This window comes from Allobosea sp. Leaf344, from assembly GCF_001426225.1.
Taxonomy (GTDB): domain Bacteria; phylum Pseudomonadota; class Alphaproteobacteria; order Rhizobiales; family Beijerinckiaceae; genus Allobosea.
Genome location: NZ_LMRT01000013.1, coordinates 92923 through 145778, shown reverse-complemented (window position 1 = coordinate 145778; position 52856 = coordinate 92923). Strand labels below are relative to the sequence as shown.

Below are 52856 nucleotides of genomic sequence, written 5' to 3'. Positions count from 1 at the left end.
CCTGCCCGTGGTCTATTACGAGGCGGCTTTCGCCGGCGATGGCGAGGATCTCGCGGGGGAGATGGAGGCGCGCTTCGCGGAGAATGGCTGGCCGCCGCAATGGCGAAACGGCATCTATGATTACGATCATTATCACAGCCAGGCGCATGAGGTGCTCGGCATCGCGGCCGGCAGCGCCGATCTGGTGCTGGGCGGTGCGGATGGCCGGCGCCTGCAGGTGAAGGCGGGCGACGTCCTGCTGCTGCCGGCCGGGACCGGGCATCGCTGCGTCGCGCATTCCGAGGATCTGCTGGTGGTCGGCGCCTACCCGCCGGGCCAGACCCTGGATATCATGCGCAAGGAAGCGACGCCCGCGATGCTGAACCAGATCGCGATCCTCAATTTCCCGCCGACCGATCCCGTCGCGGGGGCGGACGGGCCGATGCTGACCCATTGGGCCGACCAGGTCCTGCGCAGCCGCTGAGTCCCGGGGGCTCAGCGCGCCCGCAGCGTCAGTGCGGCAGTCTGAGGCGGCGGCCGGGCTCGTCCGGCAGCGGCAGGATGGTCGGACCGGCGGGTGCCCGCACCAGCCCGTCGAGGCCGACGGTCTTCGAGGCCGTGTCGGGGCGATGCGGGGAATGGGCGCCGGCCAGCGCGCTGGCGCAGGTCAGCGGCGCCAGATCCCGCGACGGAATGCGCATCGGCGCGCAGGGCGGCGCCAGGCTGATGCCGATCTCCAGCCCCGTCGCGATCTGGGCCGCCGCACAGACCGTGTCGAGATCGCCCGTGGTACAGAGCCGCGGCCAGTCATGCGGCGGGTTCGGCCTGGCGAGCTGCGCCATCACCACCTCGGGCGTCGCGTCGGAGGGGTCGTTGCGGCGGGCGGCGACGCGGCGCATCAGCAGCCCCGCCGGTGCCTCCAGCCAGAGCGGCCGGAACGCCACGCCGCGCCGCCGGGCCAGCGCCTCCACCGCGGCGCGCGCCGCGGCGCGGTCGAACACCGCCTCGCACAGGACGGAGTGCCCGGCCCCGAGCACCACATCGGCGCAGGCGAGCGCGGTGTCGTAGACCGTCTTCGACACGGCCGGCGCATAAGCGTCTCCGGCCAGCCGCGTATCCGCCTGCACACCGAAGAGATGCTTGCGGATCCGGTCGCTGGCGAGGATCCGCGCGCCCGGCGCCGGCCCGATCGCCGGCGCGATCCGCGTCGCGACGGTGGATTTGCCCGAACCGGAATAGCCGCCGATGGCGACGAGGCTGGCGACCTTCGGCGCGAGCAGGTCGCGCGCCAGCTCGAGATAGCCGCGCGCCTCGGCCCGGATCCAGGCGCAGGAGAGTTCCGAGGTGCCGATCTGGGCCGCGGTGACATGGGCGCGGACCATGGCCCGGACCGCCATGAAGAACGGCAGCAGGGCCGCCCCCGCCTCGTCTCCCGTCTCGTCGACATAGCGGTTGAACAGCGTATTGGCGTGGACCGGCAGCTTGCGCCGCCAGAGATCCATCAGCACGAAGGCGAGATCGTAGAGCACATCCGTCGTCGCGAGATCGTCGCTAAATTCCAGGCAGTCGAACAGGGTCGGCACGCCATCGACCTTGCAGATGTTGCGCAGGTGCAGATCGCCATGGCAGCGCCGGACGAAGCCGCCGCGCGCCCGCAGGTCGAGACGCCCGCGGACGGTCTCGAAGGCCTGCCGGCAGGCCTGGATCACCGGCCCGATCTCGGCTTGGGTGAAGACGGAGGCCTGCTGCAAGGCGCTTTCATTGATCGCCAGCACCCGCGCCATGCGCCGCGCGCCCTCGCTCCGCACCGGCTCGGCCTCGCCATGCAGCCGCGCGATCGCCCGCGCCAGCAACTCGACATCGCCGAGCGTCAGCTCACCCTCGCGCGCCAGCCGGTCGAACAGGGTCCGCTCGTCGAAGCGGACCATCTCGACCACCGCATCGACCAGCGGCCCGCCGCCATTCAGCGCCAGCCGGCCATTCTCCTCCCGCGTGATCCGGTGCACCGCCCGGTAGAGCGACGGCGCCGTGCGCCGGTTCAGGCGCAGCTCGTCGAGGCAGGCCTGCAGCCGCTGCTCGGGCGTGGTGAAATCGAGATAGGGCAGGCGCAGCCGATGTTTCAGCTTGATCGCGCGGGCGCCGATCAGCAGCACGGTGGAGATATGCGTGACCGCGGTCTCGATGGCGACGCCGCCGCCGCCGAAGCCGTCCGAGGATCCGAGAAAGGCGAGTAGCTCTGCACGCTCGTCCATCACGCACGACCTCACCCACGCGACACCCGGGCAGACGGTGTCATGCCCGCCTTTGTCCCGGCGCTCCCCGCTGGGCGAGGATGCCGGATCTGCGACGCCTCGAAGGGTCAGACTAGGTGGTGCAAGCCGCCGCGCATTGATCGGCGTCAGCATTCGCGCGTGAAAAACGACCCCTCGCGTGTCCGTGAGCGCCGCTAGGCCGCCGGCAGGCTGCCGGCCCCGCTCCGAAAATCCGCCTGCCCGGCGGAGACCCGGTGCAGGCCCAGTCTCTCGCACAGGCCCTCGCCATCGCGGGGCAGTGCCTCGAGCTCCAGCTCCCGCGCCAGCGGCCCGGCGAACAGGCGCCAGCTCTCGATATTGCGCCAGGGCACGGCGATGAGCAAAGGCAGGCCCGCCTCCAGCGCCTCGCCGATCAGCGGGCGGAAGCCTGCGCCCTCCGCTTCGGTCTTGCCGAATTTGTTGAGGATGACGAGGTCGGGCCGCTGCCCGAGGCCGGCGCGCACGATCTGCATCGCCTGCAGCAGCTGCCCCACATCGAGCGCGCAGCCCCGCGCCAGCGGGCCGCGATCCTGCGAGATGCCGAGCCGGGCGCCGCTCGACAGCTCCTCCAGCATCATGTCGCAGCGAGACCGGCCCGGGCGGGGCGTGTTGTGCTGCACCAGCCCGGCGAGCCGGCAGCCGCGCTCCAGCAATGTCAGGGCGACGGCCCGCAACGCCTGATCGGCGGCCTCGCTGTCGGTATAGACGAGGGCTGTGATGGGGATATCGTCTCGCATCGTCAGGGCTCCAATGCCGGAACAGCCACGGCGCCGGGGCGGCAGCACGTATTGCCGTGCAGCTCGCCGGCCGGCAGGGTCGCGAAGGCGTCGAGCGCCTGGCGCCGCAAAGCGCTCATCGCCTCCACGGGATGGACGACGCGGTGATCGATCGAGGGCAGCGCGTCCCGTTCCGCGACGGAGGACAGATGCGGGCCGAGATCGCGCAGCAGCCCGTCCTCGATCGCATAGATCCAGCCATGCAGATGCAGCGCCTGGCCGCGGGCCCAGGCATTCTCGACGATCGGCGTCTGGGCGATGCGGCGGACCTGCATCTCGACATTGATCTCGCACATCCGGTCGAGGCGGCGCGCCTCGTCCGGGAGGGCGGCGAAAATCTGGCGGTGCTTGCGGTGCAGCATCGAGATCGGCTGGAGCCAATGGTCCAGCAGCGCACCGCGTTCGGTCACCAGCGCCCGCTGCACACCGCCGCAGCCATAGTGTCCGCAGATGATGACGTGTTCGACCTCGAGGTAGTCGATCGCATATTCGATCACCGAGAGGATGTTCATGTCGCTGGTATGGACGACATTGGCGATATTGCGATGGACGAAGACCTCGCCAGGGTCGAGGCCGAGCACGTCATTGGCGGTGACGCGGCTGTCCGCGCAGCCGATCCAGAGATAGCGCGGGCTCTGCTGCTCGGCCATCCGCCTGAAGAAATGCGGGTCGCTCCGGGTTTTCGACTGCGCCCAGGCGACGTTGCGGTCGAAGAGATGGTCGAGGGTGCGCGCCATCAGCCGGCCCCTCCGCAGCCGTTCGGCCGGGGCTCAGCGATGGTCATCGCAGCCCCCCGGCCCGCAGCCGCAGGATCCGGCGACCGGCACCGGGGCCGCGTCCTGCGCCAGCGCCCAGCGCAGCATCCGGCCGAGCACGACCCTGGCCGGGTCGTCCGCCCGCTCGATCGCGGTCATCAGCGCCAGCCAGTCCTCGTCATCGGCGCGCGCGGCGAAGCGGCGCGAGGCATTGGCGACATATTCGCCGGGCGTCTCCTCATGCCGCTCGCCCATCGCCTGGATCTCGGCCAGCAGGATGACGTCGCCGAGCGCCTCCAGCGCCGCGGCGGCGTCGCCCTCATCCGACAGCTGGTTCAGCAGGGCACCGAGCTGCATGGAAACCTCCTATTGAACGAGCGGAGAGGCGCTGGCGGCGATGGCGACGCCGATGATCTCGGCCCGGCCGGCCAGGATCGCGATATATTGCTGGATCGCCATGCGGCGGACCCTCTCGTCGAGCCAGGCGGCGATGCGGGCCCGCACCGCCTCGAAAGGCAGAGGCTGCCCGGCGATGCGGCGCTCGATCCAGACGATGTGGAAGCCGTAGCGGGTCTCGACCGGCTCCTCGCCGACGCGGCCCAGCGGCAGGCGCTCCAGCGCCGCCTCGAATTCCGGCACGGTCTGGCCGGGTCCGATCTGGCCGAGATGCCCGCCGGTCCGGCCCGAGGGGCAGGAGGAGGCGGCGGCCGCGAGCTCCGCGAAACGATGCGGCTCCTCCCGGATCTGCAGGATCAGCAGAGCGGCGCGAGCGGCGGCCTCGCGCCGTGCCGAGGCGTCTCCCGGAGCGGCGGCGAGCAGGATGTGCCGCGCCTCGATGATCCCCGGGGATTGGAAGCGCGTCCGGTTGGCATCGAAATAGCGCCGGCAGCTGGCCTCGTCGGCGCTGGGCGTGCGCACCTCCTGCGCCACCAGCTGGCGGATCAGGGCCTCCTCCTCCGTTTCGCGGCGGCCCTCGTCATCCGTGGCCGGTTCGGGAACGAGCGCCAGGCGCCGCGCTTCCTGCAGCAGCAGCTCGCGGATCGCGAGCGCCCTCGCCGCGGCCTGCCAGGCCTCGATGGGTTTGGAAGCGGGATGGTGCTGGGTTTCCCGCGCGATCGCCGCGCGGGGGATGACGACGCCGCCGACGCTGACGGTCTTGGGCCTGGCGGTGACGGCGGGTTTGACCGCGCAGGCGGAGGGGGCCGGGCTGCTCATGCGCCTACTCCGCCGGCTGCTGCGAACGGGCGGCGGGCGCCGCCGTCAGCGTGCGCCGGGTGCGCACCACCTGATAGCCCCGGCGGCCGAGATACCAGACCGGCGCCGACCAGATATGGACCAGCCGCGAGAACGGGAAGATCAGGAAGATCGTCATCCCCAGCACGAGATGGATCAGATAGGGCCAGTCCAGCCCCTGCAGCGTCTTGGCGTCGACCGGCTGCAGCGTCAGGATGCCTTGCGCCCAATGCGAGAGCACCAGCATCGCGGCGCCGTCCGAATGGCCGAAGGAATAGGGCAGCGTGATCAGCCCGATGCTCAGCTGAACCCACAGGATCGAGAGCACGGCCAGATCCATCACGGTCGAGGTTTGGCGGATGCGGGCGTCGAACAGGCGCCGGTGCAGCAGCAGGCTGAGCCCGACGAAGCAGACGAGGCCGGCGATGCCGCCGGCGACGATCGCGACCATCTGCTTCTGCGGCACGGTGAGCAGCAGCGTATAGACCGAGCTCGGCGTCAGCAGGCCGACGCCGTGCCCGACCAGCAGGAACAGGATGCCGAGATGGAAGAGGTTGGAGCCCCAGAACAGCTGGCGCTTGCGCAGCATCTGGCTGGAGCCGGCTTTCCAGCTGTATTGCTCGCGATCATAACGGATCAGGCTGCCCAGCAAGAAGGCCGTGAGGCAGACATAGGGGTACCAGACGAAGAGGATGTGGAAGATCGTGTCGCGCATGGTCTTCAGGCTCCCGTGCGGGTCGAAAGGCCGGAATGGGTGATGGTCATCCGGGGCGCCGCGCCCGGCACGGGTTCCAGGCCCGGCGCCGGCCGCCGCGCCTGGCGGAGCCTGGCGGCGAGCGTGTCTTTCCCGCAGTCCTCGGCGGCCGCGCCGGGGCCGAACAGCACCTCCTCCTCGGCCCAGGCGGCGTCCAGCGCCTCGAGATCGTCCGGCTCCGGATCGGGCTCCGCCAGCAGGCGGTCGATCATCGCCATGTCGGGCGTCGCCTTGCCGAGGGTGAGCAGGGCGCCGAACACCGCCTCATAGGGCGAGCTGCGCTTGCGCAGCCGCTCGCGCAGCGCCGCGAAGACATGGGCCGGCTGGCCGAGGAGCTCGATCGCATCGGCGGGACCGCGCGTGCCGGCATATTCCAGGAATAGCGGCAGGAAATCCGGCAGCTCCGTCACCGTCGGGCTGTAGCCGCCATCCTCATAGAGCTTGATCAGGTCGACCATCGCCTGGCCGCGATCGCGGCTCTCGCCATGGACGTGCTCGAACAGATGCAGGGACAAGGCCCGCGTCCGGTCGAACAGCAGGATGTAGCGCTCCTGCAGCTCCATGAGGTCGCCCGCGGCGAGCTCGGCGATCAGCTGCGACAGCGCCCTCAGCTCGGCGGCGGGCAGCACCGCCTCGCGCGCCAGCACCGCGCGCATCGCCTCGCCGGCGGCCACGAGCTCCTCCGTCGGATAGGACAGCAGCGCGGACAGAACCTTCAGCGTCTTCATCTCAGAGCGCTCCCATCTTCGGCTTGTCGTTCTTCAGCTTGATGCCGCCGAAGAGATTGACCTTGTCGTCGCTCGGCAGGCAGCCATCGCCGAAGGAGAAGCCGCATTGGCCACGCAGCTCATAGGCGTCCTGCGTCACCTCGCGATGGCTGGTCGGGATCACGAAGCGGTCCTCGTAATTGGCGATCGCCATGACGTGGTACATCTGCTCGATCTGCACCCCGGTCAGGCCGACGCGCCGCGCGACGGCCTCGTCCAGCACGCCGTCCACGGTCTTGGCGCGCATATAGGCGCGCATCGCCAGCATCCGCTCGAGGCCGGCCGCGACCGGCGCCTCATCCCCGGCCGTCAACAGATTGGCGAGGTATTTCAGCGGGATGCGCAGCGACTTCACATCCGGCATGCCGCCGTCGGTGCTCATCTTGCCGGCCTCGGCCGCGGCCGTGATCGGCGAGAGCGGCGGCACGTACCAGACCATCGGCAGGGTGCGGTATTCCGGGTGGAGCGGGAAGGCGACCTTCCACTCCATGGCCATCTTCCAGATCGGCGACTGGCGTGCCGCCTCGAGCCAGGATTCCGAGATGCCGTCGGCCCGCGCCTGGGCGATCACGGCCGGGTCGTTGGGATCGAGGAAGACCTTGAGCTGCGCCTCGTAGAGGTCCTGCTCCGAGGCTGTCGAGGCCGCCTCCTCGATGCGGTCGGCGTCATAGAGCATCACGCCGAGATAGCGGATGCGGCCGACGCAGGTTTCCGAGCAGACGGTCGGCTGGCCGGCCTCGATGCGCGGATAGCAGAAGATGCATTTCTCGGATTTGCCCGAGGACCAGTTGAAGTAGATCTTCTTGTAGGGGCAGCCGGAGACGCACATCCGCCAGCCGCGACATTTGTCCTGGTCGATCAGGACGATGCCGTCCTCCTCGCGCTTGTAGATCGCGCCCGAGGGGCAGGCGGCGGCGCAGGTCGGGTTCAGGCAATGCTCGCACAGCCGCGGCAGATACATCATGAAGGTGTTTTCGAACTGGCCGTACATCTCCTTCTGGACGCCCTCGAAATTGACGTCCTTGGAGCGCTTGGCGAATTCCCCGCCGAGGATCTCCTCCCAGTTCGGCCCCCATTCGATCTTTTCCATCCGCTCGCCGGTGATCAGCGAGCGCGGGCGCGCGGTCGGGAAGGCCTCCAGCTCGGGCGCCTTCTGGAGATGCTCGTAATCGAAGGTGAAGGGCTCGTAATAGTCGTCGATCTCCGGAAGGTCGGGATTGGCGAAGATATTCGCCAGGATCCGCCATTTCCCGCCGATCTTCGGCTCGATCTTGCCGTTTTTCTTGCGGCGCCAGCCGCCTTTCCACTTGTCCTGGTTTTCCCAATCCTTGGGATAGCCGATGCCGGGCTTCGTCTCGACATTGTTGAACCAGGCGTATTCCATGCCTTCGCGGTTGGTCCACACGTTCTTGCAGGTCACCGAGCAGGTGTGGCAGCCGATGCATTTGTCGAGATTCAGCACCATGCCGATCTGAGCGCGGATTTTCATCGAGGGGATCCTTTTCACTCTGCGGCTTGGGCGGGGACGATGGCGGGCGCAGCGTCGGCATGGGGGCGTTCGAGCCAATCCACGGTCTTCAGCTTGCGGATGACCACGAACTCGTCGCGGTTGGTGCCGATCGTGCCGTAATAGTTGAAGTCATAGGCGAGCTGCGCGTAGCCGCCGATCATGTGGGTCGGGTTGATGACGATGCGGGTCACCGAATTATGGATCCCGCCGCGCTGGCCGGTCATCTCCGAGCCCGGCATGTTCACGATCTTCTCCTGCGCGTGGTACATGAAGAGCGTGCCGTCCTTCATGCGCTGCGAGACCACGGCGCGGGCGACCAGAGCGCCATTGCTGTTGAAAGCCTCGACCCAATCATTGTCGACGATGCCGGCCCGCCTGGCGTCGGTCTCGCTCAGCCAGACGATCGGCCCGCCGCGTGACAGCGTCAGCATCATCAAATTGTCGGTATAGGTGGAGTGGATGCCCCATTTCTGGTGCGGAGTGATGAAGTTGAGGACGATCTGCGTCTCGCCGTTCGGCTTCAGGTCGATCACCGGCGCGATGGTGCGCAGATCGAGCGGCGGCCGGTAGACGCACAGCCCCGCGCCGAAGGCCCGCATCCAGAGATGGTCCTGGTAGAGCTGCTGGCGCCCGGTCAGCGTCCGCCACGGGATCAGCTCGTGGACGTTGGTGTAGCCGGCGTTGTAGCAGACCTTCTCGCTCTCCAGCCCCGACCAGGTCGGCGCCGAGATGATTTTGCGCGGCTGCGCCACGACATCGCGGAAGCGGATCTTCTCGTCCTCCTTGGGCAGCGCCAGATGGGTGTGCTCGCGCCCTGTCGCCTTGCCCAGCGCAGCCCAGGCCTTGACCGCGACCTCGCCATTGGTTTCCGGTGCCAGCATCAGGATCATCTCGGCGGCGTCGATGTCGGTGACGATCCTGGCGAGGCCCTTATTGGCCCCCTCCAGATGCACGCCGTTCAGCGCCTTGAGATGCTCGACCTCGTGCCCGGTCTTCCAGGCCATGCCCTTGATGCCGTTGCCGATCGTGTCCATCAGCGGGCCGAGCGCGGTGAAGCGGGCGTAGAGATTGGGGTAGTCGCGCTCGACCACGGCGACCACCGGCATGGTCTTGCCCGGGATCGGCTCGCATTCGCCCGTCTTCCAATCCTTCGGCTCGAAGGGCTGGGCGATCTCGTTGGCGCTGTCGTGCTTGATCGGGTTGAGCACGACGTCGTGCTCGACGCCGAGCACCTCGGGCGCGACCTTCGAGAAGGCCTTGGCCAGCCCCTTGTAGATCTCCCAGTCCGAACGCGCCTCCCAGGCGGGATCCACCGCGCCGGTCAGCGGATGGATGAAGGGGTGCATGTCGGAGGTGTTGAGGTCGTTCTTCTCGTACCAGGTGGCCGTCGGCAACACGATGTCGGAATAGACGCAGGTGGTCGACATCCGGAAATCCAGCGTCACCAGCAGGTCGAGTTTCCCCTCCGGCGCTGTCTCGTGCCAGACGGCCTCCGTCGCGCGGGCCCGGCCCTCCGGGCCGAGATCCTTGCCCAGCACGCCATGGCTGGTGCCGAGCAGATGCTTGAGGAAGTATTCATGGCCCTTGCCGGAGGAGCCCAACAGGTTCGAGCGCCAGACGAACAGGTTGCGCGGCCAATTCGCGGGGTTGTCTGGATCCTCGCAGGAGAGCTTCAGCGAGCCCTCCTTCAGCGCCTTGGCGACATAGTCCTTGGCCTCCATCCCGGCGGCGGCGGCGTCCTTCGCGACCTGCAGCGGATTGGTCTGGAGCTGCGGCGCCGAGGGCAGCCAGCCCATGCGCTCGGCCCTGATGTTGTAGTCGATCAGCGCCCCGTCCCACGGACCGGCGGGAGCGGTCGGCGAGACCAGATCGGCGACGCGCACCGTCTCGTAGCGCCACTGGTCGGTATGGGCGTAGAAGGCCGAGGTCGAATTCTGCTGGCGGGGCGGCCGGCCCCAGTCGAGCGCGAAGGCGAGCGGCGCCCAGCCGGCCTGCGGCCTGAGCTTTTCCTGCCCGACATAATGCGCCCAGCCACCGCCCGACTGGCCGACGCAACCGCACATCACCAGCATGTTGATGACGCCGCGATAGTTCATGTCGGCGTGGTACCAATGGTTCATCGCCGCGCCGATGATGATCATCGACCGGCCCCGGGTCTTCTCGGCATTGGTCGCGAATTCCCGCGCCACCTGGATGATCTTGTCGCGCGAGACGCCGGTGATCGCCTCGGCCCAGGCCGGGGTGTAGGGCGTATCGTCGTCCAGCGAGCCGGCGACGTTCTCGCCGCCATGGCCGCAATCGACGCCGTAATTGGCGAGCAGCAGATCATGCACCGTGGCGACCAGCGTCTCGCCCGCCGGCAGCGCGAGCCGCTTCACCGGCAGGCGGCGCTTGAGGACGCTGCCATGGCCCGTCGAGGCGAAATGCTCATGGGCGATATTGCCGAAATAGGGGAAGGCGACCTCCGCCCGCTCCTCGGCGATCTCGGTCAGCGACAGCCTCAGCCTCGTCGGCGCGCCCGAGGCATCCTTTTCCTCGAGGTTCCATTTGCCGCTCTCGCCCCAGCGGAAGCCGATCGTCCCGCCCGGCGCGACGATCGCGCCCGATGCCTCGTCATAGGCGACGGTCTTCCACTCCGGATTATTGGTCTCGCCCAGCGAGGCGTCGAAATCCGAGGCGCGCAGGAAGCGCTCGGGCACCAGCGTGTCGCCCTGCGCGACGAGCCGGACCAGCATCGGCATGTCGCTGTACTGGCGGATATAGTCGCGGAAATACGGCACCTGCCGGTCGACATGGTATTCTTTCAGGATGACGTGGCCCATCGCCATCGCCAGCGCGGAATCCGTGCCCTGCTTCACGCTCAGCCAGATGTCGCCGAATTTCGAGGCTTCCGAATAATCCGGGCAGATCACCGCGCTCTTCATGCCCTTGTAGCGGGCCTCGGTGTAGAAATGCGCGTCGGGCGTCCGGGTCTGGGGCACGTTCGAGCCCCACAGGATGATGAAGCCGGCATTGTACCAATCGGCCGATTCCGGCACGTCCGTCTGCTCGCCCCAGGTCTGCGGCGAGGCTGGCGGCAGGTCGCAATACCAGTCGTAGAACGACATGCAGACGCCGCCCATCAGCGAGAGATAGCGCGAGCCCGCGGCATAGGAGACCATCGACATCGCCGGGATCGGCGAGAAACCGAAGACGCGGTCGGGGCCATAGGTCTTCGCGGTATAGGCGTTGGCGGTGGCGATGATCTCGCTGACCTCGTCCCAGCCCGCCCGCACGAAGCCGCCATGCCCGCGCTTCCTGGTGTAGCTCGCGCGCTTGGCCGGATCCTCCACGATGCTGGCCCAGGCCGCGACCGGCGACATCGTCCTGCGTGCCTCGCGCCACAGCCTGAGCAGCCTCGCCCGGATCAGCGGGTATTTTACGCGGTTGCCGGAATAGAGGTACCAGCTGTAGGAGGCGCCGCGCGAACAGCCGCGCGGCTCGTGGTTCGGCAGATCCGGCCGGGTGCGGGGATAGTCCGTCTGCTGGGTTTCCCAGGTGACGATGCCGCCCTTGACGTAGATCTTCCACGAGCAGGAGCCGGTGCAATTGGCGCCATGGGTCGAGCGGACGATCTTGTCGTGCTGCCAGCGCTTGCGGTAGCCGTCCTCCCAGCGCCTGTCCTCGCTGGTCATGACGCCATGACCGTTGGAGAAGGGCTCGGAGACCTTGTTGAAGAAGGTCAGACGGTCGAGAAAATGGCTCATTGCGGTCCCCTCGAGGGAAGTCGGAAGCGGAGGGTGGAGATCATTCGGCCGGAGCGGGCAGCGGCCTGGCCTGCGCCGCCGCGAGGCCGTGCTCGGTGTCGTGCAGCAGGCCGCCGCGGCGGGTGTAGACCCACCAGGTCAGGGCGATGCAGCTGAGGTAGAAGCCCAGGAAGCCGTAGAGCGCGGCGGAGGCGCCGCCCGTCAGGGCGATCGAGGTGCCGAAGCTCTTGGGGATGAAGAAGGCGCCATAGGCCGCGATGGCGGAGGTGAAGCCGATGATCGCGGCCGCCTCCTTGTCCGACTGCTTGACCCGCTCGGCCGGGCTCAGCCCGGGCTCCAGCCGGACGAGTTCCAGCCGCATGATCGCGGGGATCATCTGGAAGGTGGAGGCGTTGCCGATGCCGGTCGCGGCGAAGAGGAACAGGAAGCTGGCGAAAAACACCGGGAAGGCGCTGGGATCGCCCTTCATGCCGATGGCATAGAGCACGCCGGTGACGCCGAGGCTCATCGCGATGAACACCCAGAAGGTGATGCGCCCGCCGCCGATCCGGTCGCAGGCCTTGCCCGCCGCGGCGCGCGACAGCGCCCCGACCAGCGGCCCGAGAAAGGCGTATTGCAGCACGTTCACCTCGGGAAAGAGCACCTTGGCGAGCAGCGGAAAGGCGGCGGAGAAGCCGATGAAGGAGCCGAAGGTGCCGGTGTAGAGCCAGCACATGATCCAGTTGTGCGTCCGCCGGAAGATCACCGCCTGATCGGCGAAGGAGGCCTTCATCGTGGCGATGTCGTTCATCCCGAACCAGGCGGCGAAGGCCGAGACGACGATGAAGGGCACGAAGACGAAGCCGGCATTCTGCAGCCACAGCGTCGCGGTGACGCCGGCGACCGTCGCGCTCTGCGGTGCCCCGCCCAGCCCGCCGAAGATCCCGGCCGTGATCGCGAGCGGCACCACGAACTGCACGACGCTGACCCCAAGATTGCCGAGCCCGGCATTGATCGCCAGCGCGTTGCCCTTTTCCGCCTTGGGGAAGAAGAACGAGATATTGGCCATGGAGGAGGCGAAATTGCCGCCGCCGAAGCCGCAGAGCAGCGCCAGCCCCAGGAAGATCCAGTAGGGCGTCTCCGGGTTCTGCACGGCGAAGCCCATGCCGAGCGCCGGGATCAGCAGCGACCAGGTCGCCAGCGTGGTCCACAGCCGCCCGCCGAAGATCGCCGGCATGAAGCTGTAGAAGATCCGCAGCGTCGCGCCCGACAGGCCGGGTAGAGCCGCCAGCCAGAACAGCTGCTCCGTGGTGAAGGCGAAGCCGACGCTCGGCAGCTTGGCCACCACGACCGACCACACCATCCACACCGCGAAGGAGAGGAGCAGGCAGGGCACGGAGATCCAGAGATTGCGCCGTGCGATCGCCCGCCCCCGCTCCTCCCAGAAGCGCCGGTCCTCCGGCCGCCAATCGGCGATCGCGCCCTTGGCCGCCAGCGCGCCCGCCTGAGCTTCGCCATGGACCGGCTGCATCTCGGGCAGTTCCGGCAGCGCCTTGACCGGCACGCCGGCCTCCGACGCCTCGCGCTCCATCTGCCGGACGGCGACATGCATCCAGAGCAGCGAGACCGAGGCGATGAGGAAGAGCAGCCAGAAGCAGCTCTGCCAGACCCCCGTCAGATCGTTCAGCGCGCCGAAGGCGATCGGCAGCACGAAGCCGCCGAGCCCGCCCACCAGCCCGACGACGCCGCCGACGGCGCCGACGCGGCCGGGATAATAGACCGGAATGTGCTTGTAGACCGCGGCCTTGCCGAGGCTCATGAAGAAGCCGAGCACGAAGGCCACCGCGATGAAGCCCGGCAGGCTCATGCGGGTGGAGAAGGCGATGGGGCCTCCGATCCCTTCGACGACGTATTGCGTCGGCGGGTAAGCGAGCAGGAAGGTGCAGCCGACCGCGACCAGGAAGGTCCAGTACATCACCCGGCGCGCGCCGTATTTGTCGGAGAGATGGCCGCCATAGGCCCGGAAGATCGAGGCCGGGATCGAATACATCGCGCCGACCATGCCGGCCGTGGCGATGTCGAGGCCGTAGACGCCGATGAGGTAGCGCGGCAGCCACAGCGCCAGCGCGACGAAGCCGCCGAAGACGAAGAAGTAATAGAGCGAGAAGCGCCAGACCTGGATGTTCTTCAGCGGCTCCAGCATGGCGGAGAGCGGCTCGGGCCTGGTGCCCGCGGCGCGCCTTGCCGCGAGATCGGGATCGTCCTTGGTGAAGAGGAAGAAGACGATGGCGGTGACGGCGAGCGCGATGGCCCAGATCAGCGCGACGCTCTTCCAGCCATAGGCGACCATGATCACGGGCGCGGCGAATTTGGTCACGGCGGCGCCGACATTGCCCGCGCCGAAGATGCCGAGCGCCGTGCCCTGCCGCTCCTTCGGATACCATTTCGCGACATAGGCGACGCCGACCGAAAAGGAGCCGCCGGCGATGCCGACGCCGAGCGCCGCGATCAGGAAGGTCGTATAGTCATAGGCGAAGGTCAGCAGCCCGGTCATCGCCGCCGCCGACAGCATGGTCAGCGTATAGACCACCCGGCCGCCATATTGATCGGCCCAGATCCCCAGCAACAGGCGGATCAGCGACCCCGTCAGGATCGGCGTTCCGACCAGCAGGCCGAACTGCGTGTCGGAGAGGCCGAGGTCCTTCTTGATCTGGATCCCGATGATCGCGAAAATCGTCCAGACCGCAAAGCAGACCGTGAAGGCGAACGTCGACAGCCAGAGCGCCTGGCGTTGTTCCGCAGGTGAGACCGCTGCGCCGTCCATGACCGATTCCCCCGTACCCAAATCGCGAAGACAGGGGAGGCTTTGGCCGCGGGAGGCTGTTTATCTTTGATACAAATCAACGGCTTCCGGGCGCCCGAAGCTTTCAAGGCGGCGCTCCGGATCGGTCAATCCGCCGGCCTCCGATCGGCAAGAGGTTGCAAGCTTCGTGGCAATCCCGTGCTTGATGCATATCAAGTCGCGGCTTGCATCGATCCCCTAGCCTGAACGGGAAGGGGACGGGATCATGCGCAAGGAAGACATCGCCGAGATGCGGGGCCTGCCGCTGTTCTCAGGGGTGGACCCCGCCCATGTCGAGGCGATGCTGCGCGCCTCCTTCCTGCAGCGCTTCCCCGCCCATGTGGAGCTGGCGCGCGAAGGCGATCCCGCGGATTTCCTGCATGTCATCGTCGATGGGCAGATCGAGATGTATTCCGCCTATCGCGATCGCGAGACGACGATCTCGGTGATCGGACCGGGACACAGTTTCATCGTCGCGGCCGTGATCCTGGACAGGATCTACCTGAAATCGGCGCGGGCGCTGCTGCCCTCCCGCGTGCTGCTGATCCCGGCCGAGGCGGTCCGCCGCTGTTTCGCGGAGGACGCCGCCTTCGCGCGCGCGCTGGCGCTGGAGCTGGCCGGTGCCTATCGCGGGGTGGTGCGGGAGCTGAAGAACCAGAAGCTGCGCTCCAGCCTGGAGCGGCTGGCCAACTGGCTGCTGGCGCATGACAACGAGACCGGCGCGACGGGCCGTTTCGCGCTGCCCTTCGACAAGAAGATCCTGGCCTCGCGCCTCGGCATGGCGCCGGAGGTGCTGTCGCGCTCCATCGCGGCGCTGATCCCCTATGGCGTCACTGTGGCGGGGCCGGCGGTGACGATCAGCGACCGCGCCGCCCTGAGCCGCCTCGCCTGCCCCTCCCCCACCATCGACGACACGGTCCCCGTCTGAGCCGGCGGCCCCCTTCGGCAACGAAATCGCGCGCCCGGCGTTGACGCTCCCGAACGCCCCGCTCGGCGGGCCGAGGGAGACAGATGACGGCACGCGCGACATCCCGGCTGGTGCTGCTGACGGCGCTGGCCTTGCTGCTGCTGCTGGCTCCGGAGGCCGTGCTGATCGTCTTCGCGGGCATTCTCCTGGCGGTCTTCCTGCGAAGCGGCGGGCATTGGATCGGCAAGCGGCTGAGCCTCTCGGACGGGGCCGGCGTCGGGCTCTTCCTGCTCTGCATCCTGATAGGCTTCGTCGCCTTCGGCATCGCCATCGCCCCGGCCATCGGCGAACAGGTCGACGAACTCGGCCGCCGGCTGCCCGAGGCCTTCCGCAAATTCCGCGAGGAGGTGGGGGAATCCTATTGGGGCGCGCAGATGCTGCACCGTCTATCCCCGGAGCAGCTCGCCAGCAGCGGCGGCGGCGCGGCCGCGATGACCGCGGTCTCCTCGACCTTCGGCGCGCTGGGCAATGTCGTCGTCATCCTGTTCATCGGGCTCTATGGCGCGCTGGATCCGGCGGTCTACCGGCGCGGGGTGATCCGCCTGCTCGCACCGCCTCTGCGGGCGCAGGCCGACCAGGCGTTGCGGGAGGCCGGCGGCGCGCTCGGCAATTGGCTGTCTGCGCAGCTGATCTCGATGTCGGTGGTCGGCGTCCTGACCGCGCTCGCCCTCTGGTTCGCCGGCGTGCCGCTCGCCTTCGCGCTGGGCCTGCTGGCCGGGCTGCTCGCCTTCATCCCCAATATCGGCCCCGTCCTGGCGCTGCTGCCCGCGCTCCTGCTGGCCCTGCCGGACGGCACCGACACCCTGCTCGTCGTGCTGGCGATCTATCTGGGCGTGCAGGCGCTGGAGAGCTATCTGGTCACGCCGATCATCCAGCAGGAGAAAGTGGCGCTGCCGCCGGCGCTGGTGATCGCGGTGCAGCTGCTCTTCGGCGCACTGTTCGGCCTGCTCGGGCTCGCTCTGGCGACGCCGATCACGGCGGCGGCCATGACGCTGCTCGAGCACAGCTATCTCAGGCATTATCTGGAGCGCGACGAGCGCCCCGCCTGAGCGCGCCCGCCGCGCATCCGCCGCTCAGTGCCGCAGCCGCTCCACCGGCGCGCGCAGCGTCAGCTGCAGGCCTCCGCTGCGCCAGTCATGGGTCATCGCGCCGCCGAGCTGGCCCGCCATGCTGCGCGCGGCCAGAACCGTGCCGAAACCCTGCCGGCTCGGCGCCCCGGCCACCGGCGGCCCGTCCCGCTCCCGCCAGACCAGGACCAGCCAATCCCCGTCGATCCGCGTCGCCAGTTCCAGCCGCCCGCCTTCGATGGAGAGCGCCCCGTATTTCACCGCATTGGTGGCCTGCTCGTGCAGGACGAGCGCCAGGGCCGTCGCGCTGCCGCTGCCGATCTCGACATCCTCGCCGCTCAGCGCCAGGCGTTCGCCGGAATCGCTGGCATAGGGGGTCAGCAGCAGGCGGATGAGCCCGTGCAGCGTCTGCTGCTGCCGCGCCCCCTGCATCTGCGGGCGGACATAATCATTCGCGCGCGCCAGCGTCTCCAGGCGCAGCTTCAGATCCGTGGCGAAATCGGCGGCTTCCGGCCGGGCCCGCGCCGAGAGCGAGATCAGCCCGTTGACCAGCGAGAACAGGTTCTGGATGCGGTGCGACAATTCCCGGCTGATCAGCTCGCGCGCTTCCTCGACGCGCTTGAGATCGGTGATGTCGACCGAGGCGCCGGGAAAGCGCGAGGGGCGGCCCTGCGCATCGAGCTCGCAGCGGCCGCGGCTGACGATCCAGCGCACCTCGCCCTGCCCTGTCATCACCCGGTGCTCGACCTCGTGCTCCCCGCCATGGGCCGCCGCCTGCGTCATCATCGCCTTCAGCTTGGGCCGGTCCTCCGGATGCACCGCGGGCAGCAACAGGCCGAAAGGCGCGCCGTTGCCGGCGATCTCGGCATCGATCCCATACATCGCCGCCGTCTGCTCGTCGGCATGGGCGATGCCTTCGCGCAGCAGCCAGACCCAGGTGCCGACCTTGCCGGCCTCGAGCGCCAGGCGCAGGCGCTCCTCGTTGCTGTTGAGCCGCTTCTCCGCCAGCTTCAGCTCATGCACGTCGGTGCAGGTGCCGAACCAGCGTTCGACCTTGCCATCGGCGTCTCGCAGCGCCACGGCGCGGCCGATGAACCAGCGATAGGCGCCGTCGCGGCTGCGGAACCGGTATTCGACCTCATAGGGGTCGCCGGTCGCCAGCGCCTTCGACCAGGCGTCCCAGGCCTTCTGCCGATCCTCCGGATGCAGCACCGGGTTCCAGCCCGCGCCCTCGCTCTGCTCGCTGGTGCGGCCGGTGAACTCGAACCAGCGCCGGTTGAAATAATCGTGATGCCCGTCCGGCCGCGTCGTCCAGACGATCTGCGGCATCGTGTCGAGCACGGCCCGGAGGCGACGCTCGGATTCATGGACCGCCTCTTCGGCCCGCTTGCGCTCGGTGATGTCCTGATGCGCCGCGACCAGCCTGATCGGAACGCCCTGCCCGTCATGCTCGATCTCGGCGCGGGCGCTGATCCAGCGGATCTGGCCGTCGCTCGGCCGGATGATCCGGTATTCCGCGAGATAGGAGCGCGCGCCGGATCTCACCGCATCCCGGAACAGGGTCTCGACGCGCTCGCGATCCTCGGGATGCAGCCGCGCCACCCAATCCTCATGCGTCTCCCGGCGGGCGCTGGGCGGCAGGCCGTGGATCTTCAGATATTGCGGCGACCGGTCATTGGTGAAGCCGGTGCGCAGATCCACCTCGGTTCCGCCGATGCCGGCGATCTCCTGCAGCCGGGCCAGCTCCTCTTCGCGACGGCGCAGGCTCGCCGCGATCTTGCGCGATTCCAGCTTCGCCATCACCGCCCGCGCCAGGCCGAGCAGGGTCAGCGCCTGCTCGCGGCTCAGCCCGTCCGGCCGGGGCTGGTAGTCGAGGACGCAGACCGTGCCGATCGGCAGCCCCTCCGGGGTCTCGAGCAGCGCCCCGGCATAGAAGCGCAGACGGGGCTCGCCGGTGACCAGCGGGTTGGAGGCGAAGCGCGGATCCAGCGTCGTGTCCGGGACGACGAAGAGCTCGCGCTGCAGGATCGCATGGGCGCAGATCGAGACGTCGACCGGGGTCTCGCGCACGCCCAGGCCGATCTCGGCCTTGAAGAACTGCCGCGTATCCTCGATCAGGTTGACCACCGCGATCGGCGCCTTGCAGATCAGCGCCGCGATCTCGGTCAGCTCGTCGAAGAACCCCTCCCGCTCGGTGTCGAGAATGTCGTAGCTGCGCAAGGCCGCCAGCCGCTCGGCCTCGGACCAGGGCGGCGACGGGAGCGCGGGCGGAGCGGTCACTCCCGGCTGCCCATTCGCCAGGGCGGCGGCGACGAAGTCGACCAGCTGCTGAACCTGCACCGGCTTGCGCAGGAACGGCACCTCGCGCAGATCGGCGGGGATGTCGGCGATGTAGGCCGCGGAGACGAAGACGAAGGGGATGCCGAGGCGGCGCAGCTCATAGGCCAGCGGAAAGGACTTCCCGTCCATCACGTCGACATCGAGGATCGCGACGTCGACCCCCTGCGCCAAAGCCTGCCGCGCCTGCGCCACCGAGGCGGCGAGCACCGGCTGGGCGCCGGCGATATGGTCTTCCATCAGGTATTCGAGATCGAGGGCAACGAGCAATTCGTCTTCCAGGATTAGGATGCGATTGCCCACGCGAACCTCATGCGATGCCGGGCTAATCAACGCCGACCCCCTGGCAGGGTTCCACATAGGTCAGGAATTATTTTTTGCCTGTCGCCGATCGGGCCGGTCATGTCCCGTCGCGCGGCTGCGGCCAGGTGGCCAGCGCGGCGTGGCCGAGCTCGGTCAGGGCGTAGATTCCGCGCTCGGCCCGCGTGAACCAGCCATAGACGTTGCGCTGCAGGATCGCCGGCGCATCCGTGCAGAACGGCGTGAGATCGCGCGGACGCCGGGGCCCGGCCGCCAGCGCCGCGGCGCAGGCCAGCGCCCGCTGTCGATAGGCGGTCATGATCGGCCGGCGGCTGCCACCGCCCGCTGCGGGGTCGCCCTGCCGGCGCTTGTGTTCCAGCACCAGCCGGGAACGGCGGCGCGGATCCTTGCGCGGCTGCGGCGCCGTCGGCGAGACCAGCACGTCGACATGGCCGGTGCTCGACACCCCGAGCAGCCCGAGCCCGAGCCGCCGGCACAGGTTGCGATAGCGCGCATCGCTCTCGCGCCCCTTGCCCTTCGCCGAGAGCTGCGCCGCCAGCCAGACCTCGTCGGCCATGGCCATCCGGTCGACGCCCTGCAGCAGGAGCTCGAGATTGAACGCCAGCTTCAGCTCGCCGACGACGACGAATTCCGGCTCGCCATCCCGCAGCGCCACCAGGTCGCAATGGCCGACCTCGCCCTTCACGACATAGCCCAGCCCCTCGAGGAAGCGTTTCACGGGCAGATAGAGCGAGGTTTCCAAGCAGGGCTCCGAATCGACCGGCACAGTCTAGGCCAGCCGGGGCCGGCTGACGAAGCCTTCGGCCGGAACGGCCCGGCCGGCAGGGCGTTGTCGCTGCCATGGAGAGCGATGGCTCAGACGAAGACCGGGACAATTGTCGCGCCGCGCCGCGGAGGGCGGGGCGCCGATGAGCCGGGCCGGGAGTGCGCCGCTGCGGCTGGCGACTTTCAACATCAACAATGTCAACAAGCGGCTGGCCAATCTTCTGGCCTGGCTGGACGCGACCCGCCCGGACATCGTCTGCCTGCAGGAGCTGAAGGCGACGCAGGCGGATTTTCCCCGGCAGGCGCTGGAACAGGCGGGCTATGGCGCGGTCTGGGTCGGCCAGAAGAGCTGGAACGGCGTCGCCATCCTGGCCCGCGGCGCCGAGCCCGTGCTGACCCGGACGCGCCTGCCCGGGGACGCCAAGGACGACCAGGCCCGCTATGTCGAGGCGGCGGTCTCGGGCATCCTGGTCGGCTCGATCTACGCGCCGAACGGCAACCCGCAGCCCGGCCCGAAATTCACCTATAAGCTCGCCTGGCTGAAGCGGCTGGCGCGCCATGCGGCGGGGCTGATCGCGGCCGAGGTGCCCTGCGTCCTCGCCGGCGACTATAATGTCGTGCCGACCCCATTCGACATCTACCCGACGCGCTCCTGGGACAGGGATGCGCTGGTCCAGCCGCAGGCGCGTGCCGCCTTCGCAAGGCTTCTGGACCAGGGCTGGCTCGATGCGCTGCGCCATCTCCACCCGGACACGCCGCATTTCACCTTCTGGCATTACATGCGCCAGCGCTGGGAACGCGATGCCGGCCTGCGGCTCGATCACCTGCTGCTGAGCCCCTCGCTGGCCGAGCGTCTCCTGGCCGCCGGGGTCGACCGGGAGGTGCGCGGCGAGCCCGGCGCCAGCGACCACGCCCCCGCCTGGATCGAGATCGCGCGCTGAAGGCTCCGGCCGCGACTGCCGCTGCGACATGCGCAATACCCCTTAGGGGCATCTCGGAATGTCGGCCGATCGGCGGCTCGGCTATCCCCTGCGTCGCATCACCCCCGTATCGCGACTTCAGAGACAGACGCCATGACGATCCAGGACTGCCCCACACCCCGCAACACCGTGCCGCGCATCGCCGCGGCGATGGCCGGCCTCGCCGGCTGCCTCGCCAGCCTGCCGGCGCAGGCGCATGTCAAATGGTTCGCGCCCTATATCGTCGGCGCCGCGCCGCAGCCGGTCGCAGCGACCCTCGGCAACGCCTGGTTCTGGACCGGGATCGCGCTGGTCACTGTCTTCTTCCTGGCGACCATCGCGGTCGAACGCGGCGCGCTCGGCAAGGCGGCGCTGGCCGGGCTCGACCGTGTCTCCCGGCCGCTCTGGCTGCGCAACGACGATTTCATGCGCGCCGCCACCGCCGCCTTCTTCGTCGCCATCTTCGCCGTCGGCGGCGTCTATCTCACGCCGGATCTGAAGACCGATTCCGAGCTGATCTCCTGGGCCCAGCTCCTGATCGCCGCCTGCATCTTCTCGCGCCGCACCATGCCCTTCGCCGCGGCCGGGATCATCGGCCTGTGGGTGATCGCGCTGCGCGACTACGACATCTTCCACCTGCTGGACTATCTCGCGCTCGGTCTCGGCGTCGCGGGCTATCTCGTTCTCGCTTCGGTCGAGACTCCGGAGTGGCGCGCCCGCCGCTTCCAGATCCTGCGCATCGGGGTGGCGGTCGCGCTGATGTGGTCGAGCCTCGAGAAATTCGCCTATCCCGACTGGTTCTACCCGCTGGTCGAAGAGAGGCCGTTCCTGACCTTCGGCATGCCGCGCGACGTCTTCATCCCCATGGCGGGTGTCGCCGAATTCACGCTCGGCTTCGGCCTGCTCTGGTCGCCGCTGGTGCGCCGCCTGTCGGCCATCGCGCTGCTCGTGATCTTCTTCACGGCCGTCTATCCCTTCGGCCGCATCGACCTCGTCGGCCACGCCCTGATCATGGCGGCGCTGTTCCTGGTCGCCGCGGATCCCTGCAAGGGTTTCGTCACCCGCAGCGCGGAGCGCGCACCGAACCGTCTTCCCGGGATCGCCCGCTTCGCCGGCATGCCTCCCGCTCTGGCGGCGGCGCTCTTCCTCTTCGCAGCAGGGTATTGGGGCCTGCACATCTCGCTCTACGGCATCGAGGGCGAACCGGCCGGGATCAGCGACACCTCGACCCATAGCCACGACCCGCAGAGGCCGCACGGCTTGAACAGAGGCCATTGACCCCCGCGTCGCGCGCCCGCTGTCAGGCGGCGCGCGGCAGCGGCTCCCGCCTGGTCCGCCTCGCTTCGCTGCGCCTTTCCGGCCGTTCCGCCGGTCGGGCAAAGTCGATCATCCGCCAATGCGCGATCAGCGCGGCGATATGCGCGTCCCCGACGCCCGCTTCGCGATAGCGCCAGGCCAGCCAATCGGCATCCACCGTGATCTGCTCGGTCAATGTCGCGGACATCTCTGGTCTTCCTCCGATCGCCTGTCGGGATTGACGCGGCAGTCCCGCATTCGTTCCACGGAACTGCAGGGAAGCCGGGCCGTTCAACCGAGGCGGCGGAGCACGCCGCCGAACATCCGGAGCGACCATGGCCGAACCCAGGGATGCGGGGAAACCCGGCGCCTTCCAGCGCGCGAGCGACGAGATCGAAGGCCGCAAGCCGCAGCCTCCAGCCCCCGTGCCTGAGGGCGATACGCCTCCCGCCGGGCCGCATGCGGCGCCGGAGCTCACCAATGATGCGGCGACGCCCGGCTCGGGAGCCATGCCGGCCTCCGACGACGCCGCCGATGTCGAGCCCGGCACCGGCTGAGCCCGCCGCTCAGCCCTCCCCTTGCAGGCACGCATCCAGCGCGGCCCGCAGCCTGCGCTCGCGCCTGTCGTCGAAGGGCAGCAGCCCGACGCGGTTGGGGACATAGGCATAGGCGATGCCGCTCGCCTTGTCGCAGAAGCCGAAGGAGCCGCCGAGGCCCGGCATGCCGAAGGCCGAGAGCGACGGCCTGAAGGCGAAATCCTCGCTCGGCCTGATGAAGCCGAGATGCCAAAGATTATCGACATTCACCACCTGGTCGCGAATGCCGTCCCGCGGCGGCTGCGGCGGGGCCGACAGCGCGCAGACCACGTCCGGACGTAAGGACAACGCCCCACCGCCCTGTAGCAGGCAATCATAGAGCCTGGCCACCGAGCGCGCCGTGCCGAGCGCGTTCCCCGACGGCATGTCATGGGCGAGCCAGGCCCGCTCGTCCAGCGGCAGCCGGATCTCGCGAAAAGCCCGGCGCAGCGACGACAGCGGATTGAGCACCTGCCACTGGAAGCCGAAGGGCGCATGCGTCAGCGCATCGGCCAGTTGCAGCGCTCCCGGCCAGGACAGCCGCGCGAGCTCCGGCCGCCTGCGGAAACTTAGCCCGAACTGCAGGTCGAGACCGAGCGGGCGGGCGATCTCCTCGTCGAAGAAATCAGCGAAATGGCGCCGCCGAGGATCGGTGCGGGTGATGATCTGCGACAGGAGCGGGCCGAAGGTCGCGAGGTGATAGCCCCAGGCCGTCCCCGGCTCCCAGGCCGGGACCATCGCCTCGATCACCTCGCTCATGCGCTCGGCATCGTCGAGCGTCTCAGGCCCGACCGCCCGGCCGAACCGCGGCAGCCCGGCGCTGTGATCGAGGATCTGCCGGATGGTGATGTCGCCCTTGCCATGGGCGGCGAATCCCGGCCAGTGCTGCGCCACCCGATCGTCATAGGCGAAATGCCCGCGCGAGACCGCCACGGCGCAGGCGATGGCGATGGCGCCCTTCCCGGTCGAGAACAGCGGCGCCGGCGTGTCCCGGTCCCAGGCGCGACCTGCGGCCTGGTCGGCCACGCCGCCCCAGAGATCGACCACGGGCTGGCCGCGCAGCACGACGCACAGCGCCGCCCCCACTTCGCCCAGCCTCAGAAAATTCTCGCGGAACGCCTCCGCCACCCGCTCGAAACCGGGCGCGACCTGGCCCCGGATCGCACCTCCGGGAATGCGCAGATCGATCGGCCGGGCGTTCACGGCGTGGTCCGGCGTCGTCGCGCTGGAGCCGGCGGCACGGGCCGCGCCGCGCCGCCGCTCGGATCTGGCCGGCGCGTCCTCAGTCCTCGCCACGGGGCGAGCGCTGGTTGGACTGGCTGTCGAATTGCTGCTCGACCTGATTCCATTTCGTGTCCTGCCCGCGCTCGCCATTGTGCTGGGCCTTGTCGCGGTTGGACAGCACCATGTTGGCGGGCATGTCGTCGGGGCGGGTGCTCATCGCCCCCGAGCCGTCGCCCTTGCCCTGCCCGCCGACACCCATATGCTTCCTGCTGGCATTCGCCATCATCGGTCTCCCTTGCTGTTGAAACGGTTCGCCGATCAGCCTCGCGTGCCGCCGATTTTGGCCACCTGCCGGGCGAGAGCGGCGATGATGACGAGAGGTCGGCTCATGATGGGACCCGCGATTGGATTTGCCCCCTTGGAGTGAAACCGAGCCCTCTCCGGCCTGTTCCGCGACCGGTCGCGAGGCCGGGCGGGCCGGCGCCCTCTTTGGCCGATCGGCGGGTCAAAGGTTTGATCGGCCCTATGGCGGCGTTAGCGCGGCTTGCGTTGTGTCAATGCCCGCGCCGGCGATCCTGAGAAGCTCCGGGGATCCGGGTGCAGGTCGGCTCGACCGGCTGCGCCGCCACAATCGAGGGCGAAACACCATGTCGACCAGCCAAAGAGCGACATTGCCCCATCTCAGCCTGCTGATCGTCTGCGATGGCGGCAAGGCGCTGATCATGCGCAATGCCGGTACGATGGAGCGACCCAAGCTGCAGATGGTGGAGACCTTGCAGCACCAGGTCCCGCCGACCCGCGAGCTCGGCAGCGAGCGCCCGGGACGCGTCTTCGCGTCGACCGGCGCCGCGAGGAGCGCGGTCGAGGCGAGCGATTACCATGAAGCCGCCGAGACGGCGTTCCTGGGCGAGGTCTGCCGCAGGGTGGAGCATGCGGTGTCCGGCCAGACGCGCGGCGCCCGCCTCGTCCTCGCCGCGCCGCCCCGGGTGATCGGCGCGCTGCGCAGCCTCCTGCCGGCCCCGCTGCGCGACACGGTCGCGGTCGAGGTCGGCAAGGATCTGACGAAACTCTCGATCGACGATATCGAGCGCTATTTCACGGACTGAGCCCGGGCGCCCCGGCCGGCGGCGCCTCGCCGAGCGCCGCATGCGACGGGAACACCCCCGCCGCCACCGGATCATGCCCGAGCCGCCGGCAGATCGCCACCAGCGCGGCCTGCTCCTCGACGCCGTAATGGCCGTCCGCCTCGGCGATCGCGCGGCACAGCCTGAGCAGCGCGCGCGACGATTTTTCGTTGCCGCGCAGGCGCATCACCGTCTCCAGCGCCGCGCGCTCGCCGGATGCGTGGTCGATCTCGAACCGCGCCATGGCGCGGGCGAATTCGGCCTGAAGGGCGTGGCGCCAGGGGCCGCGCAGCTCCTCGAAATGGGCGACCGCGCCGGCCATGCTGTCATGCTCCGCCTGGCGCACCACCCCATCGGCATGAGCCATCAGCGAGCAGGCGGCGGCCACGGTCTCGACCAGCTGCTCGGCCTCTTCCTGCAGCCATTGATCGAGGTCCATCTGAAGGTCGTCTCTCATCTGCGGACGCGAGAACGGCATCTCAGTTCACTCCCGATCTCGAGGGGACGGGTGGAGCGGCGCGCCGGACCAGCAGGCGCTTCGCGACGGCGGCGACCGCGAGGATCAGCGCGGCGCCGAGCGCCCAGACGATGATCACCACGACTTCGCTGACATTGCCGAGGAGGAGCGCCGACCAGCTCAGCCAATCCGCCGCCTCCCCGGTGACGGGGAGCGCGATCGCGCCGCTCGCGGCCAGGCCGCTCCCCCATTCGATCACGGCATGGCCGAGCCATGCCAGCAGGGTCCAGGCCAGGAGGCCGAGCCCGGCGATACCCCAGACGAGCCTGCCCATGGCTCAGCCCCGGTAGCGCGGCGGGACCACCTCTCCGGCGGGGCCGGAGAGGTGGCGGCGCAGCTCCGCCATGTTGCGCGTGTTCGACTTGTAGAAGACGTCGCCGAACCAGCCCACCACCGGGATGACGCTGAGCACGAAATCGAGACCGACCCGCCCGATCATCCGGGCGATCGTCGCCGGCGGCAGCCCGTGGCGGCGCGCCTCCATGATGAGATAGGCCGAAAGGCCTTTGGCGACGAGCGTGCCGACGCCGGGCACCAGGTTCATCAGCGGGTCGAGACCGACGCGGATGCTGGTCCCCGGAACGCGCACGGCGCTGTCGAGAAGACGCGCCAGCCCATCCAGCCGACGCAGGGCGTCGGCACGGGACTCGATGGTGGGATGAGTGGCATAAATCATGGACATCGACACTCCCATGGTCAAAGCGCATGGCGCTCGCAGTGGAAGAGTCCGACATCATAGTCTCGTCAGAGACTATCAGAGGGGCCCGGACCCGGTTACACCACGAGAGATCGTGGGCCCTGCGCCAGAGTTCAAGAGTCGCGCCGAACTAATTTCACGAGTCCCCGCTCTGTAGTTGTTCCATTCAGTACAAAAAATTTCTGACGGGCTGCGACACCACCGCAGATCCCGTAGCGGCAGCGCTTGGACAGAAGAGCCGGATGACGCCGCTGAGATTGAGCGCGGGGCCGCATGTCGATTCCGGTCGCGCCTCCGCATTCGGGGCGGCCGCACCGCGACGGGGACGCGATGTCGCACGAAATCGCGGCGTCGCGCTCAGATGTGACAGGGTCCCACCCCGCGTGATTCGTCCGAATCGGACAAACTCAACTGCGAGCGATAGTCACAAATATTTGTTGCCAATACAGCAAATAGACTTGCGAGACGCAGGCAACGGGGGTTAAGCATGATCCCGTATCGCCGGATCATGATTTTTCTGCAAGCATCCATATAAGCTACTCTGGAAAGCCAAAATGTCTGACAACAAAGAAGAGCTTCTCGGCCTGTCTGCCATGATCGTGGCTGCCTATGTTTCCCATAACAACGTGACGCGCAGCGATCTGGTCGAACTGATCCAGAGCACCCATGCCGCTCTCGGCAAGCTGGGTGGCGAACCGGAGGAGCCGCCTGCCGCGGCGCCCGTTCCCGCGGTTCCGCTGAAGAAGTCGATCACGCCGGAATATTTGATCTGTCTCGAGGATGGCTTGAAGTTCAAGTCGCTGAAGCGGCACCTGAACACAAAATACGATCTCAGCCCCGAGCAATACCGCGCCAAGTGGAACCTGCCCTCCGACTATCCCATGGTCGCGCCCGCCTATGCGGAACGCCGTTCGGCCCTGGCCAAGTCGATGGGCCTCGGCCGCAAGGCCGGCGAGACCGTCAAGGCCAGCCGCCGCGCCAAGGCCAAGGCCTGAGCGAAGCCTGACCCTGGCTGATACTGACGGGCGCCGGCGCGGTCGCGCCGGCCTGTCCGGCCCCATGCCGTGCGCTCGAAATCGCCCCGGCCCGCAAACGCCTTGCCTGGCGTCTCGGCTCGATATATTCGGATAAGACAATATCTGGAGTATCGCCATGCTGAGCCGTCGGTCGATCCTGCTCGCGAGCGCAGCCGCCGCCCTGTCGGGCTCTCTGCGGCCGGCCGCCTCGCAGATCGTCGCCGAGGCCAGCCTCGCCGGCCGCTCGGTCGCGGTGCTCAGCGACGGCGCTTTCGAGATGCCGCTGTCGATGGCCGCCCGCGACGCCAGCCTCGCCGATATCCAGGGCGCCACGGGCTCCGGCGCGCCTATCCAATCCGTGCTCAACGTCACCTGCATCCGGCAGGGCGATGCGACGGTGATGATCGATTGCGGCTCCGGCGCCAATTTCCTGCCGGGCACCGGCAAGCTCGCCGCCAGCCTCGACCAGGCCGGCATCAAGCCGGAGAGCGTGACGCATGTGCTGTTCACCCATCTCCACCCCGACCATCTCTGGGGTGCGCTCGATGATTTCGATACGCCGCTCTTTCCGAACGCGAAATGGATCGCGGATCGGCGCGAGGTCGCCTTCTGGACCGATCCCGGCGTCTATCAGCGCCTGCCCGAGGACCGGCACGCCTTCGCCGCCGGCGCACAGCGCATCCTCAAAGAGCTCGGCGACAGGCTGGAAACCGCCGGCGCCGGTACGGAATGGGCGCCGGGAATCGCGGCCTTCGACAGCGCCGGCCATACGCCGGGCCATGTCTCCTTCGAGATGAAGGGTGGCGATGGCCCGCTCTTCGTGCTGGGCGATGCCCTGACCCACCCGGTGATTTCCTTCGCCAAGCCGCAATGGCGCCCGGCTTCCGATCACGACGCCGATCTGGCGGTGGCGGCGCGCCAGCGTGTCCTGGCGCGCGCGGCGGCGGAGAAGGCTGCGATCATCGGCTATCACCTGCCCGGCGCGCTGGGCCGGGTCGAGCGCGACGGCACCGCCTATCGCTTCGTCGCCGCCGGCTGAGCGCGGCTCAGCCCCACAGGCTCCACGCGCCGCGGGCCACGACATAGGCGCCGACCAGCGCGACGATCCCCGCGAAGACCTGCGTCAGCAGCGCTTTCCGGGCGGCCAGCCTTTTTGCCAGGACCGTCCCGGCCACGCCTCCGGCCAGACCGCCGCCGACGAACAGCGCCGCGATCCGCCAATCCACCAGCCCCGACAGGGCATAGGAGGCAGCGGTGGTCGCTCCGAAGGCGGTGACGGCGACGAGGGACGAGCCGACGGCCATGATCATCGGCAGGCGCGCCGCGCCCATCAGCCCGGGTACGATCAGGAAGCCGCCGCCGATCCCGAAAAACCCCGAAAGCGCGCCCACCGCACCGCCCATCGCGATCAGTCGCGGCAGCAGGCGGCCGGCCGTGGCGCGGCTCAGCGGCTGGAAGCTTTCGGGGCCCCCAGCTTTGCGCAGCAGCATCGCCAGCGCGATCGCCAGCATCAGCACCCCGAACAGGAGCAGCAGCATCTGCCCGTCGAAACGCTTGCCGAGAGCCGAGCCGAGGGCGGCGCCGGCCATCCCCGCGGCGGAGAAGACCAGCGCGCAGGGCCAGCGCACATGGCCGGCCCGCGCATGGCCGATCAGATTGGCGAAGGCGCTGAGCGAGACGGCGACGGCACTGGTGCCGATCGCGATATGCGGCTGGGCGACGCCGACGACATAGACCAGCAGCGGCACCGCCAGGATGGAACCGCCGCCGCCGATCAGCCCGAGCACGAAACCGACGAGCGAGCCGGAGCCGAGCGATGCGAGATCCGTCGCGTTCATGCCGTCCCCACCCCTGCCGCCGTGAAGTACCGAGCCCGATCCATCCCGATGGTTCAGCTTCGCGCCGGAGCTCGGAGGGCCGTCAGAGCGTGTCCAGCGGCACCTTGAGGAACCGCTTGCCGCTCTCGTCCGGCTCCGGCAACGCGCCCGCCTTCATGTTCACCTGAAGCGAGGGAATGATCAGCTTCGGCATGTCGAGCGTCGCGTCGCGGGCTTCGCGCATCGTCACGAAATCATCTTCGCCGATGCCGTCCCGGACATGGATATTATGAGCGCGCTGCTCGGCGACCGTCGTCTCCCATTTGATGTCGCGCCCGTTCGGCCCGTAATCATGGCACATGAACAGGCGGGTTTCCGGCGGCAGAGCGAGAACGCGCTTGATCGAGCGGTAGAGCGTGCGCGCGTCCCCGCCCGGGAAATCGGCGCGGGCCGAGCCGCCATCGGGCATGAACAGCGTGTCGCCGACGAAGGCGGCGTCGCCGATGACATGCGTCATGCAGGCCGGTGTATGCCCGGGCGTATGCATGGCGAAGGCCGTCATCCCGCCGATGCTGTAGCTGTCGCCATCCTTGAACAGCCGGTCGAACTGGCTGCCGTCCCGCTGGAATTCCGTGCCCTCGTTGAAGACCTTGCCGAAGGTCTCCTGCACGATGGTGATGTTCTCGCCGATGCCGATCCGGCCGCCGAGCTTGCTCTGGATATAGGGCGCGGCCGAGAGGTGGTCGGCATGGACATGCGTCTCGATCAGCCATTCCAGCGCGAGATCATGCGACTGGATATAGGCGATGATCGCGTCGGCCGATGCATGGGACAGGCGGCCGGCCGCATAATCGATGTCCAGGACGCAATCGACGACCGCGCAGGCCTTCGAGCCGGGATCGCGAACGACATAGCTGACCGTATTGGTCTGCTTCTCGAAGAACGCCTCGACCTCCGGCTTGACCGACAGATCGACCGCGTGCGGGATCATGCTCATCGGGATCTCCTTTTCAGAGCGCTTCGGGCGCTGCGACGCGGCGCGTCGGCTCACCCAGAATTTTCGCGGCGAACATTCCGGCCAGCATCGCCGCGGTGAAGATCAGGGAAGCCAGGCTGCCGAAGCCCAGCGCCGTCAGCGCCGGGCCGGGGCACAGGCCGGCCAGGCCCCAGCCGATGCCGAAGATCGCCGGTCCGACCAGGATCCGCCGGTCGATCGCCGTCGCCGTCGGCAGGTCGAAGCGGCGGCCGAAGACCGGCCGGGCCCGCTTCAGCACGATCCCATAGCCGAGCCAGGTCACGGCGATGCCGCCGATCATGACGAACGCCAGGCTCGGATCCCAGGTTCCGGCCGGGATCGCGCCCAGATCCAGGAAGTTCAGCACCTTGGCGGGGTCGGCCATGCCGGCGACGAGCAGTCCGGTGCCGAACACCAGGCCGGTCAGGAATTGCAGGAGGATCGACATGGCGGCCTCACCAGAGATGGCGCGTCACGAAGACCGTGACGATCGCGGTGGCCATGAAGACGAGCGTCGCCACCAGGGAGCGCGGCGACAGGCGCGACAGGCCGCAAATGCCGTGGCCGGAGGTGCAGCCATTGCCCCAGACCGAGCCGAAGCCGACGAGCAGCCCCGCCGCGACGAGCACGATGCCGCTGGCCTCGATGCGCTGCGCCGGCAGCCCGCCGGCCACCGCCGCATAGAGCAGCGGCGCCATCACCAGGCCGGCGACCAAGGCGAGCCGCCCCGCGAAGGCCCCGTCGCGATGCGGCGGCAGCAGGCGCGACAGGATCCCCGCTATGCCGGCGATCCGCCCCTCCAGCGCCATCAGCATCACCGCCGACAGCCCGATCAGGCCGCCGCCGATCAGCGAGGCGATGGGGGTGAATTCGGTCGCCATGGCTCAGCGCCCGATCTCGCAGGTGCGGATGCCGAACAGCGCATAGGCCGGGCAGAAGCGGAAGATGGCGGTGGCGATCAGCACCAGCCCGACGACCGGCAGGGCGTAGACGAAGGCTCCAAAATTGGTGAAGAGCCCCGCCGTCCAGGGCAGGAACGGCGCCACGAACAGCAGAAGCCCGGCGACGAAGCGGATGGTGCGATCGACGGAACCGAGATTGGCCATGGGATTTCCCTCCGGCTGGAATTGATGTAGTTTATTACATTCGGAAATAACGATATGTCAAGCCCAATGAGCACGCTCAGTGAAATGAACGAGAACATTCGCGAAGCTTCGGCTTTGCTGGCGGAAATGGCGAATCCCAGGCGCCTGTCGGTGCTGTGCAGCCTGGTCGAGGGGGAGCGAAGCGCGGGCGAGCTCGCCGGGCTGGTGGCGCTCAGTCCCAGCGCCCTGTCGCAGCATCTCCAGCGCCTGCGCGCGCTCGACCTTGTCGCGACACGGCGCGACGGCCAGACGATCCATTATCGCCTGGCCAGCGGCGCGGTGCGCGAAATCCTGGAGACGCTGCACCGGCTCTATTGCGGCCCGCAGAGCGGCGGGCGGGAATAAGGCTCAGCGCCAGCTCGGACGCCAGGCCTGAAACGCCGCCTTTGTCTCGGCATTGGCGGGGTAGAGGCCGAAAATCCCCTGCCCGGCCCTGACGCGCTCGGCCACGAAATCCTCATAGGCCGTCTGCTCATAGGCCTCCTCGGCCACCTCATTGGCCAGATGAGCCGGCACCACGCAGACACCCTCGCTGTCGCCGACCATGATGTCGCCGGGATAGACGGCGACGTCGCCGCAGGCGATCGGCGCATTGATGTCGAGAGCATGGTGCCGGATCAGATTGGTCGGCGCGCTCGGGCGGTTGTGGAAGGCCGGGAATTCCATGGCAGCGATCTCGGGGCTGTCGCGGAAGCCGCCATCGCTGACGATCCCCGCCACCCCGCGCTGCTTCAGCCGCGACACCAGAATCCCGCCCGCCGATGCGGCGCGCGCATCCTTGCGGCTGTCGATGACCATGACATGGCCGGGCGGACAATCCTCGATCGCGCGGCGCTGCGGATGGCCCGTCCCCTCGAAGGCGCCGAGATGGTCGAGATCCTCGCGGGCCGGGATGTAGCGCAGGGTGAAGGCCTCGCCGACCATCGATTCGGCGAGCGGGCTCAGCGGCCGCACATCCTGGATGAAGACATTGCGGAAGCCGCGCTTGAACAGCGCGGTGGTCAGCGTCGCGGTCGAGACGCGCCGGAGCTTGCGGCGATTGTCGTCGGTCAAGGTATGGGTCATCGCAGTCTCGGTCCTTCGGGCAGCTTGCGGCAGGGGTGGTTCGGCGCGGCGCGACGAAGCCGGTCGCAGGGGCCGGCCGCGTCGGTCTCGCCTCTCGCGATGGCGGCTCCGCTCACTCGATCTTCACATTCGCCTTCTGCGCGACATCGGCCCAGCGCTTGGTCTCGGCGGCGATATGCGCGGCGAAGGCCTCCTGCGACGAGCCGACCGGATCGACGCCGAGCTTCTTCAGCTGCTCGATCACCGCCGGCTCCTGCATGATCGCCTGCACCTCGCTGGAGAGCCTGGCGACGATCTCCTTCGGCGTCGCCGCCGGCGCGAAGAATCCGTGCCAGGAGGTCGCGGCATAGCCGGGGATGAACTCCGCCAGGGCCGGCAGGTCTTTGGCGATGCTCAGCCGTTCCGGCGTCGCGGTGGCGAGCGCGCGCAGCTTGCCGGCTTCGACATGCGGCCAGGCGATGGTGATGTTGTCGAAGGAGACCTGGATCTGGCCGGTCAGCAGATCCTGCGTGACCTGCCCGCTGGAGCGATAGGGGACATGGACCATGTCGGTGCCGGTCGAGACCTTGAACAATTCGGCCGCCATATGGGTCGAGGTGCCGGCGCCCGACGAGCCGAAGGAGTATTTGCCCGGGTTCGCCTTCAGCAGCGCGATCAGCTCCGGCACCGTCTTGGCCGGCAGGTCGTTGTTGACCATCAGGATGTTCGGCACGCTCGCCACCTGCGAGATCGGCGCGAAATCCTTGATGTGGTCGAAGGGCATCTTCGCGTAGACGCCGGGGTTGATCGCATGGGTGGAGACCGTGCCCATGGCGAGCGTCGTGCCGTCGGGGGTGGAGCGCGCCACCGCGGCGACACCGGTATTGCCGCCCGCGCCGGGCCGGTTCTCGACGATGAAGCGCCCCTTCAGCCGGGCGCCGAGCCGCTCCGCCAGGATGCGCCCCAAGAGATCGGTGGTCCCGCCCGCGGCGAAGGGCACGACGATGGTGACGACCTTGCTGCCGGGATAATCCGCCTGGGCCAGAGCGGGAGCGGCCATCAGGCAGGCGGCGCTGGCGAGCAGGGCCCGCCTGTTGAGCGTGATCATGATCTGGTCCTCTGCGTTTCCCCGGCCGTCCGGCCGCACCACGGCCCTTGAACCGAGCCTTGGCGGCAGACATAGCATGCTCCTCGCGATTTGGTATCTGAAATTTCAGTCTTGATGTCGAAGCGAGGGTGTGGTCTCTGGGGACCGGGCGGGGCAGATTGCGCAAAACGTCGCCAAGCCTCGCTGACCGGACCCGTGATGGACCATATCGAACCAGTTTCGCCGCATCTGCTGCGCTCGCTCCGCGAGCATGTGCATGAGCGCCTGCGCCGCGCGATCGTCGCCGGGCGGTTCCGCCATGGCGAGCGGCTGAACGAGCGCGCCCTGGCCGAGATGCTCGGCGTCAGCACGACCCCGGTCAAGGACGCGATCCGCAAGCTGGAGAGCGAGGGTCTGGTGCGCACCGAGGCGCGGCGCGGCGTCTTCGTAGAGTTCTCGCCGGGCCAGGCTTTGGAGATGGCGCTGGGCCGCGCCGCGCTGGAAAGCGTGATGGCGCATATCGCCGCCAATCGCATCGCCCCGGCCGACATCGCCGAGCTGGACGGGCTGATCGCCGATATGGACCACGCCACGCGCCACAGCGCGCTCGAGGATCTGGTGACGCTGAACGAGGCCTATCACGGCGCGATCCACCGGATTTCGGGCTGCGCCTATCTCGAGCGGCGGCTCGACGGCCAGCGCATGTACGACCACGCCCAGCGCATCGCCCTGCTCAGCGAGCCGGCGGAACGCGATCAGGGATTCGAGGAGCACCGCTCGATCTTCCAGGCCCTCGCCGCGCGCGACCCGGCCCTGGCCGAGCAGAGAATGCGCCGTCACATCGTTCGCTCGGCCAAGAGCCATGTGAAGCAGGTGTTCGGCGCCGACGCAGAAGGATTGGCCTATGACCTCTGAGACCGTACGCGCCGCCTTGCGCGGCATTTCCGGCGTCCATGTCACCGCCTGGAAGGCGGATGGCGAGGCCGATTGGGCGCTGACCGGGCGCATCGTCAGGGCGATTGCCGAGGCCGGCATCCACAACATCGTCTCGGCCGGCAATACCGGGGAATTCTACCCGATGACGACGGAAGAGGTGGTGCGCAGCCATGCCTGCGCCGCCGAGGCCGCGGCCGGCAAGGCGCTGGTCACCGCCGGCATCGGCCGCTCGCTGCGCGAGGCGGTGTCCACCGGCCGGCTCGCGGCGAGTGTGGGCTGCGACGCGGTGATGGTCCACCACCCGCTCGATCCCTTCGCGGCGCCGCAATCCCAGGCCGACTACATCATCGCCATCGCCGAGGCGCTGACCCTGCCGGTGGTCGCCTATATCCGCTCCGACGCCATCGGCGTGACGGATCTCGTCCGCGTCGCCACCCATGCCAATGTCGCCGGCGTCAAATTCGCCTCCGCCAACATGATGCTGCTGTCGGAATGCGTCCGCGCCACGCAGGGCACGCAGGCAAACTGGATCTGCGGCCTGGCGGAAGGCTGGGCGGCGCCGTTCTACGCGCTGGGCGCGCGCGGCTTCACCTCCGGGCTGATCAATGTCGCGCCGGCGCGCTCGCTCGCCGTCTGGCGGGCGCTGGAGGCAGGGGATTTCGCCGGTGCCCGCCGCGAGGTCGATGCGATCGCCGGCTTCGAGACCCTGCGCACCAAATACGGCAACGGCGCCAATGTCACCGTGGTGAAGGAGGCGCTGGGGCTGCTCGGCACCGAGGTCGGCCCCGTGCGCCTGCCCGGCCTGCCCGAGCTCAACGAGGCCGAGCGCGCCGAATTGCGCCGCATCGTCGCGGGCTGGAGCCCGGTGCGGATGGCGGCGGAATAGCCCGCCCGCCATTCGCGTTCCGGAGAGACGCCGCGCGCGGCCGGCTCTCCCGGATTGCGAGCCGAGACGACCAGCGTCGATCGCCGAGAAGAACACCCGAAGGAAACGCCCGATGTCCCACCCCCGCAAGACGCCCGACATGCTGCGCTCGAAGCGCTGGTTCGGCGCCAGCGATCTGCGCTCTTTCGGGCATCGCTCGCGCGCGCTGCAGATGGGGTTCGCGCATGAGGAGTTCATGGGCAAGCCGGTCATCGGCATCATCAACACCTGGTCCGAGATCAACCCCTGCCACACCCATCTGCGCGACCGCGCCGATGCGGTGAAGCGCGCGGTCTGGGCGGCCGGCGGCTTTCCCGTCGAGATCCCGGTGATGTCGGTCTCGGAGCAGTACCAGAAGCCGACCACCATGCTCTATCGCAACTTCCTGGCGATGGAGACGGAGGAATCGATCCGCTCCCACCCGCTCGACGGCGCCGTGCTGCTCGGCGGCTGCGACAAATCCACCCCGGCGCTGATCATGGGCGCCTGCAGCGCCGGCCTGCCCTTCATCTTCGTCCCGGCCGGCCCGATGCTGCGCGGCAACTGGGCCGGCAAGGTGCTGGGCTCCGGCGCCGATGTCTGGAAATACTGGGCGGAGAAGGAGGCCGGCAACATCACCGACGGCCAGTGGCGCGAGATGGAGAGCGGCATCGCCCGCTCGCATGGCACCTGCATGGTGATGGGCACCGCGGCGACGATGATGAGCCATGCCGAGGTGCTGGGCCTGACGCTGCCCGGCGCCTCCGCCATCCCCGCCGCCGATGCGGCCCATCCCCGCATGGCCGCCGCCAGCGGCAAGCGCATCGTCGAGATGGTCTGGGAGGATCTCACCCCCGACCGCATCCTCACCCGCCAGAGCTTCGAGAACGCGCTGACCGTGCATATGGCGGTGGCCGGCTCGACCAACGCCATCATCCATCTCATCGCCATGGCCGGCCGCGCCGGCGTCTCGCTGACCCCCGATGATTTCGACGCCTTCTCGCGCAAGGTCCCGGTGGTCGCCAATCTCAGGCCGTCGGGCGATTTCCTGATGGAGGATTTCTTCTATGCAGGCGGGCTCCCGGCGCTGCTCAAGCAGTTGGAGAGCCGGCTGCACACCGACGCCATGACCGTGACCGGCCAGCCGCTGGCGCAGACCATCGCGCTCGCCACCGTCTATGACGACAACGTCATCCGCCCGCTCGACCGGCCGGTCTCGACCGCCAATGGGCTGGCCGTGCTGAAGGGCAATCTCGCGCCCGATGGCTGCGTCATCAAGCCGTCGGCGGCCGAGCCGCGCCTGCTCGACCATGTCGGCCCGGCGCTGGTCTTCGAGGATTACGACGCGATGATGCGGGCGGTGAACGACGAGAGCCTGGACGTCACCGCCGATCACGTGATGGTGCTGAAGAATTGCGGCCCGGTCGGCGGCCCCGGCATGCCGGAATGGGGCATGATGCCGATCCCGAAGAAACTGCTGAAGCAGGGCGTGCGCGACATGCTGCGCATCTCGGATGCGCGGATGTCCGGCACCAGCTATGGCGCCTGCGTGCTGCATGTCGCGCCCGAGGCCTATATTCGCGGGCCGCTCGCGGCCGTGCGGACGGGCGACATCATCAGCGTCGACGTCGAGGCGCGCAGCATCGCCGTCAACCTCACCGATGCCGAGATCGCGACGAGGCTGGCAGCCTGGACGCCGCCGCAGCGCGACTATCCCCGCGGCTATGGCAAGATGTCGGCCGCCCATATCCGCCAGGCCGACAAGGGCTGCGACTTCGACTATCTCGAGGGCACCGCCAGGATCCCCGAGCCGGAGATCCATTGATCATCCGTCATTGCGAGCGCATGCGAAGCAAGCCAGGGCCGACGCTCGCCCTCTCCCAACGCCCTGTCCCGCTGATTGCCGCGTCGCCGACGCTCCTCGCGCGGACGGCCTCGTCGTCTCGCGCCGCCCCCCGGCCCGCGCTCAGGCCAGGGCCTGGTCGAGATCGTCGATGATGTCCTGCACATCTTCCAGCCCGATCGAGAGCCGCACCACCTCCGGCCCGGCGCCCGAGGCGGTCTTCTGCGCGTCGCTGAGCTGGCGATGGGTGGTCGAGGCCGGATGGATGACCAGCGAGCGGGTGTCGCCGATATTGGCGAGATGCGAGAACAGCTTGAGGCTGGAGACCAGCTTGACGCCGGCGTCGTAGCCCCCCTTCAGCCCGAAGGTGAAGACCGCACCTGCGCCCTTCGGCGAATAGCGCCGCGCCAGCCCATTGTATTTGTCGCCTTCCAGCCCGGGATAGCTCACCCAATCCACGGCGGGGTGCTGCGCGAGATGCTTCGCCACGGCCAGCGCATTGTCGCAATGGCGCTGCATGCGCAGCGGCAGCGTCTCGATGCCGGTCAGGATCATGAAGGCGTTGAAGGGCGAGAGCGCCGGGCCCATGTCGCGCAGGCCGAGCACGCGGGTCGCGATGGCGAAGGCGAAATTGCCGAAGGTCTCGCCCAGCACCATGCCGTTATATTCCGGCCGCGGCTTGGACAGCATCGGGTATCGGTCGTCGCCGACCCAGTTGAAGCTGCCGCCGTCGACGATGATGCCACCGATCGAATTGCCGTGGCCGCCCAGGAATTTCGTCAGCGAATGCACGACGATGTCGGCGCCGTGCTCGAAGGGGCGGATGAGATAGGGGCTGGCCATCGTATTGTCGACGATCAGCGGGATGTTGTGCTTGCGGGCGATGGCCGCGATGCCGGCGATATCGACGATCACGCCGCCGGGATTGGCGATCGACTCGATGAAGATCGCCTTGGTCTTAGGCGTCACCGCCGCGGCGAAAGCCTCGAGATCGTCGGAATCCGCCCAGATCACGCTCCAGCCGAAATTCTTGTAGGAATGGTTGAACTGGTTGATCGAGCCGCCATAGAGCTTCTTGGCCGCCACGAACTCGTCGCCCGGCTGCAGCAGCGCATGGAAGCAGAGGAATTCCGCCGCATGGCCGGAGGCCACGGCGAGCGCCGCCGTGCCGCCTTCCAGCGCCGCGACGCGCTCCTCCAGCACCGCATTGGTGGGGTTGCCGATGCGGGTGTAGATGTTGCCGAAGGCCTGCAGACCGAACAGCGAGGCGGCATGGTCGACATCGTCGAAGACGAAGCTGGTCGTCTGGTAGATCGGGGTGGCGCGGGCGCCCGTGGCGGCATCGGGCGCCGCACCGGCGTGGATGGCGAGCGTGTTGAAACCCGGTGCGCGGTCGGTCATGGTCGATCCCCCTGATGCCTGCTGAATGGACGCTGCGTTCTTTTTAAAGAACGAAGCGGGAGGCGTCAATCAGCCGGGCGGCCGGCGGCGCGACACGGCCGAGTAGAGCGGGAAGCGGGCCGTTCGCCCCGCGCTCGGCGCCGAGCAGGCCTCACCTCCCCGGGCCAAAAATCGTCCGCTTCTGGAAACCCTTCCCGAGCACCGGCTTCTTCGACGAGAGGATGCGGGAATTGATGCCCTGCCAGCCGATCTCGCCGGATATCCGGCCATATTCGATCTTGGGGCAGCGGTTCATGATCACGGTCAGCCCCTTCGCCTCGGCGCGTTCCGCCGCCGCGTCGTTGCGCACCGAGAGCTGCATCCAGATCACCTTCGGCGGGGTCGCGAGCCCCAGCGCCTCGTCGGTGATCGGCCCCGCCGCCTCGGAATTGCGGAAGATCTCCACCATGTCGACCGGCCCCGGGATCTCCTTCAGCGAGCCGTAGACCGTCTTGCCGAGCAGGGTCTGGCCGGCGAGGCCGGGATTGACCGGCACCACGTCATAGCCGCGATCCAGCAGGTATTTGGTGACGATCCAGGAGGGGCGCGCCTCATTGGCCGAGGCGCCGACCAGGGCGATGCGCTTCACCGAGGTGAGTATCTCGCGGATCAGGCTGTCGGGATAGTTCTCGTGATGCATCAGGCGGTGTCCGGTCGAGGCCGCGGGCGGCGTGGCCTCTCCCTCCCAGACCGGGGCGCGCTTGTCCATGAAGGCGCCGATGCCCTCCTCCGCATCCCGCGCCAGCATGTTCTCCACCATCACCGCCGAGGCATGGTCATAGGCCGCGCCCAGCCCCATCTCGCGCTGCGCATAGAAGGCCCGCTTGCCGATCTTCAGCGTCGCCGGCGATTTCGAGGCGATGATCGCCGCCATGCGCTGCGCCTCGGCGAGCGCGCCGCCCGCCGGCACCACGCGGTTGACCAGCCCCAGCCGCCAGGCTTCCGCGGCCGGCACCATCTCGCCCAGCAACAGCATTTCCAGCGCGTGCTTTCCGGCGAGATTGCGCGACAGCGCCACCATCGGGGTCGAGCAGAACAGGCCGATATGGACGCCGGGCGTGCAGAACTTCGCCGCCTCCCCCGCCACCGCCAGATCGCAGCTCGCCACCAGCTGGCAGCCGGCTGCCGTGGCCGTGCCTTCGACGGCGGCGATCACCGGCTGCGGCAAGGCGGTGATCTGCTGCATCATCGCCGAGCAGCGCCCGAGGATCTCCGTGAAATAGCCGCGCCCGCGGTCGCCATCGCCGCGATGCGCCGTCATCTCCTTGAGATCATGCCCGGCCGAGAAGACCGGCCCGGCCGCGGCCAGGATCACGGCCCGCACCGAGCGATCCCGCGCGATCGCGTCGAAGGCGTCGCTCAGCGCCGCCAGCATCGCCTCGCTGAGCGGATTGCGGGATTGCGGCCGGTTGAGCGTCAGCGTCGCGATACCGCCCGCATCGCTGCGCAGGAGGACGGGCTCGGTGGCGGCGTCGTGGTGAACGGTCATGATCCATCCTGGCGGGGCGGCGCGCAGCCCCTTGTGCGGTTTCACATATTGTCGGGGCCGGGCAGTCATGCTGCAAGGGGGATCGTGCCTGGGACGTTTCGCCCCCCATCATGCGATGACTGCGCCCCGCCCTTCCCGCCCGGACAAGCCGCCATGACCGCCGCCCAGCCCACCGCGATGACCGCTTCCGAGATCGAGGCGTTTCTCGACCGGCATTTTCCGCAGATCCATTATGGCGGGCGCACCTATTTCGTCGAGGAGGTCGGGCCGATGCGGGCCCGGCTGCGCTGCGACTATCACGAGAAGCATTTGCGGCCGGGCGGCACGATCTCCGGGCCGACCATGATGGCGCTGGCGGATCTGGCGCTCTATGTCGCGATCCTCGCCCAGATCGGGCCCGTCGGCCTCGCCGTCACCACCAGCCTCAACTATAATTTCCTGCGCAAGCCCGGCCAGGCGGCGCTGATCGGGGAGGCGCGCCTGCTCAAACTCGGCAAGCGGCTCGCGGTCGGCGAGGTCGGCCTGTTCTCGCAGGGCGAGGAGGAGCTCGTCTGCCACGCCACCGGCACCTATTCGATCCCGGCCGGGCGCTGACGCGGTATCCTGATACCTCTAGCCGCATTTCCCTGAAAACAATGCGTTTTTGCCGCGATCGGCCTTCGACTATCGCTTGACAGCGCGGCGCCCTGCCCCTATCCACCGGCTCACATCGCCGCCGGTCCCCGGCGGCTTGTCCTTTTTCTCAAGCCACCGAAGGGGTGCCGCGATGAAGACCATGTCGCTGAAGCCCGCCGATGTCGAAAAAAAGTGGGTTGTGATCGACGCCTCCGGGCTCGTCGTCGGCCGTCTCGCCACCATCGTGGCGATGCGCCTGCGCGGCAAGCACAAGGCCAATTACACCCCGCATGTCGACTGCGGCGACAATATCGTGATCGTCAATGCCGAGAAGGTCGTCCTGACCGGTCGCAAGCGCGACCAGAAGGTCTATTATCACCACACCGGCTATGCCGGCGGCATCAAGGAACGCTCCGCCAAGTTCATTCTCGAGGGCCGCTTCCCGGAGCGCGTCGTCGAGAAGGCCGTCGAGCGCATGCTGCCCCGCGGCCCGCTCTTCCGCCAGATCCTCGGCAATCTGCGCGTTTACAAGGGTCCTGAGCACCCCCACGCTGCCCAAATGCCGGAGGCGCTCGACGTCGCCGCGCTCAACCGCAAGAATGCGAGGGTCTGATCATGGCCGAGGTTCTTCAGTCTCTCGAGCAGCTCGGCCAGGTCGCCAAGACCGCCCAGCCGGATGCGCCCGTCCACGTCAAGAAGGTCGATGCGCAGGGCCGCGCCTATGCCACCGGCAAGCGCAAGAACGCCATCGCCCGCGTCTGGATCAAGCCCGGCACCGGCAAGATCACGGTCAACACCCGTGACCAGACCGTGTATTTCGCGCGTCCCGTGCTGCGCATGGTGCTGCAGCAGCCGCTGCAGCTCGTCGACCGCATGACCCAGTACGACGTCGTCGTCACGGTCAAGGGCGGCGGCCTCTCCGGCCAGGCCGGCGCCGTCCGTCACGGCATCTCCAAGGCGCTGACCTTCTACGAGCCCGAGCTTCGCGGCCCGCTCAAGAAGGAAGGCTTCCTGACCCGCGACTCCCGCGTCGTCGAGCGCAAGAAGTTCGGCAAGGCCAAGGCCCGCCGCAGCTTCCAGTTCTCGAAGCGCTGATCGCGTCAGTCACGATCGTCTCGGACAGGGCGGCTCGCAAGAGCCGCCCTTTTCGTATTCACTGGCCGCCGCATCACACCGTCCCGCCGAGGAGCCAGCCATGTCCCGTCCCGTTCTCCTGGTCACCGGCGGCAGCCGCGGCATCGGCGCCGCGACCTGCCTGATGGCGGCGCAGCGCGGCTATGACGTCGCGGTGAACTACCAGACCAGCGCCGAGGCGGCCGAGGCCGTCGTCGCCGCCTGCACCCAGGCCGGGACGAAAGCCGTGGCGCTGCAGGGCGACATGGCCGAGGAAGCCGACATCATCCGCGTCTTCGCCGAGGCACAGGCCGCGCTGGGGCCGCTCAGCCAGGTCGTCAGCAATGCCGGCATCACCGGCCGGGCGAGCCGGCTGGCGCAGGCCGATACCGCGGTGATCCGCGCCTGCATCGAGGTCAACGTCACCGGCGCCCTGCTGGTCGCGCGCGAGGCGGCGCGCGCGCTCGCCGCCAATGCGCAGGCGCGGAACCGGGCGATCGTCACCATCTCCTCGGCCGCGGCGACTTTGGGCTCGCCCGGCGAATATGTCTGGTATGCGGCCTCCAAGGGGGCCGTCGACACCATGACCATCGGCCTGTCGAAGGAGCTGGCCCCGGACGGCATCCGCGTCAATGCGGTGGCGCCCGGCATCACCGAGACCGAGATCCACGCTTTGTCGACCGGCGAGCCCGGCCGTGTCGCGCGCATCGCGCCCATGGTGCCGCTGCAGCGCGCCGCCACCGCGCAGGAGATCGCCGAGGCGGTGCTGTTCCTGCTCTCCGAGGCCTCGGCCTATACCACCGGCATCATATTGCGCGTGGCGGGCGGGCGATGAGCGCCTCTCCCGGCCAGGACTGGCGCGCCGCCTTCGAGGCACCGACCCATTCGCAGATCGAGCAGGAGCGCTGGGTGCTGGCGATGTGCAATGGCCGCCGCGGCGGCCGCTTCGCCGAGATCGGAGCCTTCGACGGGGTGCTCCACAGCAACACGCTGAAGCTCGAGACCGATCACGGCTGGTCCGGCGTGCTCGTCGAGCCGAACCCGATCCTCTTCGCAAGGCTGGCGCAGAGCCGCGGCGCCTGCTGCCTGGAGCGGGCGGTGCACCGCGAATCCGGACAATTGCTCAGCTTCGTCGCGTCGGAGGAGATCGGCACGCTGGCTGACTATGCCGAGGCCGATGCCTATGCCGCGCATCGCCGCGACGCAATCAGCCGCAACGGGTTGATCACCGTCCGCAGCATCACCTTCGACGAGATGGCGGCGGCCGATGGCCGCGGCGCCGACGGTTTCGACTATGTCTCGCTCGACACCGAGGGGTCGGAACTCGACATCCTGCGCACCATCGACCTCGCCCGCCACCGCATCGCGCTCTTCACCATCGAGCATAATTTCGTCGAGCCGCGTCGCGAGCAGATGCGGGCCCTGCTGGCGGAGGCGGGCTATGCGAGGCTGAATGTCGGTTTCGACGATTGGTACTGGCACCAAGCGCATCTCGCCGCGCGCAATGCCGGCGCCCTGCCCGACATCGCCGCGATCAACGCGCATGTGAAGAGCGTGTATCGGGATTGAAAATCCGCCGTCATTGCGAGGAGCGATTGCGACGAAGCAAACCAGGGGGACGTAGCACTCTGCGATTGGGTTGCTTCGCTGCGCTCGCAATGACGGTTGCAGTTACTTAGCGCGACCAGCGCAAGCCACCGTCATTGCGAGGAGCGATAGCGACGAAGCAACCCAGGGGGACGTGGCGCTCTACGACACTGGGTTGCTTCGCTGCGCTCGCAATGACGGTTGCAGGATCGATATCTGGCGCGACCAGCGCAAGCCACCGTCATTGCAGGGAGCGATAGCGACGAAGCAACCCGGGGGGCGTCGAGCTCTGCGATCTGGGTTGCTTCGCTTCGCTCGCAATGACGTGAGCGGGATCATAACCTCCCGCCCAGCCGCTTTTCCACCGCCGCGATATAGGCGTCGCGCGAGGGGGCCAGGTGGGCGCGGCAGAGCGCGACGAGGCGCGGCCGGTCCGCAGCGTCCAGTGCCGCGATCATCGCGAAATGCTCGTCCCGCGCCAGCGCCAGATGCTCCGGGCTCGCCGCCGTGAAGGAGCGCGCGCCATGGACCTTCTGCGCCATCATCTGGATCAGCTCGAGCAGATGGCGATTGCCGCAGGCCGCGAAGAGCGCCTCGTGGAAGGCCATGTTGGCACGGAAGGCGGCGCGGGCATCGCCGGCCGCGACGGCGTCGGCATGGCGCTGCTGGATCTCGCGCAGCGCCGCCAGGACCTCGGGCGCGGCCGGCAGCCGGATCTGCTCGGCCGCCAACGTCTCCAGCGCCTCGCGGACGGAATAGATCTGCCGGACCGCCTCGGGCTCGAGCAGCTTCACCGCCGCGCCCCGGTTCGGGATCCGCTCGACCAGCCCGACCCGCTCCAGCTCGGCCAGCGCCTCGCGCACCAGATGGCGCTTCACCCCGAAACGCGCCGCCAGATCCTCCTCGATCAGCCGCTCGCGCGGCAGCAGCCAGCCGAGCACGATCTCCTCCTCGATCGTGCCGGCGACGGCGCGCATTCGTTCCGCATTGGCCGGCGGCAGGGCGATCGGGGTCATCGACGGATCCTCTCAGCTTGGCAACAGAATTGTTGACAATCACGGCCACAGCAAGTCTCTTCCGGGCATGACCAGCTCCGATGCACCGAAAAAGCCGTCCGCCGCCGGCATGCGCCGCAATCTCGCCAGCTATGGCGATCCCGGCTTCTCCCTGTTCCTGCGCAAGGCCTTCATCAAGGCGGCCGGGTTCTCCGACGACGCGCTGGATCGGCCGATCATCGGGATCACCAACACTTTCAGCGACTTCAACCCGTGCCATGGCAATGTGCCGCGGCTGATCGAGGCGGTGAAGCGCGGGGTGATGCTGGCCGGCGGGCTGCCGATGGAGTTCCCGACCATCTCCATCCATGAAAGCTTCTCCAACCCGACCTCGATGTTCCTGCGCAATCTGATGGCGATCGACACCGAGGAGATGATCCGGGCGCAGCCGATGGATTCCGTCGTGCTGATCGGCGGTTGCGACAAGACCGTGCCGGCCCAGCTGATGGGCGCCGTCTCCGCCGATATCCCCGCGATCCAGCTGATCACCGGGCCGATGCTCGTCGGCCACCACAAGGGCGAGATCCTCGGCGCCTGCACCGATTGCCGGCGCCTCTGGGGCCAGCACCGGGCGGGCACCATCGACGAGGCCGAGATCGAGGTGCTGAGCGGGCGGCTCGCGCCGACGCAGGGCACCTGCATGGTCATGGGCACGGCCTCGACCATGGGCTGCCTGGTCGAGGCGATGGGCATCGCCCTGCCGGGCACGGGCACCATCCCCGCCACCCATGCCGACCGCATCCGCGCGGCCGAAGCCAGCGGCCGCCAGGCCGTCGCCTTGGCGAAGAACGGGCCGAAGCCGAGCGAGCTCCTGACCCGCGCCGCCTTCCGCAACGCCATGGTGGTGCTGCAGGCGATCGGCGGCTCGACCAACGGGCTGGTGCATCTCGCCGCGATCGCGCGCCGGGCCGGGCTCGGGATCGATCTCGAGGAGTTCGACAGGATCGGCCGCGAGGTGCCGGTGCTGATCGATCTCAAGCCCTCGGGCGATCATTACATGGAGCATTTCCACTGGGCCGGCGGCATGCCCAGGCTGCTGAAGGAATTGGGCGCCCATCTCGAACGCGACGCGATGACCGTCTCCGGCCAAACCATCGGCGCGATCGCCGACGCGGCCGAGATGGTCCCCAACCAGACCATCATCCGCAGCGCCGACGCGCCGCTGAAGCAGACCGGCGGCATGGCCGTGCTGCGCGGCAATCTGGCGCCGGGCGGTGCGGTCATCAAGCATTCCGCCGCCTCGCCGGCGCTGCTCACTCATACCGGCCGGGCGGTGGTCTTCGACTCCGTCGAGGACATGGTCAATCGCATGGACGACCCGGCGCTGGACGTTACGGCGCAGGACGTGCTGGTGCTGCGCAATGCCGGCCCAAAGGGCGCGCCCGGCATGCCGGAAGCCGGCTATCTCCCGATCCCCAAAAAGCTCGCCCAGGCCGGCGTGAAGGACATGGTCCGCATCTCCGATGCGCGGATGAGCGGCACCGCCTTCGGCACCATCGTCCTGCACATCACCCCGGAATCCGCCGTGGGCGGCCCGCTCGGCCTGGTGCGCGACGGCGACATGATCAGCCTCGACGTGCCGGCGCGGCGCATCGAGCTCCTGGTCGACGCCGCCGAGCTGGAGCGGCGCAAGAGCGAGTTCACGCCGCCGGCGCATCTGACGGAACCCGCCCGCGGCTATCGCGGCCTCTATCTCGGCAGCGTGCTGCAGGCCGATGAGGGCTGCGATTTCGACTTCTGCTGAGAAAATCGACGGCCGGCCGAACCGGCCCGACCCCCAACCCCGAGGATGAACCCATGTTGAAGCGGACTTTTCTCGGCGGCGCCATCGCCGCCCTCGCCCTCGCAGCCGCGGCGCCGGCCCTGGCCCAGGCCTATCCGAGCAAGCCGATCACGCTGCTGGTGCCCTATGCGCCGGGCGGCGCCACCGACATCATCGGCCGCGTCATCGCCGAAGAGCTGTCGCAGAGCATCGGCCAGCGCGTCGTCGTTGAAAACCGCGCCGGCGCCGCCGGCAGCATCGGAGCGGCGGCGGTCGCCCGCTCGGCTCCGGACGGCTACACGCTGCTGATGGGCGCGCTCACCAGCCATTCCATCAACATGAACCTGCAGGCCAAGCCCGGCTTCGACCTGAAGAAGGATTTCGTTCCGGTGACGCTGGCCGGCACGGTCGGCCTCGCTCTGGTCGTCCACCCCTCCGTCCAGGCCAAGACCATTCCCGAGCTGATCGCGCTCGCCAAGGCCAAGCCCGACGAGTTCAACTACGCATCCTCCGGCAATGGCTCGCCGCAGCATCTGGCGGGCGAGATGTTCAACGCCCGCGCCGGGACCAAGCTCGGCCATGTCCCCTATCGCGGCTCCGGCCCGGCGATGACGGATATGATCGGCGGCCAGGTCAAGGTGATGTTCGACACCATCCCCTCCGTGCTGCAGCATGTGAATGCCGGCTCGCTGAAGGCGATCGCCACCACGGGCCGCGAGCCCTCCCCCTTCATGCCGGACTACCCGACGGCGATCGCGCAGGGGCTGCCCGATTTCGAGATCGGCTCCTGGTTCGGCGTGCTGGCGCCGGCGGGTACGCCGCAGCCCATTCTCGACCGGCTCAACGCCGAGATCGGCAAGGCGCTGAAGAGCCCCAAGGCGCTGGAGGCGATGAAGCTGCAGGGGGTGACGCCGAAACCCGGCACCTCGGCCGAGGCCAGCGCGCTGATCGACAGCGAAATGAAGAAATGGGGCGAGCTGATCAAGGCCACCGGCCTGAAGGCCGAGTGAGCTCGCAGAGCAAACGGAGAGGCCGGAGCCATGCCAGGACCGATCACACAACTCGCCATCGTCGGCTCCGGCATGATCGGCGCGAGCTGGGCGGCTCTCGCCTCGGCCCATGGCCTGGCCGTCTCAGCCTATGATCCGGCCGCCAAGGCGGAGCCGAAATTCCGCGCCTATGTCACCCGCGCCAAGGGCCAGCTGGCCGAGCTCGGCCTGACCGGGCAAGGCGAGATCCGCTTCTCGACGGATCTGGCCTCGGCCCTCGCAGGGGCGCAGTTCGTGCAGGAGAACGGGCCGGAGAACGAGGCCGTCAAGCGCGGCCTGCTGCGCGAGATCCAGCGCGCCAGCCCGCCGGACGCGATCATCGCCAGCAGCACCTCGGCGCTGGTGCGCAGCGCCATCGTCGCGGATTGTCCCGAGCCGCGCCGCGTCATCGTCGCCCATCCGTTCAACCCGCCGCATCTCGTGCCGCTGGTCGAGCTGGTGGGAGAGGATCGCGAGGTCGTCGAGACCGCCGCCGCCTATTACCGCGCCCAGGGCCGCCGGCCGGTGATCATGAACAAGGAGATGCCCGGCCATATCGCCAACCGGCTGGCTTCCGCCCTGTATCAGGAGGCCGTCTACCTCGTCGAACAGGGCGTCGCCAGCGTCGCCGACATCGACGCCGCGCTCTGCAACGGTCCCGGCCTGCGCTGGGCGCTGATGGGCCCGCACATGACCTATCATCTCGGTGGCGGGGCCGGCGGCATCGCCGGCTACCTCGCCCATCTCGGCCCGAGCCAGCTCAAGCGCTGGGAATCGCTCGGCAAGCCGTCGCTCGACGAGGGCGTGCGGCAGGCGATCATCGACGGCGTGGCCGAGGAGGCCGCGGGCCGCAGCATCCCCGAGCTGGAAGCGAGGCGCGACGACGGTCTGATGGCGCTGCTCAAGGCGCGCAAGCTGGTCAGCGAGTAGAGCCCGCCCGCCTGCGGCGACGCTCACAATTCGCTGTCGAAGACGATCGCCGAGAATTCGGCCGCGACCCGCCCGGTGGCGGCCGCCGTCAGCATCGCCACGGCCGTCTCCGCAGATTGCGCGGTGATCCTGCCCTCGCCCTGGAGATTGACGGCTTTGGCGAGGGTGAAGCCGATCGCCGGCAGGCTCCGCATCGGCAGCGGCAAGGCGATCTCCTGGCGGATGCCGGCGCCTGCATCCTGGTAGCCGTCCAGCAGCAATAAGCCGGGGCGCCGCCAATAATAGCGCCGGCAGAGGCGCTCCTCATCCGGCAGGCTGCGCAGCGACCACCCCGTCGCATGCCGGCCGGGCTCGAGCTTGACCCGCCGGAAGCGGGCGGCTCCGGCCGGGCTCGCCAGGCGCAGCATCAGCGGCCCGTCATCCCCCGCCGGCGGCACCAGGCTTAGGCTCGACCAGCCCTCCGCGGGTTCGAGCCGTCCGCTCGCACCCCCGAAGCCGACGTCCAGCGCCGCCCCCGACAGCGCCTCGACCGATAGCGTCAGCGCCATGCCCGCGAAGGTGGCGAGGCCCCAGAGCGCCGGCTCGACGATCTGCACGATCATGCCCGAGGCCAGCGTCAGAGCCGGGCCGGAGCGGGCGAGCGACGCGCCGGCCGGCCCGGCCTTCCAGCGATCATAGCCATAGGAACCGGCAGCGAGCGCACCGCCCGCGAAGCCGCGCTGGTTGATCTGCATGTCGCCATTGACCAGCAGATTGGGCTGCGCCCGCTCCTGCGCCCAGGGCGTCGCCGGCAGGCTGACCCGGCCGGAGGCGTGGTCGATCACCAGCGCCTCGCGCCAGGCGGTGCCGTCGCTGCTCACCTTGACATGCAGATCGTCATCGCCGGCGAGGCCGATCTCCGCCCGCCCCGACCAGCCGGTCTGCATCAGGAGACTGACGGTGTCGGCCGGCCCCGCCTTGTTGAGCTTGAGCTGGTGGCCGGCGCCGGCATGGTTGAACAGGCTCGCCGCCGCCGAGACGGCGAGCCGCGTGGTCTCGTCGGCGCTGGCATTGACGCCCCAGAGGCTGGCGCCTTCGCTGCTGAGCGGGCTCGCCCGGCGCCAGAGGCTCCCGGTCCAGATCTGCAGCTCCGCCTCGTCCTCGACCCAGCATAGCCAGCCCTTGCGCGGCTGCAGGAAGCTCCAGCCACCATCCTCGAACAGAGCGAGCTGGTTCTCCCGCCCGGCGAAGACGCCCGCCCCGCTCGGCGGCACCAGATAGGCTGCAGTCTCGGCGGGCGCGGCCGGCGGCGCGGCCTGCGAGCGGCTGATCACGGAAAGCTGGATCAGAGCGTCGAGCCGCGTCAGCGCGTCGTTATGGGTGACGTGTTTCTGGGCCTGCCCGGCGGCGAGCAGGGGCAGGGAAAGCCGCGGTGTGACGGACATGGGACCTCGCGAGCGGCGCGACGATGCGCGATCGGGGGGCATTATCCGCCGCTGACCCGCCACCGGGGATAAGCCAGCCCCGCCGCGTGGAAAGGTCCTCCGCCGTCGCAGCATATATGCAACATCGCGGCAGTTTTGTACGATTTATATTGAATGATCGCGCCTCAACACCGTAGATGACGTAACGTCAATGACGAGAAACTGAGCGCGATCCTTGTCCCTCGAGCCGATTGAGTTCATCCCTGCCGCCGAGCCGCGCGCCGCGAGGGCGGCGGATCCCCGTCCGTCGGCTTTTTCCGGCGCGATCGACTTCCTGGGCCAGGTCCATGACACGCTGCACCTCGCCTGCGGCTGGATCCTCGGAGAGGAGGAGGCGGAGCCCGACTTGCTGTGGCGCGCCGGGACCGCCAATAGCCGGGCCTCGGCCACCGCCTGCCATTGGCTCCCCCGCCCCGATCTCCCGGACTTCCTGGAATCCGGCCGCAAGGCCGGGTTCAAGCGCGGCTTCCTGGCGTTGTTCTCCGCGACGCCCGGCTTGCCAGGGCTGCGCCTCCTGGTCAGCGCCAAGGGCGCGGCGCGCAGCCGGGTGACGCTCTCGGCCGCCAGTACAGACGCGTTCGCGGATTTTTTCGCCGGCGCGTCGCCGGAGCTGCAATTCGAGATCGCGCATCTGCTCGGCCAGTCCGGCCTGCTGCGGCAAGCCGACGGCGCTGCGGGCGGTCCCGATTATGGCGATTGGCTGGACGAGCTGCCCTATCTCGAAGGCAGCGGCCAGGCCGGCGGCCTCTCCTACGGCTTCGACATCAAGCTGCTCGCCGATGACGGCCAGTTGTTCATCGAGGGCTGGATGAAGAATGCGGGCGCGGCGCGCGCCCCGTCGATCCGCGTCGTGCTGACCGAGGCGGCCCTGCTGCGCTACCAGGTGATCGACCAGGCGGCGCTGCGCGACGACATCGCCTCGCCCGGTGCGGGCGGGTTGAAGCGGCCGGGCTTCTTCATCATCGGCCAGTCGCAGCCCCGGCAAATCCGGGGCGCCGCGAGCCCCGTCCTGGAGATCCAGCATGGCGGGGCCCGGCACTGGCTGCGGCTCTCCCCGCAACAGGTCTCTCCGACCGCCTGGCGCAATTCCTTCGTCGCCTGCATCGGAGATCGCGCCCGCATCGAGCCGCAGGCGCATCGCGCGCTGCTGGCCTTCTTCAGCCGCCCGGCCCTGCCTTGCCCCGCCTCGCCGGCGCCACCGCGCGCTGCCCCCGCGATCGCCGCGATCTGCCTGGTCGATTTCCGCCACGACAACCCGTGCCGCGGCCTGATCGTCGCGTCGCTGGCCCGGGTGGAAGCGGCCGGGCTGAAGCTGATCGCCGTCACCGATCCCGAGACGATCCGCTCAGGCATGGCGCTGCTCGCTCCGCGCGACCGCAGCGGCGGCAGCACCCATTACGCGGAAACCCTGGTGGAGGGGCTGGAAGCGGCGGCGCTGGAACCGCACGACAACGTCCTGTTCCTCTCCTGCGCGACGCTGCTGCGCGGCGACCCCGTCGCGGCCTTCGCCGGTGCGGCGGCACAGCGCGCCCCGCAGGCCACCCATTGGCTGATCACGCCCCGCACCGTGAGGGAGGAGCAGGTCGGCGCCCTGCGGCGCATGCTCGCTTTGCCCGGCAAGGCGCCGGAGAGCGGCGCGGAGGGCGACGCCAGCGAAGCCTATCTCGATTTCTTCGTGCCCCTGGTCGCGCCTTCCAGCAGCGTGCTGGGCCTGGCGAGGCATTGGACGCCGCCGCTGCCGGCGCTGCTGTTCCGCGAGGTGATCCGCCGGGCGGTGACCGATTCCCGCCTCGGCGTGATCAGGCTCGACAGCCTGTCGAGCTACCGCCAGCAGGACGAGGCGGAAGCCCGGTTCCTGCGCCTCTATCGCGAGCTGTCCGCATGAGCATCCGCAGCCGCCGGAGCCGGCGCATCGCCGTCTTCTCGCATTCCCACCCCTTCTACACGCGCGGCGGCGGCGAGATCGTCGCCTATAACTCCTACAGGGCGCTGGTCGAGGACGGGCATGACGCCATCTTCGTCGCCGCGATCAATCTCGACCTGAAACCCAATGTCTCGGTGTTTCATCCCGACGAGACGCTGATCGAATACGAGCCGCGCGAATACATCTTCCCGGTGCGCCAGTTCGAAGGCTTCTTCCAGACCAATTGGCATCGCCCCGCGCAGGTGGTCGAGCGCCTGGCGCAGCTGCTGGAGGAGCGCGGCATCGAGATCGCGCATTTCCATCATTTCTGGAATATCGGGCTCAACGTCATCCTGGCCCTGCGCATGCGCTGCCCGCAGATCCAGTTCGGCATCACCCTGCACGAATATCTCTCGATCTGCTTTCGCGACGGGCAGATGGTCAAGACCGGCTCGAACGCGCTCTGCACCAAGGCGTCGGACATCGACTGCCACCTCTGCTTTCCCCAGCATAATCGCGACCATTTCCGGGCGCGGCGCGAACTCTTCCTCGACCTTCTCGACATGTTCGACATCGTCGTCAGCCCCAGCGAGTTCCTGGCGCGGCGCGTGGCCCAGAACGGCTATGGCAAGGACATCTACATCATCGAGAACGGCCATGAGCGCGCCCCGCCCAACGTTGCGCTCCGGGATGCGCAGGCGCTGTCGCGCAGCTTCGCCTTCTTCGGCCAGCCGACCCCCTTCAAGGGCATCGACGTCTTCGTCGGCGCCGCCGCCCGGGTGATCGCCGGCGGGCGGCGCGACCTGAATTTCGTCGTGCATGGCTGCAACAAGGCGAAGTTCATCGAGACCTTCGGGGCGCATTGGGGGCCGACCGTCGACCAGCTCGGCGCCGCGCTGCAGTTCCAGGGCGTCTACGAGCCGCAGCACGTCTTCGCGCTGATGCAGCAATCGGGCTACATCGTCATCCCCTCGATCTGGTGGGAGAATTCGCCGCTGGTGATCCAGGAGGCCTATCTCGCCGGCCGCGTGCCGATCGTCTCCGATATCGGCGGCATGGCGGAAAAGGTGCTGCCGGGCGTCACCGGCCTGCACTTCACCGCGCGCAACGCCAGCAGCCTCGCCGAAGCCATGCTCTCGGTGGGGGGCGTGGTCTCGAAATGGGAGCAGATGATCGCCGCCGC

51 protein-coding genes and 1 pseudogene are annotated in these 52856 nt (G+C 68.6%); 22 read left to right on the top strand and 30 right to left on the bottom strand.

What is annotated here, in order from left to right; translation table 11 throughout:
• Positions 1-463, top strand: a 463-nt coding sequence (locus ASG72_RS09330; RefSeq protein ID WP_056712526.1) for a cupin domain-containing protein, incomplete at its 5' end; no start/stop codon positions are given.
• 28 nt (positions 464-491) lie between these two features.
• On the opposite strand, the gene ASG72_RS09325 is transcribed toward ASG72_RS09330, so the two are convergent.
• The 10 genes from ASG72_RS09325 to ASG72_RS09280 all read right to left on the bottom strand — a co-directional run bounded on the left by ASG72_RS09325 (position 492) and on the right by ASG72_RS09280 (position 14614).
• Positions 492-2231: an AAA family ATPase gene (locus ASG72_RS09325; RefSeq protein WP_056711404.1), complete on the bottom strand. Its 1740-nt coding sequence runs from the start codon at positions 2229-2231 to the stop codon at positions 492-494.
• A 194-nt stretch (positions 2232-2425) separates the two neighbouring features.
• Complete coding sequence (locus ASG72_RS09320) at positions 2426-3007, bottom strand: DUF2478 domain-containing protein (protein WP_056711402.1); 582 nt, start codon at positions 3005-3007, stop codon at positions 2426-2428.
• Between the two features lie 2 nt (positions 3008-3009).
• Positions 3010-3783, bottom strand: a complete 774-nt coding sequence (locus tag ASG72_RS09315) for a carbonic anhydrase (protein ID WP_082540234.1) — start codon at positions 3781-3783, stop codon at positions 3010-3012.
• Between the two features lie 33 nt (positions 3784-3816).
• Positions 3817-4158 carry a hypothetical protein gene (locus ASG72_RS09310; RefSeq protein WP_056711400.1) on the bottom strand — a complete coding sequence of 114 codons (342 nt, stop codon included), beginning with the start codon at positions 4156-4158 and terminating at the stop codon, positions 3817-3819.
• Between the two features lie 9 nt (positions 4159-4167).
• Positions 4168-5016 (bottom strand): peptidylprolyl isomerase, encoded by an 849-nt coding sequence (locus tag ASG72_RS09305; RefSeq protein WP_056711398.1) that lies wholly within the window; start codon positions 5014-5016, stop codon positions 4168-4170.
• Between the two features lie 4 nt (positions 5017-5020).
• Positions 5021-5749 carry a respiratory nitrate reductase subunit gamma gene (gene narI / locus ASG72_RS09300; protein ID WP_056711396.1) on the bottom strand — a complete coding sequence of 243 codons (729 nt, stop codon included), beginning with the start codon at positions 5747-5749 and terminating at the stop codon, positions 5021-5023.
• 5 nt (positions 5750-5754) lie between these two features.
• Positions 5755-6516 (bottom strand): nitrate reductase molybdenum cofactor assembly chaperone, encoded by a 762-nt coding sequence (narJ, locus tag ASG72_RS09295; RefSeq protein ID WP_056711394.1) that lies wholly within the window; start codon positions 6514-6516, stop codon positions 5755-5757.
• 1 nt (position 6517) lies between these two features.
• On the bottom strand, positions 6518-8044 hold the full coding sequence (narH, locus tag ASG72_RS09290; protein WP_056711392.1) for a nitrate reductase subunit beta: 1527 nt from the start codon (positions 8042-8044) through the stop codon (positions 6518-6520).
• A gap of 14 nt (positions 8045-8058) precedes the next feature.
• Positions 8059-11811, bottom strand: a complete 3753-nt coding sequence (locus tag ASG72_RS09285) for a nitrate reductase subunit alpha (RefSeq protein ID WP_056711390.1) — start codon at positions 11809-11811, stop codon at positions 8059-8061.
• Positions 11812-11851: 40 nt separating this feature from the next.
• A complete protein-coding gene (locus ASG72_RS09280) occupies positions 11852-14614 on the bottom strand; it encodes an MFS transporter (protein WP_056711388.1) in 2763 nt (920 codons plus the stop codon).
• A gap of 244 nt (positions 14615-14858) precedes the next feature.
• Between ASG72_RS09280 and ASG72_RS09275 the strand changes: the two genes are divergently transcribed.
• Positions 14859-15560: a cyclic nucleotide-binding domain-containing protein gene (locus tag ASG72_RS09275; protein WP_056711386.1), complete on the top strand. Its 702-nt coding sequence runs from the start codon at positions 14859-14861 to the stop codon at positions 15558-15560.
• A gap of 83 nt (positions 15561-15643) precedes the next feature.
• Complete coding sequence (locus ASG72_RS09270) at positions 15644-16648, top strand: AI-2E family transporter (RefSeq protein ID WP_056711384.1); 1005 nt, start codon at positions 15644-15646, stop codon at positions 16646-16648.
• Positions 16649-16672: 24 nt separating this feature from the next.
• On the opposite strand, the gene ASG72_RS09265 is transcribed toward ASG72_RS09270, so the two are convergent.
• Positions 16673-19306, bottom strand: coding sequence for a PAS domain-containing protein (locus ASG72_RS09265; RefSeq protein WP_056711382.1), 2634 nt, complete (start codon positions 19304-19306; stop codon positions 16673-16675).
• 97 nt (positions 19307-19403) lie between these two features.
• Positions 19404-20066 (bottom strand): DUF2161 family putative PD-(D/E)XK-type phosphodiesterase, encoded by a 663-nt coding sequence (locus ASG72_RS09260; RefSeq protein WP_056712525.1) that lies wholly within the window; start codon positions 20064-20066, stop codon positions 19404-19406.
• Between the two features lie 190 nt (positions 20067-20256).
• On the opposite strand from ASG72_RS09260, the gene ASG72_RS09255 reads away from it, so the two are divergent.
• Positions 20257-21030, top strand: coding sequence for an exodeoxyribonuclease III (locus ASG72_RS09255; RefSeq protein ID WP_056712522.1), 774 nt, complete (start codon positions 20257-20259; stop codon positions 21028-21030).
• Between the two features lie 132 nt (positions 21031-21162).
• Complete coding sequence (locus tag ASG72_RS09250) at positions 21163-22326, top strand: hypothetical protein (protein ID WP_244488755.1); 1164 nt, start codon at positions 21163-21165, stop codon at positions 22324-22326.
• A gap of 22 nt (positions 22327-22348) precedes the next feature.
• Here the strand turns inward: ASG72_RS09250 and ASG72_RS09245 are convergent, their stop codons facing one another.
• The gene (locus ASG72_RS09245) at positions 22349-22552 is read right to left on the bottom strand and encodes a hypothetical protein (protein ID WP_056711381.1); all 204 of its coding nucleotides are present in this window, start codon (positions 22550-22552) and stop codon (positions 22349-22351) included.
• Positions 22553-22679: 127 nt separating this feature from the next.
• On the opposite strand from ASG72_RS09245, the gene ASG72_RS09240 reads away from it, so the two are divergent.
• Positions 22680-22901, top strand: coding sequence for a hypothetical protein (locus ASG72_RS09240; RefSeq protein ID WP_056711380.1), 222 nt, complete (start codon positions 22680-22682; stop codon positions 22899-22901).
• A gap of 9 nt (positions 22902-22910) precedes the next feature.
• Here the strand turns inward: ASG72_RS09240 and ASG72_RS09235 are convergent, their stop codons facing one another.
• Both ASG72_RS09235 and ASG72_RS09230 read right to left on the bottom strand, forming a co-directional pair.
• Entirely contained in the window at positions 22911-24215 is a 1305-nt protein-coding gene (locus tag ASG72_RS09235; RefSeq protein ID WP_056711379.1) for a serine hydrolase domain-containing protein, read from the bottom strand.
• Positions 24202-24426 carry a hypothetical protein gene (locus ASG72_RS09230; protein WP_056712519.1) on the bottom strand — a complete coding sequence of 75 codons (225 nt, stop codon included), beginning with the start codon at positions 24424-24426 and terminating at the stop codon, positions 24202-24204. The genes ASG72_RS09235 and ASG72_RS09230 overlap by 14 nt, the downstream gene beginning before the upstream one ends.
• A 364-nt stretch (positions 24427-24790) precedes the next feature.
• Here ASG72_RS09230 and ASG72_RS09225 point away from each other — a divergent pair, with 364 nt between their 5' ends.
• On the top strand, positions 24791-25249 hold the full coding sequence (locus tag ASG72_RS09225) for a host attachment protein (protein WP_082540231.1): 459 nt from the start codon (positions 24791-24793) through the stop codon (positions 25247-25249).
• Here ASG72_RS09225 and ASG72_RS09220 read toward each other — a convergent pair.
• The 3 genes from ASG72_RS09220 to ASG72_RS09210 are packed head-to-tail and all read right to left on the bottom strand — an operon-like array spanning position 25239 to position 26466.
• Positions 25239-25706 (bottom strand): TerB family tellurite resistance protein, encoded by a 468-nt coding sequence (locus ASG72_RS09220; RefSeq protein ID WP_056711375.1) that lies wholly within the window; start codon positions 25704-25706, stop codon positions 25239-25241. The genes ASG72_RS09225 and ASG72_RS09220 overlap by 11 nt on opposite strands.
• 40 nt (positions 25707-25746) lie before the next feature.
• On the bottom strand, positions 25747-26058 hold the full coding sequence (locus ASG72_RS09215; protein WP_056711373.1) for a hypothetical protein: 312 nt from the start codon (positions 26056-26058) through the stop codon (positions 25747-25749).
• Between the two features lie 3 nt (positions 26059-26061).
• A complete protein-coding gene (locus ASG72_RS09210; RefSeq protein ID WP_056711370.1) occupies positions 26062-26466 on the bottom strand; it encodes a DUF4112 domain-containing protein in 405 nt (134 codons plus the stop codon).
• 569 nt (positions 26467-27035) lie between these two features.
• On the opposite strand from ASG72_RS09210, the gene ASG72_RS09205 reads away from it, so the two are divergent.
• Both ASG72_RS09205 and ASG72_RS09200 read left to right on the top strand, forming a co-directional pair.
• The gene (locus tag ASG72_RS09205; RefSeq protein WP_056711367.1) at positions 27036-27476 is read left to right on the top strand and encodes a MucR family transcriptional regulator; all 441 of its coding nucleotides are present in this window, start codon (positions 27036-27038) and stop codon (positions 27474-27476) included.
• Between the two features lie 157 nt (positions 27477-27633).
• On the top strand, positions 27634-28536 hold the full coding sequence (locus ASG72_RS09200) for an MBL fold metallo-hydrolase (RefSeq protein ID WP_056711365.1): 903 nt from the start codon (positions 27634-27636) through the stop codon (positions 28534-28536).
• Between the two features lie 7 nt (positions 28537-28543).
• Here the strand turns inward: ASG72_RS09200 and ASG72_RS09195 are convergent, their stop codons facing one another.
• The 5 genes from ASG72_RS09195 to ASG72_RS09175 form a co-directional block, all read right to left on the bottom strand.
• Positions 28544-29335 carry a sulfite exporter TauE/SafE family protein gene (locus ASG72_RS09195; RefSeq protein ID WP_056711363.1) on the bottom strand — a complete coding sequence of 264 codons (792 nt, stop codon included), beginning with the start codon at positions 29333-29335 and terminating at the stop codon, positions 28544-28546.
• Between the two features lie 82 nt (positions 29336-29417).
• The gene (locus ASG72_RS09190) at positions 29418-30311 is read right to left on the bottom strand and encodes an MBL fold metallo-hydrolase (protein WP_082540228.1); all 894 of its coding nucleotides are present in this window, start codon (positions 30309-30311) and stop codon (positions 29418-29420) included.
• 13 nt (positions 30312-30324) lie between these two features.
• Complete coding sequence (locus ASG72_RS09185) at positions 30325-30777, bottom strand: DUF6691 family protein (RefSeq protein ID WP_056711361.1); 453 nt, start codon at positions 30775-30777, stop codon at positions 30325-30327.
• Between the two features lie 7 nt (positions 30778-30784).
• Positions 30785-31210 carry a YeeE/YedE family protein gene (locus tag ASG72_RS09180; RefSeq protein ID WP_056711359.1) on the bottom strand — a complete coding sequence of 142 codons (426 nt, stop codon included), beginning with the start codon at positions 31208-31210 and terminating at the stop codon, positions 30785-30787.
• Between the two features lie 3 nt (positions 31211-31213).
• Positions 31214-31435 (bottom strand): DUF2892 domain-containing protein, encoded by a 222-nt coding sequence (locus ASG72_RS09175; protein ID WP_056711358.1) that lies wholly within the window; start codon positions 31433-31435, stop codon positions 31214-31216.
• Positions 31436-31501: 66 nt separating this feature from the next.
• Here ASG72_RS09175 and ASG72_RS09170 point away from each other — a divergent pair, with 66 nt between their 5' ends.
• Complete coding sequence (locus tag ASG72_RS09170; RefSeq protein ID WP_056711356.1) at positions 31502-31819, top strand: metalloregulator ArsR/SmtB family transcription factor; 318 nt, start codon at positions 31502-31504, stop codon at positions 31817-31819.
• 3 nt (positions 31820-31822) lie between these two features.
• On the opposite strand, the gene ASG72_RS09165 is transcribed toward ASG72_RS09170, so the two are convergent.
• A complete protein-coding gene (locus ASG72_RS09165) occupies positions 31823-32539 on the bottom strand; it encodes a ribonuclease activity regulator RraA (protein ID WP_056711353.1) in 717 nt (238 codons plus the stop codon).
• A gap of 112 nt (positions 32540-32651) precedes the next feature.
• On the bottom strand, positions 32652-33626 hold the full coding sequence (locus ASG72_RS09160; protein ID WP_056711352.1) for a tripartite tricarboxylate transporter substrate binding protein: 975 nt from the start codon (positions 33624-33626) through the stop codon (positions 32652-32654).
• 198 nt (positions 33627-33824) lie between these two features.
• On the opposite strand from ASG72_RS09160, the gene ASG72_RS09155 reads away from it, so the two are divergent.
• The 3 genes from ASG72_RS09155 to araD all read left to right on the top strand — a co-directional run bounded on the left by ASG72_RS09155 (position 33825) and on the right by araD (position 37270).
• Entirely contained in the window at positions 33825-34520 is a 696-nt protein-coding gene (locus tag ASG72_RS09155) for a GntR family transcriptional regulator (protein ID WP_244488754.1), read from the top strand.
• Entirely contained in the window at positions 34510-35427 is a 918-nt protein-coding gene (locus tag ASG72_RS09150) for a dihydrodipicolinate synthase family protein (protein WP_056711350.1), read from the top strand. The genes ASG72_RS09155 and ASG72_RS09150 overlap by 11 nt, the downstream gene beginning before the upstream one ends.
• 112 nt (positions 35428-35539) lie before the next feature.
• The gene (gene araD, locus ASG72_RS09145; RefSeq protein ID WP_056711349.1) at positions 35540-37270 is read left to right on the top strand and encodes an L-arabinonate dehydratase; all 1731 of its coding nucleotides are present in this window, start codon (positions 35540-35542) and stop codon (positions 37268-37270) included.
• A gap of 141 nt (positions 37271-37411) precedes the next feature.
• Here araD and ASG72_RS09140 read toward each other — a convergent pair whose 3' ends face one another.
• The 3 genes and pseudogenes from ASG72_RS09140 to ASG72_RS21120 all read right to left on the bottom strand — a co-directional run.
• The gene (locus ASG72_RS09140) at positions 37412-38689 is read right to left on the bottom strand and encodes an O-acetylhomoserine aminocarboxypropyltransferase (protein ID WP_056711347.1); all 1278 of its coding nucleotides are present in this window, start codon (positions 38687-38689) and stop codon (positions 37412-37414) included.
• Positions 38690-38840: 151 nt separating this feature from the next.
• On the bottom strand, positions 38841-39368 hold the full coding sequence (locus tag ASG72_RS21125; RefSeq protein ID WP_200939930.1) for a CoA-binding protein: 528 nt from the start codon (positions 39366-39368) through the stop codon (positions 38841-38843).
• A gap of 36 nt (positions 39369-39404) precedes the next feature.
• Positions 39405-40217 (bottom strand): annotated as a pseudogene (locus tag ASG72_RS21120) (enoyl-CoA hydratase); the annotation flags it as partial.
• 153 nt (positions 40218-40370) lie between these two features.
• Between ASG72_RS21120 and ASG72_RS09130 the strand changes: the two are divergent.
• From ASG72_RS09130 to ASG72_RS09110, 5 genes are all read left to right on the top strand, one after another.
• Positions 40371-40811, top strand: a complete 441-nt coding sequence (locus ASG72_RS09130) for a PaaI family thioesterase (RefSeq protein ID WP_056711346.1) — start codon at positions 40371-40373, stop codon at positions 40809-40811.
• 172 nt (positions 40812-40983) lie between these two features.
• Positions 40984-41445, top strand: a complete 462-nt coding sequence (rplM, locus tag ASG72_RS09125) for a 50S ribosomal protein L13 (RefSeq protein ID WP_056711344.1) — start codon at positions 40984-40986, stop codon at positions 41443-41445.
• A 2-nt stretch (positions 41446-41447) separates the two neighbouring features.
• Positions 41448-41927, top strand: a complete 480-nt coding sequence (gene rpsI / locus ASG72_RS09120; protein WP_056711342.1) for a 30S ribosomal protein S9 — start codon at positions 41448-41450, stop codon at positions 41925-41927.
• A 100-nt stretch (positions 41928-42027) separates the two neighbouring features.
• Positions 42028-42780, top strand: coding sequence for an SDR family oxidoreductase (locus ASG72_RS09115; RefSeq protein WP_056711340.1), 753 nt, complete (start codon positions 42028-42030; stop codon positions 42778-42780).
• The gene (locus ASG72_RS09110; protein ID WP_056711338.1) at positions 42777-43514 is read left to right on the top strand and encodes an FkbM family methyltransferase; all 738 of its coding nucleotides are present in this window, start codon (positions 42777-42779) and stop codon (positions 43512-43514) included. Before ASG72_RS09115 ends, ASG72_RS09110 begins: the two co-directional genes overlap by 4 nt.
• A 353-nt stretch (positions 43515-43867) precedes the next feature.
• Here the strand turns inward: ASG72_RS09110 and ASG72_RS09105 are convergent, their stop codons facing one another.
• Positions 43868-44548 carry a GntR family transcriptional regulator gene (locus tag ASG72_RS09105; protein ID WP_056711336.1) on the bottom strand — a complete coding sequence of 227 codons (681 nt, stop codon included), beginning with the start codon at positions 44546-44548 and terminating at the stop codon, positions 43868-43870.
• 67 nt (positions 44549-44615) lie between these two features.
• On the opposite strand from ASG72_RS09105, the gene ASG72_RS09100 reads away from it, so the two are divergent.
• Genes ASG72_RS09100 through ASG72_RS09090 form a run of 3 tightly spaced genes read left to right on the top strand, consistent with a single transcriptional unit; the run spans position 44616 to position 48307 of the window.
• Positions 44616-46331, top strand: coding sequence for an IlvD/Edd family dehydratase (locus ASG72_RS09100; protein ID WP_244488753.1), 1716 nt, complete (start codon positions 44616-44618; stop codon positions 46329-46331).
• A 53-nt stretch (positions 46332-46384) separates the two neighbouring features.
• Positions 46385-47359: a tripartite tricarboxylate transporter substrate binding protein gene (locus ASG72_RS09095; RefSeq protein ID WP_056711333.1), complete on the top strand. Its 975-nt coding sequence runs from the start codon at positions 46385-46387 to the stop codon at positions 47357-47359.
• A gap of 30 nt (positions 47360-47389) precedes the next feature.
• Positions 47390-48307 carry a 3-hydroxyacyl-CoA dehydrogenase NAD-binding domain-containing protein gene (locus ASG72_RS09090; protein WP_056711331.1) on the top strand — a complete coding sequence of 306 codons (918 nt, stop codon included), beginning with the start codon at positions 47390-47392 and terminating at the stop codon, positions 48305-48307.
• Between the two features lie 23 nt (positions 48308-48330).
• On the opposite strand, the gene ASG72_RS09085 is transcribed toward ASG72_RS09090, so the two are convergent.
• Positions 48331-49731, bottom strand: coding sequence for a DUF2793 domain-containing protein (locus ASG72_RS09085; protein ID WP_056711329.1), 1401 nt, complete (start codon positions 49729-49731; stop codon positions 48331-48333).
• 214 nt (positions 49732-49945) lie between these two features.
• Here ASG72_RS09085 and ASG72_RS09080 point away from each other — a divergent pair, with 214 nt between their 5' ends.
• The gene (locus tag ASG72_RS09080; protein ID WP_056711327.1) at positions 49946-51655 is read left to right on the top strand and encodes a hypothetical protein; all 1710 of its coding nucleotides are present in this window, start codon (positions 49946-49948) and stop codon (positions 51653-51655) included.
• Positions 51656-52856: the final 1201 nt, after the last annotated feature.

What these genes read in the sequence shown, in the direction of transcription:
- ASG72_RS09180 (WP_056711359.1), bottom strand. Translation starts at nt 31,210, where the DNA reads ATGGCGACCGAATTCACCCCCATCGCCTCGCTGATCGGCGGCGGCCTG.
- ASG72_RS09115 (WP_056711340.1), top strand. Translation starts at nt 42,028, where the DNA reads ATGTCCCGTCCCGTTCTCCTGGTCACCGGCGGCAGCCGCGGCATCGGC.
- ASG72_RS09095 (WP_056711333.1), top strand. Translation starts at nt 46,385, where the DNA reads ATGTTGAAGCGGACTTTTCTCGGCGGCGCCATCGCCGCCCTCGCCCTC.
- ASG72_RS09200 (WP_056711365.1), top strand. Translation starts at nt 27,634, where the DNA reads ATGCTGAGCCGTCGGTCGATCCTGCTCGCGAGCGCAGCCGCCGCCCTG.
- ASG72_RS09160 (WP_056711352.1), bottom strand. Translation starts at nt 33,626, where the DNA reads ATGATCACGCTCAACAGGCGGGCCCTGCTCGCCAGCGCCGCCTGCCTG.
- ASG72_RS09150 (WP_056711350.1), top strand. Translation starts at nt 34,510, where the DNA reads ATGACCTCTGAGACCGTACGCGCCGCCTTGCGCGGCATTTCCGGCGTC.
- ASG72_RS09165 (WP_056711353.1), bottom strand. Translation starts at nt 32,539, where the DNA reads ATGACCCATACCTTGACCGACGACAATCGCCGCAAGCTCCGGCGCGTC.
- ASG72_RS09195 (WP_056711363.1), bottom strand. Translation starts at nt 29,335, where the DNA reads ATGAACGCGACGGATCTCGCATCGCTCGGCTCCGGCTCGCTCGTCGGT.
- ASG72_RS09285 (WP_056711390.1), bottom strand. Translation starts at nt 11,811, where the DNA reads ATGAGCCATTTTCTCGACCGTCTGACCTTCTTCAACAAGGTCTCCGAG.
- ASG72_RS09205 (WP_056711367.1), top strand. Translation starts at nt 27,036, where the DNA reads ATGTCTGACAACAAAGAAGAGCTTCTCGGCCTGTCTGCCATGATCGTG.
- ASG72_RS09105 (WP_056711336.1), bottom strand. Translation starts at nt 44,548, where the DNA reads ATGACCCCGATCGCCCTGCCGCCGGCCAATGCGGAACGAATGCGCGCC.
- ASG72_RS09185 (WP_056711361.1), bottom strand. Translation starts at nt 30,777, where the DNA reads ATGTCGATCCTCCTGCAATTCCTGACCGGCCTGGTGTTCGGCACCGGA.
- ASG72_RS09250 (WP_244488755.1), top strand. Translation starts at nt 21,163, where the DNA reads ATGACGATCCAGGACTGCCCCACACCCCGCAACACCGTGCCGCGCATC.
- ASG72_RS09155 (WP_244488754.1), top strand. Translation starts at nt 33,825, where the DNA reads ATGGACCATATCGAACCAGTTTCGCCGCATCTGCTGCGCTCGCTCCGC.
- ASG72_RS21125 (WP_200939930.1), bottom strand. Translation starts at nt 39,368, where the DNA reads ATGCATCACGAGAACTATCCCGACAGCCTGATCCGCGAGATACTCACC.
- ASG72_RS09100 (WP_244488753.1), top strand. Translation starts at nt 44,616, where the DNA reads ATGACCAGCTCCGATGCACCGAAAAAGCCGTCCGCCGCCGGCATGCGC.
- ASG72_RS09130 (WP_056711346.1), top strand. Translation starts at nt 40,371, where the DNA reads ATGACCGCCGCCCAGCCCACCGCGATGACCGCTTCCGAGATCGAGGCG.
- araD (WP_056711349.1), top strand. Translation starts at nt 35,540, where the DNA reads ATGTCCCACCCCCGCAAGACGCCCGACATGCTGCGCTCGAAGCGCTGG.
- ASG72_RS09170 (WP_056711356.1), top strand. Translation starts at nt 31,502, where the DNA reads ATGAGCACGCTCAGTGAAATGAACGAGAACATTCGCGAAGCTTCGGCT.
- rpsI (WP_056711342.1), top strand. Translation starts at nt 41,448, where the DNA reads ATGGCCGAGGTTCTTCAGTCTCTCGAGCAGCTCGGCCAGGTCGCCAAG.
- ASG72_RS09240 (WP_056711380.1), top strand. Translation starts at nt 22,680, where the DNA reads ATGGCCGAACCCAGGGATGCGGGGAAACCCGGCGCCTTCCAGCGCGCG.
- ASG72_RS09325 (WP_056711404.1), bottom strand. Translation starts at nt 2,231, where the DNA reads ATGGACGAGCGTGCAGAGCTACTCGCCTTTCTCGGATCCTCGGACGGC.
- ASG72_RS09085 (WP_056711329.1), bottom strand. Translation starts at nt 49,731, where the DNA reads ATGTCCGTCACACCGCGGCTTTCCCTGCCCCTGCTCGCCGCCGGGCAG.
- ASG72_RS09315 (WP_082540234.1), bottom strand. Translation starts at nt 3,783, where the DNA reads ATGGCGCGCACCCTCGACCATCTCTTCGACCGCAACGTCGCCTGGGCG.
- ASG72_RS09110 (WP_056711338.1), top strand. Translation starts at nt 42,777, where the DNA reads ATGAGCGCCTCTCCCGGCCAGGACTGGCGCGCCGCCTTCGAGGCACCG.
- ASG72_RS09320 (WP_056711402.1), bottom strand. Translation starts at nt 3,007, where the DNA reads ATGCGAGACGATATCCCCATCACAGCCCTCGTCTATACCGACAGCGAG.
- ASG72_RS09310 (WP_056711400.1), bottom strand. Translation starts at nt 4,158, where the DNA reads ATGCAGCTCGGTGCCCTGCTGAACCAGCTGTCGGATGAGGGCGACGCC.
- rplM (WP_056711344.1), top strand. Translation starts at nt 40,984, where the DNA reads ATGAAGACCATGTCGCTGAAGCCCGCCGATGTCGAAAAAAAGTGGGTT.
- ASG72_RS09230 (WP_056712519.1), bottom strand. Translation starts at nt 24,426, where the DNA reads ATGGCGAATGCCAGCAGGAAGCATATGGGTGTCGGCGGGCAGGGCAAG.
- ASG72_RS09280 (WP_056711388.1), bottom strand. Translation starts at nt 14,614, where the DNA reads ATGGACGGCGCAGCGGTCTCACCTGCGGAACAACGCCAGGCGCTCTGG.
- ASG72_RS09215 (WP_056711373.1), bottom strand. Translation starts at nt 26,058, where the DNA reads ATGGGCAGGCTCGTCTGGGGTATCGCCGGGCTCGGCCTCCTGGCCTGG.
- ASG72_RS09225 (WP_082540231.1), top strand. Translation starts at nt 24,791, where the DNA reads ATGTCGACCAGCCAAAGAGCGACATTGCCCCATCTCAGCCTGCTGATC.
- narJ (WP_056711394.1), bottom strand. Translation starts at nt 6,516, where the DNA reads ATGAAGACGCTGAAGGTTCTGTCCGCGCTGCTGTCCTATCCGACGGAG.
- ASG72_RS09140 (WP_056711347.1), bottom strand. Translation starts at nt 38,689, where the DNA reads ATGACCGACCGCGCACCGGGTTTCAACACGCTCGCCATCCACGCCGGT.
- narH (WP_056711392.1), bottom strand. Translation starts at nt 8,044, where the DNA reads ATGAAAATCCGCGCTCAGATCGGCATGGTGCTGAATCTCGACAAATGC.
- ASG72_RS09305 (WP_056711398.1), bottom strand. Translation starts at nt 5,016, where the DNA reads ATGAGCAGCCCGGCCCCCTCCGCCTGCGCGGTCAAACCCGCCGTCACC.
- ASG72_RS09270 (WP_056711384.1), top strand. Translation starts at nt 15,644, where the DNA reads ATGACGGCACGCGCGACATCCCGGCTGGTGCTGCTGACGGCGCTGGCC.
- ASG72_RS09175 (WP_056711358.1), bottom strand. Translation starts at nt 31,435, where the DNA reads ATGGCCAATCTCGGTTCCGTCGATCGCACCATCCGCTTCGTCGCCGGG.
- ASG72_RS09275 (WP_056711386.1), top strand. Translation starts at nt 14,859, where the DNA reads ATGCGCAAGGAAGACATCGCCGAGATGCGGGGCCTGCCGCTGTTCTCA.
- ASG72_RS09245 (WP_056711381.1), bottom strand. Translation starts at nt 22,552, where the DNA reads ATGTCCGCGACATTGACCGAGCAGATCACGGTGGATGCCGATTGGCTG.
- ASG72_RS09190 (WP_082540228.1), bottom strand. Translation starts at nt 30,311, where the DNA reads ATGAGCATGATCCCGCACGCGGTCGATCTGTCGGTCAAGCCGGAGGTC.
- ASG72_RS09220 (WP_056711375.1), bottom strand. Translation starts at nt 25,706, where the DNA reads ATGGACCTCGATCAATGGCTGCAGGAAGAGGCCGAGCAGCTGGTCGAG.
- ASG72_RS09210 (WP_056711370.1), bottom strand. Translation starts at nt 26,466, where the DNA reads ATGTCCATGATTTATGCCACTCATCCCACCATCGAGTCCCGTGCCGAC.
- ASG72_RS09090 (WP_056711331.1), top strand. Translation starts at nt 47,390, where the DNA reads ATGCCAGGACCGATCACACAACTCGCCATCGTCGGCTCCGGCATGATC.
- narI (WP_056711396.1), bottom strand. Translation starts at nt 5,749, where the DNA reads ATGCGCGACACGATCTTCCACATCCTCTTCGTCTGGTACCCCTATGTC.